This is a genomic window from Deltaproteobacteria bacterium (assembly GCA_016210045.1).
Taxonomy (GTDB): Bacteria; UBA10199; UBA10199.
The window spans coordinates 57,672-106,144 of record JACQUX010000023.1 but is presented as its reverse complement, the minus strand read 5'-3'; the positions used below and the strand labels follow the sequence as shown (position 1 = coordinate 106,144).

The following is a 48,473-nucleotide window of genomic DNA, read 5'->3' as shown; positions in this document are numbered from 1 at the left end:
CTCCGTAGGGCGCTGGGATAGGGGGGACCCGCTGTTGCGGGGGGGAAGGGTTGACCCTTCCCTCCTGCGCCCTGCGGAGCGGGCTCCCCGCCTCGCTGCGCCCGCACACCGAAATCGATTTTACTAACACACCCGAGTGAGTCGTGTCTTGCAGTCATGGCATACATCGTTTATGAGAACGGCATGTCAGTGGCGCGATGGGTTCTTAGTGTGTGTCTTGCAGTCATCATTCCGACCATCGCATGGGCGGAGAATATGTCGGTGGGATTGGGACCGACTGGGCATTTCTTTTTGATCGACGGCACACCGCAACTCTCGCCCGGGTTCGGCGGCCATGTCTATTTCGACTATCGTTGGGCGCCGCAAATCTCGACCCAATTCGGTATTGACGTCACGACGGAAGGCGGCAAAGGCCCGCAAGCCGGCGACAACGACATCCTTTTCTTTGCGATCCCGACCGTCGATTTCAAATATTACTTCGTCAAGTCGAGCGGCCGCATCGATCCCTACGCGCTGCTCGGCATCGGATTTTTCATGACCTCCGAAGGCTCCGCCGACAACGGCACGCTCGCGATGGGCTTGGGTGCCAACGCCGGCGTCGGCGTCGATCTGTATTTCACGCCGGCCGTCTCCGCCAATATCGGCGCCACGTTCCATTCGATCGGCATGATCCAATCCCTCTCCGGCGCCAACAACGGCAGCGGCCTGTTCCCAGTCACGGCCTCCGGCAGTGTGGCGTTTCACTTCTGAACCGACCTTTATGCCTAAACTGAATGCCCGCATCCTGATCGTCGACGACAACAAAGTGAATGTGGAACTCATTCGCGCCCAGCTGCGCGCATTTCCGTATGAACTCGATGTGGCTTACGACGGCGAGGAGGCGTTGGCAAAGATCGTGCGTCACCCGCCAGACTTGGTGCTGCTCGACCTGATGATGCCGAAAGTCAGCGGCTACGAAGTCTGCAAAACGGTCAAGGAAGATCCGCGCACCCAATTCATTCCGGTCATCATCATTACAGCGTTGCAGGAACTCGACGACAAATTGAAAGCGATCGAACTCGGCGCGGACGATTTTCTGGTGAAGCCGTTTAACAAGATCGAACTCACGACCCGCATTCGTTCATTGCTGAAATTGAAGGCGATGCACGACGACTTGGAGCGGACGGAAAATATTCTCTTCAGTTTGGCCGCCGCGCTCGACGCCAAAGACCCCTACACGCGCGGCCATTCGGAGCGTGTAGCCCGCTACGCCACGACGTTGGCGACGGCCGTGGGACTTCCGGCGGACGAGATCGAACAAATTCGACGCGGAGCGCTACTCCACGACATCGGCAAGATCGGCGTGCGCGACGCCGTGCTCGCCAAACCCGGCGCGTTGACGGCGGAAGAAATGGATCACGTCAAAACCCATCCGGTGCGCGGTTTCGAGATCTGCAGCCCGTGTACTTCGCTGCAGCCGTGCTTGGGCTGCATCCGCCACCACCACGAACGCTTCGACGGCCAAGGCTATCCCGACGCGCTCGCCGCCGATCACATCCCGGTGGCCGGGATGATCACGTCGATCGCCGACGCCTACGACGCGATGACCTCGAATCGTCCCTACCGCCAAAGCCTCGGCCCGGAACGGGCACTGCGCGTCTTCACAGACGAACTCCCAAAAGGGCAATGGAACCCGCAGCTGCTGGCGATTTTTCTCGAGCTGCTCCATCGTGGCCAAATCTGAATCGAGTCACCATGGCCTTCGGCGCACGACAACGTGGAGTGGGAGAAGTCGTCAACGGCCGCTATTTAATCGAACGACCATTGGGCAGTGGCGCGATGGGCAGCGTCTACCTCGCCCACGACGCAATGCTCAATGAGCATTTGGCAATGAAGTACTTAATCGCCCACCCCAGCAAGGCCTCCGCAATTGCATCGTTCAAGACGGAATTCGCCACCCTGACGAAATTGCATCATCCGCATATCACGCGTGTCTACGATTTCGGCCAAGACGACGACACCGGCGGCTTCTTCTTTACTTCGGAATTCGTCGAAGGAACCGACTTCTACCATGCGGTGGAAGACCGCACGCCGCAACAGTGCGAACAACTCTTTGCCCAAGGACTACGCGCGCTGCAGTACTTGCACGACCGCGGCATCCACCATTTCGACATCAAACCGCAAAACGTCCTCGTGGCCCAAGGCACGGCGGAAGGAGCGGAAACGACGACGACGCAAATCGTCAAGGTCATCGATTTCGGCCTCGCGGCCGTCGGCGTGCAACACCACTTAGTCGGCACACCCAGTTATATTGCGCCGGAAATGATCCAGCGCGCGGGACCGGACCACCGCGCGGATCTCTATTCATTCGGCGTCCTGATGTATTTTGCACTCGCCCGCCATAACCCATTCCGCGCGGCGACGCGGGAGGAAACGTTTCAACGCCACTTATTGCTCACTCCGCCGCCGCTCCGTTCGCTCTGCCCGGAAATTCCACCCTATCTGGAGGCAATCATCCATCGTCTCCTCTGCAAACAGGTCGAGGCGCGTTTCAGTTCGGCAGCACAGGTCCTAGAAACCTTGACAGCACAGAGCGGGCACGATTACCGCGAGGCGACCGCACCAAGCGGACAGCCCCGCATTTGGGAATGCGGATTCGTGGGCCGCGACGACGAACTCGTCACGACCAGAGCCCACATCGACGCCGCGTTTGAAAGCCGATTGGATCGCCCAGCGCTGCTCTGGATTGCCGGCGGCGCCGGAACGGGAAAAACGCGACTCCTCCGAGAAATTAAGTTCGCGGCGCAACTCCGCGGCTTCGCCACGCACACATTCGATCACGCCGATATCACGGCCCGACTCCATTGGCTGGCCGCGATGGATGCGGCGCAAGAAGATCCGCATACCCCGGTCGCGCTGTTTCTCGACGACATCGACGCGGTCATTCGCGAACAACAGGCCGTCGAAATCATTTCCGGACTGCAATCGCTGGCGACCGCCACGCATACGCAGCTGGCCATCGGCGTCCCGGCCCGGACCCTGATCGTGATCGCGTCGGCCGCTGACGCGCAGACGGCCGCGATGATCGACCAGACGTTCCCGCTGCCGAAAGAAGCGGTCCACACGCTCGCATTACACAACTTGACACCGGATACGTTCCCACCATTCGCCGCCGGGCTGTTGGAGCACCCCACGTTGCCGGCCCTGTTCTGCCACGCCCTCTATCAACACACGGAAGGCAATCCGCTCTTCACGACAGAACTCTTGAAACAACTCGAAGCACGCGCCGCGCCCCTCGCCGCACTGACCACACCGGACGGCGCCACGCGCCTCGCCACCCTGTTGGACGATCTGGCGATGCCGAAGACAATCGAAAGCTGTTTGTTGCAGGAACTGCAAGCGCTCTCCACGACGGAGCAGCAACTGCTGCACACGCTGGCCGTCTGGCAACAACCGATCGCGAAGTGGCACTGGCAACACACAGCGACCGTGGAACCGACCACGGAACAGCTCACGCATCTGGTGCAACAGCAATGGGTCAGCTATGATCCGCTGACCCAACACTATCGATTCCGCAGCCGCACCAAACAACAACTCCTCTATCGACATCTCGATCCCACCGCGCGCGCCGCATTGCATGACCGTATCACGGAGCTCCTGATCCACGACGGCGACATGACGCTGGAACGGCTCTATGCGCACCGCACGCGCGGCACCGGCGCCGATGCCGCCGACTGCGCCCTCTTTACATTAGCCCAAGCCCAACTGGCGCAGACCGCGTTCCGCGACGCGATTCAGACCCTCACTGCGCTGCAACAGGCCACAGCCTTTCCGGAAGGATCGCCCGCGGCGCTTGAATTGACGCTGTGGCTCGCCCATGCCCATCGCGAAAGCGGCCACACGACTCGTGCCGAAGAACTCTATCAAACCCTCCAATCCTCGATGGCCGACGATGAACGTTCTCGGTTGCGCATGATGCGGGTCTACGAAGACCTCGGCCTGACCGCGATGCGCAAACACGACTTACTGGCGGCCGGCGCCGCGTTCAAATTGGCGCATGCCCTCACCACCGACGCGTTGGAAGACGAAGTCCACGCCATCCGTTGCGAGAATTATCGCGCCCGCGTGGATATGGAGAGTGGCCGGCACGAAAGCGCGATTGCGATATTCGAACGCACGGCCGCACGCGCCGCATCCATCGCCACCGACGCACAACTGACAATCACCAACAACGCACTGGCAGAGGCCTATTTTCGCCACGGCCGCCATGCCGACGCGCTCGCAAAGCTCCAACAGGAGATTGCGCGCTACACGGAGACCGGCCAACAACGGATGCTTGGACGGGCGCGACTGCTGCAGGGCCGGATCCTGCGCGCCCAACACGACGCTACTGCAGCCGCACAGACGTTGGAAGCCACGTTCGCACATGCCACCCAATGGGCCGACAGCGAGACCAGCCGCGCGGCCGCCGAAGAACGGGGAATGTTAGCGATCGCCGTGCAGGATTGGGCCAGCGGAGTCCTCTGGTTAGAACGCGCGGTCGCACTCGCCGCAGCCCACCAAGACACCTTGCAGCGCGCTCGTGTGGCGCTGGGTCTCGGGCAGTGTCACCGCGCGCTGGGCCACGCCGCGGATGCCGAACACGCACTCTTTCTCGCACTGGCGTTGACCCAATGCAGCCTTGAACCGGCACCCGACACCATCCGGCTACGTGCCCAAGCGCACACTCTATTGGGAGCGTTGTTTCAAACTACGCACGACAATACGCGCGCTGAATATCACTTGGATGCCGGACAACACCTTATGGCGTAATCGAAGCGGAGTACGTGGCGCCACACAGTTTCACCCCGAGTTCGACGAATTGGATCCGGATGCGAGCATTCGCTTCATCAATCACGATCTGCGAGAATGGTCGTTTCCAAATCGTTGGCGCCTCCGGATTCCGTTGGAACGTGAGTGGAACTCCCAGCACTTCTTTCGGCCACTGTGCGTCACCGACAAACGTCACGGTCACTTGATCAGACTTTACTTGAGTAAACAGCTCCCACAATGCCGCCATATCCAAACGGCATCCCGAGGCATCGCAAATCCCCGACGCTGCGGCACCCGCGCCATCAAGCTGCAGCTCCGCAATCGTCAACTCTCGGGACATCTTCCCTTGTACGAGCGGCTCGCCAAAACAATCAAACGGACACAACGTCCCCGGATACCAAATCCCCACTTCGGCCCGAAAGACCGCCGCGCCACTACGCGCCATCCCATCCGCATCCCCCGTCGCCACGTCCGCTCCCAGATCCCCACTATCCACCACATCCGCACTCCGCCCCTCCCCCACTTCACACCCGAGGCAAAAGAGGAGGCCTAAGACGACAAGAGGAGACAACGCCAAATTTGGCGCGATGGGCAGCGCACGTCTTTCCTTGCAGTGAGGCACGGGACTCGACCAACGACTGTGAGACGCAGGAGCGAGGCCGGAGGCCCGCTTCGTAGGGCGCTGGGATAGGGGGGACCCGCTGTTGCGGGGGGGAAGGGTTGACCCTTCCCTCCTGCGCCCTACGAAGCGGGCCTCCGGCCTCGCGGCGCCTGCCCCCCACACCACTGAACGATTCAAACGGCCTGTAGGCACCGGGCGGAGCATAGACATCCCTTTATTCGGCAGCCGACGAAAAAAGTTGCCTGAGTCGGCCTGACTTCCTTATTTTCCCCTCGCCCCGACGGGGAGAGGGTTCCGCCGCAGGCGGGGGGTGAGGGTCCGAGTCGGCCTGACTTCCTTATTTTCTGTCACAATAATGGCGCCGCAACCAGTCATTCTCAAATCGGCGCTGCACCGCTATCCATCTCACACCGCCCAAAACAGGACAAAAACAATTCCATTTCAACACCCTATCCGCCAGCCCACGCCCCACGCGGTCTCTGGCACAGCCATTGCTCTACCACTGGGGACACAACGGAGGTGGACTATGCAACCATGGACTATAACCAAGACCGCGATCGCAACGTTCCTCGCCGGGCTGTTCATCAGCTACGGTCCTGCTCCGGTCCAGATCGCCCAACCGGCCTGCGCGGCCGGCGTCCCTTCGGCGGTCCCGGACAGGGCGAGTAATGAGGCCAAAGATGCGGCACGGTATGACTGGACTGCAGAGAATCAATTGTCTGTTAAGAACTTTCCGACTGGCATGACGGAGGCGCATAAGAAGAATCTTTGCGCAGCCTTCATAGAGCAACAATATAAGATCGCCGGCGACGTCAACCATCTGGGCAATCCCCCGTCAGGCTGCGAAGAAGTCCATCCGTCTGTACCTCAGGGTGCAGTACCCGACGACATGCTTCGCTTCTTTCAAGCGGGATACGTCATTGCTATCGATAAAGCAGGCAACTGCGACGTCTACCCTGACGAGTGCAAGAACGATCCGGATATCAATCTGTACATGGTCAAAGAATACGTCTGTGCCGGAAAATCACTCCTGCCGGTCCATCGGCGCTGTCCCTGTAGCTGCAGCTATGGCGCATGCGACTGTAGCACGCCCCAGGCGGAACCAAAGAAGAGCTTCCTGTCGCCGGAAGACTTGCTGAAACCTCGGGTGGAACAAACCCCAGTCCCGCAGCCGATGGCACCGCCGCAGGCTGAACCACGCGCCGTCCCTCAAGGGAGTGGGTTTCACCCCATGCCGTCCATCCCAAAGTCTTAACGGCGGCGACAGAACATCGCCACGCAATGGCGATATTCTTCCCGCGCCAGCCAGCGCAGGCCCAACAGGTAAGTCAGCGCACCGAGCGCGATACACAGACTGACACCGCCGAACAAACGGCTCCGCGAAGTCACATCCGTCAACGCAATCCCACACGCCAGCCCCCACACTACGCCGGCCATGCACAGCGTCGCGGCGCAGCTACCGATCGCGCCGCGTAGCAGCCGTCGCCCTCCGAACGGGCCGATCAAGCGCCGCAGCCACCACCCGAGGAAGCCGAGTTGCGCCGCCGATGAAACCGCCATCGCCAACGCCAACCCTTGATGTTGTCGCCAGCGCATCAGTACGAGCGCGGCCACGCCGTTCGTCACAAGTCCCACGGTTGCGGCCCACACCGGCGCGCGCGGACGTTGCATCGCGTAAAAGGCGGGGACGATATTGCGCACCGCGCTGACAAACGGAATGCCGACCGCGAAGCCATACAGCGCGGCGACCGTCCCGTCGGTCGAGGCTGCGGAAAATGCCCCGCGCTCGAACAACAGCCGCACGATCGGACGCGCCAGCAGGATCAGTCCGACGGCCGCTGGGATCGCCTCCGCCAACGCAATCCGCAAACTCAAGTTGACCGTCTCCTTAAACGCGGTCAAATCGCGCGCGTTCTGTTGATCGGAGAGGGTCGGCAACGTCACGGTGGCCAGCGCCACGGCAAAAATCCCGAGCGGAAATTCGGTGATCCGGTCGGCATACCAAAGATACGAAACGCTCCCTTCCGCCAGGAACGAGGCCAACAACGTGATCATCAGCACGTTCAGCTGATAGACTGCGCCACCGTAGAGTGATGGAATCATTACGCGGATCAGTTGGCGCAACGCCGGATGGCGCCACGCGAACGAGAGTCCCGGCACGATATGCCGTCGCCAGAGCGGCGGCAGTTGCACTGCTAACTGGGCCAGACCGCCCGCCACCACCCCAATCGCCAACGCATAAGCCGGCTCAGTAAAATACGGCGCCAACCAGACGGCGGCGGCGATCATCATCAAGTTCAGGAAAATTGGCGCTGCGGCCGGGGCCGTGAAATGCCGCTCCACTTGCAACATTCCCATCAGCAACGCCATCACGCTGACGCAGAGCAGATACGGAAACATCACGCGCGTGAGTGCAACCGTCAGTTCGAATTTCACCGGGTCATGGATAAATCCGGTCGCGATCAGTCGCACGAGCCACGGCGCGGCCACGACGCCGCCCAGCAGCAGCAACAGGAGTAAGGTCAAGAGACTGGTCAGGATGACACTGGCCGCGCGATGCGCCTCCGCTGCGGATTGGCGCCGATACGAGGCGTAAATCGGGACAAACGCCATCGTCATGGCCCCCTCGGCCAACAGACGGCGCAACAGATTGGGAATGCGAAAGGCGACGTAAAAGGCATCGGCGTTGAAACGGGTCCCCAGACACGCGGCGATCGCCATATCGCGGGCCAAGCCGGCGATCCGGCTCAGCAACGTGAAGCCGCCGAACACCGCCGCGCGCCGACCGATGGCATGGCGGTCATCACGAAGCGGGGGCACAGGGGGGGGTGGGGCCATGGGCGGAGGGTCTGTAGCGCGGGCCATCCGCCTTGACAAGGCTCTTTCCGCCATGGTAGCGGCGCCCGAGTATTTAACGCGTCAGAAACAGAGGTCATCACTATGGCAGGCAAGACGGCAGGACAAAAGAAGAAGCTCCATACCGGTCGGCACGCCTCCGCGATCAAGCGGGCGCGGCAGAGCGAAAATCGACGCCGCTATAATCGGAAATATATGAAGGTGCTGCGCGAGGCCGTGAAGGCCGTCCGCGTCGCCGTCGGCGGAAAACAATTGACGGACGCCAAAACGGCCCTTAAGGCCGCCATTCCGGTCATCGCCCAAACGGCCCGCCGCGGCGTCATCCCCAAGCCCCGCGCCGCCCGCCAAATCTCGCGCCTAACGACCGCCGTCAACAAATTGGCGGCGTAACAATTCATTCTTCACTCATTGTATACATATCCCGCTGCGGAAAATACGTCACGCATGAGTGCGGTGTGTAGACCTCGGACCTTGAAACACCAACCTCCATTGGCGCGCGTCAGCAGCACGATGAAGCAATAAATTTCCGCCGCAGCAGCTGGCGATATGGTACCAACTTTGAAACTTCCAACAGTCACACGTTTCCGGAGCATACCGCTCAGAAACAGTGCGTCGGTTCCCCACTCCTCTGCCCAACAATCGAGCATACCCGGTGTGACGTTGCGCAGTTTCTCAATAGTTGTCACTGCACTTAAGGGTCTCGTGAAATGGCGGCCCAGCCACTCGTCTGAACGCACGAGCACGTTTCCAGCATCGCGGAGGGTCTTCAGGATGGGTGGCAATCCCCGTCCATCAACATCCATCAGACACCATCGACCATCTGGTCCCCGCTGGAATGTCAGTGAAAAATACCCTCGCAATAGTGCGACCGCAGTGTTTGGCATAATCGTGAGTCCACTGATCTTCTGGTTTGTTGCGGCATATTGGCCGCGAACGACCAGCGTATGACTTTCCAAATCGTCTGCCCATCGATCCAGATGCGTGCCGTTCAAGTGGGCCCACGCTTCCACGGTATTGAATGCGCTGAACGATTGGCGATGATCGCGAAAGAGCAGTTCGTTGCTGGGAACACTGATCTCCACGCGGCTTTGAAACACGGCGAGGACTTTACGCACGCTATGTCCAGCGGCCGCCCGCACGTGCCAGCGCTCTTCTCCGTCTTGTTCAAGCGTCACCGTAAAGCCATTGTCGGGGAGTTCGCTGGGAAGAGAGGGATGGAGCAAGAGACGGTCGACGCGCCCCGATTTACTCACACGCCCACCGCTGATCACCAGACTGCGACTGCCCCATTGGTGGGCCCATTGCGTGAGTTGTGCCGGAGTCACTTGTGCGAGTGCTGCAAGGGACTCAATACCCAGTGGCCGGAATGCATTGGATCCAGGATCAAATCGGGTAATCGCTGCGCCCGCCTCAACCGAAAGCCATGTATCTTGCGGCACCTCGAGATCTGGAATGCTGCGTAACGCGGCGAGCAGTTGTATGCTGCCAGTGGTCGCCTGTACCATTCTCCAACCAGTGTCGTGATCATGGACCAGAACGATACAGAAATAGGAGTGTGGTAAATCGGCTGGGATACTCGCTGTCACACGAAATGCCGCGATCCCTGTTGTACCGCGTATACAGCCGCTCAGCACAATGCGAGGGCTACTCCATTCCCGCTCCCATTGCTCCAGTCGGCCTGTGGTCAGCGCGGCTACGGCATCGGTTGAAGTGATGGCACTCAAGGTGTACGGCAGCGAGCGCGATAACCATTCATTCGAAGGGACCTGGACACCCGGGATCTGGCGCAATACCGGGACGATGATCGGTAGAGCATGCCCCTGGACCGAGAGAACTTCCCACGCACCGGAAGGCAACGGCGTTAGGACGATTTGCGAACTGCCCTCCACTCGGTCCCGTGGATTAATGGCAAAGCCGGTGATCCTGGTTCCATTCACGATGCCGACCAGTGTCACGATGGGAGTTCCCCATTCGTCGGCCCATTGGGCAAAAGAGGCTGTGGTCAATCGAGCGAGTGTGGCGACCGAAGTCACCTGGCTGAACGTGTATCGCATCGCACGAGAGAGCCATTCATTAGAAGGCACCTTGAGCCTCGGGATCGCCCGCAGTGCTTGAACGATTGCATCGACATGATGGCCACCCACAGCACGCACCTGCCATGTCCCTGTTTCATCTCGCTCGCAGGTAATCTGAAAATAAGCCTCTGGCAACGTGACCGGAACGGTCGTTGAAACGGCAAAATGGACGATGCGGCCATCGGATTCTAGATTCCCAGTGACCACAAGTCGGCGACTATCCCATTCCTCCCGACCGGCCCATCGTTCCAAATCCTCCACGGCGAATAATGGCGACTGATCGATGGAGACCACCGCACTCAGCGCCTTCACACGTCCGCGCCCCAACCATTCAGCGGAGGGGACCTTGAGATCGGGAATGCGGCGCAGCAAGGGAATGAGCCTTGGAAGATGCGCGCCGATGGCATCGGTGACACGCCATGCACGGTCGCTATCACGGACCATAGTGACGGCAAAGTGCCCTGAAGATAATGCGGCCGGTGCGGCGACACCCACGGCGAACCCGGTGAGGGAACCACCCGGGTCGAGACCTCCCCAGAAGACCACCGTATCGCTGCCTATCTGGCGCGCCCAATCGTTAAACGTATCGCTGGTGAACTCACTCAGGAGAATGGTGGGCCGTAAGGCTGCTGGCGCTTGGTGGCCTCCTTGAGTGACGACCGTTCGCTTGATGCCCCATTCGAGCGTCCTGAAACGCGTGACCGCGCGCGCTCGACAATCAGTGATAATCGAGCGGATGGTCGCCGCTGTGTCATCCGGCACGACGTGTAACTCCAATCCTAAGGCCGTATCTGGTGCTAAACGGACCGGGACTAAACAGCCCGCATCATGATCGTTCCGAATATACAACCCCTCTTGGTAACGATCATCGCGCGCGCGCCGAAGTTGGAGGGAACAGTAGTCGCTCTTTTCGATCGCTAGGGTGATTTCATAAATTGTATGCAGCAGCAATAATAGCGCCCCATCTTGATCGGTCGTCAGTGAAACTATCACGGCATCGGAGACGAGCTGCCCTGCGGCGTCGGCAATTTGATGACTCAGCAAGAGAATGGCATTCGGATCTCTCCGCAGACAGGCTTGGAAAGCCCGCACCAATATTGGGCGAACAGCCACTTCGGCCATCAACCCGGCGACTTGATCGAGAATTCCTTGTTGTTGGCTGGTCGCGTCGGCGACCTCCAACTGACGGAGCAGCGACCGCATGCGCTCCACCTCTTGGCATTCAAGCCACGCCCGATGCTCCATGAGCCACGCACATAATTGCGGATAGGTTTGGCACTGCGGTGATGCAATCACCGCTTCCGGAACCACGGGCAGGATGGGGTTCGCACTCCAACGTTCGATCACAGCAATGGCGAATGTTTCAAGATCCAATGACTCGCGCGCCCTGGGCCGCCTTTGAAATGCCACTTGCGGAGCGGGTGCCGTAAGCGTGCGCGTCGCGCGCCGAACGGCAATGAGTCCAAGTCGCGCAAAGGCCTCCAAATCCGACGGCGAGAGTTCAGAATATGCGAGCGCTTCCTGATGGAGAATGAATGTGGTTCCGTCGACATTAATGAGCAATCCCCCATCGATCGTGGGGGTGTCCGCCCACTGATCGCTGCTCAATGGAATGGGACAATAGGCATGGAGTAAAGCGTATAGCTGGTCAACTGCCGATTGCCGCTGCAGGCAAAAACCCACCGGCAGGAGTGTCTCGCGCGGATGGGTCACAATACCTGTGGCGAGGAGGGCGCTGTATACGGTGGCATCGAGCACCGCGGCTAACACCGGTTCCGGCGGCAGTAGGTAACGACATGTCCCAGGGAATAATGGTGACGCCTGGGTGGTGATCAGTTGCCATCCGGCGCCAAGCCCACGCCGAATCCGTCGTGGTAGTAAAAACGGGGGGCGAGCACTCGGAGTCGTTCGCCAGGCAGCCGGCAGCTGTCGTGGGTGGCGCACGACGCCAACTCCATCCAACCATGAACCAATGGGCGCGAGCCGTGAAAGTGCCGCCCTGGTGTAATCCGCCACGGGGCCGACCGGCCTGAGCGGTGACAATTTTGGGCCCATATCACAACACCTCTTCCCCGCACCTAATCGGCGCTTCGCGCAAAAAGTTGCTTGCGCGCTGAAGCGCTGAAGGGCCACCCTCCCGTCATCATGTTTCCGAATTATACAATCGACGAAGCGGCTTGAAGCATTCTCACAGTGCGGGACTTTCCTTCCCACTCAACGCCAACACGCAGTGGGTCAGCACGCTCCGGCCTGGAGTGCGGGTGCGTTTGAGCGCGCGATCGGTCGCGGCGATCTGGCGCAGTCCGCGTGCCAGGGCAGGCAATGGCCGTTGCGCGGCTTGGCGTGCATATTCTTGGACAAAAAACGGATGCACCTTCAATGTCTGGGCGAGCGGGGCCTTGTCCTTCCCACCCTGCTCTTGCCACGCGCGCGCCCGCACCAGCAGACGCCAATGGCGCGCCAACATGCTCAGCAACATGACGGGACTCTCGCCGCCGCTCAGCAGCCGCTCCAACAAATGGCACGCCGCCGTCGGTTCACCGGCCCCGACGGCGGCGGCGAATTCGAAAACGGTCCGCTGCGAGGTCTCGAGGATCACCGCCTCGACACTCGTCGCCTCGATCAATTGCTTGTCGCCACAATAGAGGAACAATTTCTCGAGCGCTTGATCGAGCGCGCCGAGCTCGGTCCCGACCACATCGGCCAACAGCCGCGCCGCATCTTGGCTGATCGGTTTGCCGCGCCGCTGACATTCGATTCGCACCCAATCGGGCACTTGATTCGGATACAGTGACTTGCATTCGATCACGCACGCACTCGCCATCAGCCGCTTCACGGCCGCGCCCCGTTGGTCGAGCTTTTCGGCCTGCACGATCAGCACGGCCACCGGACTCGGGTGTTGCCGCCACGTCGCCAACGCCTCCCACGCTTCGCTTTTCCACACTTCCCCGCCCTGCACCACCAACAGTTGGCGCGCCGCGAACAAGTCGTCGCTCTGCGCCCGCGCCACCAGCTCCGTCGCCGTCAACGCGCTCGCGTCGAAGCGTTGCGGCGTGACGACGCTCCCCGCCGCCTTCGCCAAGGCTTGCGCAATCCGCTGCACGGCGGTTCGGCGCAAATACGCCTCCGCGCCGACGACGAGATAGAGCGGCGCAATGTCGCCACGTCGTAATTGTTGATCGAGTTCCGAGAGCGTGATCATTGCAGCACAATATTGACGATGCGGTTCGGCACATACACCACGCGTGCGATCGCCGCTCCGCCGATAGCGAGTGTGACTTTTTCGGTCATCGCGAGCCGTCGGACGTCGTCCGCGGTCGCGGTCTTTTCCACGGCAATCGCGTCGCGCCGCCGCCCGTTCACTTGCACCACGATCGTCATCCGTTCGTCGGCGCAGAGCGCCGCATCCGACACCGGCCACGGGGCGTGCGCGATCGACGTCGCCTCGCCCAAACGTTCCCACAACTCTTCCGCCAGATGCGGCGCATACGGCGCGACCAACCGAACAAAGTCTTTCGCGATCTCGCGCGGAATCCGTTCCACGCCGCTCGCGGCATTCAGGAAGATCATCATTTGCGCGATCGCGGTATTGAAGCGGAGCTGCGCCGTATCGTCCGTGACCTTTTGGATCGTTTGGTGCAACACTTTCCACAACGCCGGTGCGCTTGCACTCGGGGAATCGACGAGCCGTTCGGCCAGTGCACCGGTCCGTTCATCCACGATCAACCGCCAGACGCGTCCGAGAAATCGATTCACGCCTTCGACGCCGTCCATCTGCCACGGCTTCACTTGTTCCAACGGCCCCATAAAGAGTTCGTACAGTCGCATCGCGTCCGCGCCGTATTGGTCGATCACTTCATCCGGACTGACGACGTTTTGCTTCGACTTCGACATCTTTTCGATTTGCGCCTCCAGCGGCTCGCCGGACGTGCGCAATACCGGGCGATTGTCGCGCTGCTCCACGTCACGTGGATGATAATATTTCCCCTTCGCGTCGCGATAGCTGTACGCGAGGATCATCCCTTGATTGAACAATTTCTGAAACGGCTCTTTGGTGTGGACCAGACCGCAATCGTACAAGACCTTGTGCCAAAAACGTGCGTACAACAAATGCAACACTGCGTGCTCCACTCCGCCGACATACAAATCCACCGGCATCCAATATTGCTCGGCCTCCGCCGACCACGGCGCCGACGTATTCTGCGGATCAAGGAAGCGGAGATAGTACCAACACGAGCCGGCCCATTGCGGCATCGTGTTCGTTTCGCGCAAAGCGACGCGACCATCCGGCAGCGCGACTTGGCGCCACGCGCCATCCGCGCGGGCCAGCGGCGGTTGGCCGTCCGCCGTGGGCCGATATTCGTCGACCGGCGGCAACGCGACCGGCAAATCCTCCGGGGCGACCGGAATCAAAGTGCCGTCGGCAGCGTGCAGGATCGGAAACGGTTCGCCCCAATAGCGTTGGCGGGAAAAGAGCCAATCGCGCAGCCGATAGTGGACGCGTGCCTGCCCCTTGCGATGCGCCTCCAACCATTCGATCATTTTTTGTTGCGCAGCCGCGACCGGCAGACCGTCGAGGAATTGGGAATGGATCGCGACCCCGTCGCCCGGATGCGCAGCCTCCTGCACCGATTGCTTGCCGCCGGTGATCACTTCGACGATCGGCAAGCCAAAGCGGGTCGCGAACGCGTGATCGCGATCGTCGTGCGCCGGGACCGCCATGATCGCGCCACTCCCGTAACTCAGCAGCACATAATCGGCGACCCACAACGGGAGCGGCGCTCCTGTCACCGGATGCACGGCATACGCGCCAGTAAAGACGCCAGTCTTGTCACGCGCTAAATCCGTGCGCTGCAAGTCGGTCTTCTGCCGACTCGCCGCCACGTACGCCTCGACGGCGCTGCATTGTGCCGGCGTCGTCACTTGCGCCACCAACGGATGTTCCGGCGCCAGCACGCAATACGTGCAGCCGAACAACGTATCGGGCCGCGTCGTAAAGACCGTAAAGGTGTGCGGCGTATCCGCAATCGTAAACGTGATGTCGGCGCCGATCGATTTCCCGATCCAGTTGCGCTGCATCTCCTTCACGCCCTCGGGCCAATCGACTTCGCCTAAGTCCGCCAACAACCGCTCGGCGTAGACCGTGATCTTGAGCATCCACTGCTGCATCAGTTGTCGCTCGACCGGATCGCCCGTTTCGACATAGCGACCATCTTTTACTTCTTCGTTCGCCAACACGGTCCCCAACGCCGGACACCAATTGACCGGGACTTCGGCCATATACGCGAGTCCGCGCTCGTAGAGTTTCAGGAAGATCCACTGCGTCCAGCGGTAATACGCGGGATCCGCCGTGCTGACTTCGCGCGACCAGTCGTAACTGAATCCGAGGCGTTTGATTTGGCGGCGGAAGTTGTCCACGTTGCGCTGCGTGATCGTCGCCGGATGCTGATTCTCGCGTACTGCGGCCCGTTCCGCCGGCAACCCGAAGGCGTCCCAGCCCATCGGGTGCAAAACATTGAAGCCTTGCATCCGCTTCATCCGCGCGATCACGTCGGTTGCGGTATATCCTTCCGGATGCCCGACGTGCAGTCCCGCTGCGGATGGATACGGAAACATATCGAGGATGTAATATTTCGGGCGTTGCCGCAGCAACGCGGGATCGGTCGGGGTGCGAAACGTCTGGTGCGCCTCCCAATAGGCCTGCCATTTCGCTTCGATCGCATGTGGATTGTACTGGTGCTGCATAGCGATTCGTGTAACTGGGCCAAACCGTGAAGTCAATCAGGGGCTCGCGTACCCTCCGCCTGCGGCTGCGGGCACTTCCTCGGCGACCCGCTACGCGGGTCCCCCGCCTCGGGCGTCGCATCCCCTTGGTACGGCACAGCCGCTGGAGCCTCCCCCTCAACGCGCCTGTGGCGCTTGCCCGGAGAGGGAACACATATGACTGATCATGCGCAATTATCGAGAACTATGTGGCGCAGCGGCTGGCGCAACATCGGGCAGGTGATTGGGTTCAGCCTGCCGTTACTCGTGCTCGGGATTTTTTTCGGACTCGGTCACGACTACACCGCTAAGCACGGCATCAGTGCGGAATTACACGGCGCCCCGCTCCACGAAAAAATCTGGCCGAAGTTCCGCCTCTACTTCTCGCGCCATGAAGACGAATTGCTGTACTACGAATATGCGAGCCTGATGCTCGGCGCCGGCGCCCCGCACCGCACGCATTACGCGCCGAATATTTTGTTGCATCGCATTCCCACAACCGGCACGCCCGCGTGGCCGTATCGCGACTTCCACTACGAATATCCCCCGCTCGCGTTGCTGCCGATGCTGCTGCCACGCCTCTTCACCGCCGATCCGCAGCGCTATCACGACCTGTTCGCTCTCGAGATGATCGCGCTGTTGTATATCGCCATTGGGCTCGCCGCGCGCATGCGGCGCGGCTACGGGGACCGAGTCTCGCTGCCGCGCCTCGCGACCTACGGCGGCGTCGCCGCGGCGGCCGTCGGCCAACTCACTACACAACGCTTCGATCTTTTTCCCGCGACGCTGCTGCTCGCCGGTCTTGCCGCGTGGCAACGCGCGCGCGTCGTGGCCGCCACCGGCTGGATCACTAGCGGCGCATTAGCGAAAATATTTCCCGGCATCGTCTTTCCCGCCACGTTGCTCGCGGCATGGCAACACCGTCGCGCGGAGATTCCGCGGCTGTTGGCAATCGCCGCCATGCTCACACTCGCGTGTTTCTTGCCGCTCGTGTGGTGGGCACCGGGAGGCATCGGCGCGCTGTTCGGCCACCACACCGGACGCGGGCTGCAGATTGAGTGTATTTACAGCGTCGGACTCGCCCTCTGGGACTTCGTCCACCCGATCGGCCTCTGGACCCGCGATGCGGCGGGATCACGCGTGTTGGGCGGCGCGTGGCCAGACGCTGTAGCGCACTACACGATGCCAACATTGCTCGTCCTCACCGGCATCATCACCTGGTGGTTCGCGCGCCGTCGCCTGCCCCCAAGTGACGCCCGTTGGCCCTGTGCATGGCTGTTACTCCTGGCCACGTTCGTCTTCGCCAGCCCGATCGGCTCGCCCCAATTCGTATTGTGGTTCCTCCCGCTGACACTCGCCGTGCCTGGTACGGCGGGACACGCGGTACGCCGCGCATTCCTCTATTATGCCGCTGCAACCCAAGCCGAGTATTTCTTCTTCTACGGAAAATTCCACGCCTTGAAACCGCTCGGCGTACTGGGTGAATGTGTGCGCTGGGCCGGATTCGGATACGTGGTCGTCACGCTGTTTCGCGGGATGACAGCCGCCAACCCCGCACTCGCCACCACCACCAGAGGCCCACGCCATTCAGCGTGAGCACACTCACGACGGTCGGCACTGCGCGCGGGAGCGCGAGGATCGAGGCGTATTGCAACACCGCGACGATCGAGAGCGCAGCGACGAGGCGGGCCAAATCCCAACGCGGCACCATGAGCGCAAGCGGGAGCAGCCACACCAGATACCAATGTTGAAACCAGGGCATCAGCAGCAACAGCGAGAGGAGTAAAAAGAGCAGCGTCGAGTGAATGACCTGCGCGAACGACCGCGTCTGCCGCAGACAATCCGCCGCCAGCAGCCACATCCCGCACCATTGGGCCGCCACGACCACCGCATGCAGCATGGTTTGCGTGCCAATCCCGCACGACCAAGTCAACAAGTGCACCAAATGCGGCAGCGAAAAGGCCACGAAGTGGCGATCCTGCCACATGATCCCCTGCGCCGCGAACCAACCCTGCGCGCCCGCCCCCCACCACACCACGGCCAGCCACACCGCGCCGCCGCCGATGCCCAACATCGCGATGGCCGACCAATCGCGCTCCCGCAGGCGCCAGCAACCGTAGAGGCCGAGTAGCGGCAGCAGCACCGGCTTGATCGCGCTTGCGACACCCCACAACGCAAGTGCCGCCCAGGCACGGCCGCGCCATGCAGCCAGCAGGCCGACCAGCACCACGAGGGCTACCACACCGTCGTTGTGCGCCTGCGCCGTCACCTCCCAGAGCAGCACCGGATTCCACACCACTAAGATAAAGCGCCACACGCCGTCTGCGGGATTCGACAAGCGGACACAGTAGCGATACGACAACGCCACGATGCCACAGGCAGCGAACCAACTCATGCCCTTGAAGACCCACAACGCCACCCACGGATCGCGCACCGCGCCCAGCAGGCGCAGCAGCGCGGCCCAGGCCGGCCCATAGACCATCGGCCGATGCCACCAGATCGCGCCAACCCATTGGCCGAACGGGTCCGCAGCGCCTAATGCGCTCGGTCCCGCGAGATAGGGGTCGAGGCCGACGTGCAGCATGCGGGCATACGCCAAGTTGGAAAAGAGATCATTCGAGGTGCATGGGAGCGCGCCCGCCGCGACGCCATGCAACAACAGCGTCAACGGCAATAGGGACTTTATTGTGATGGAGTGCTCGGACTGTAATGCCTGCCAATACGCCCACCCCGCCAACGCGAACGCGGCCCCCAGGCCGCCCCCGATCACCAAGCGTTGCGACGCCGTCAGCACGACGTCATCCACTTTCACGGTCCCGACCCACGCGGCCCGCAACCAGGTCACGAACACCGCTCCGGCCAACGCGACGACAATCATCCACCCATAGCGCACCATCCGGTTCATGGCACCGCCACGGCATCAAGATCGCGCGCGCGTGGCACCAACAAGTACCAGCGCCCGATGGTCGCGTGCAGCCGATAGCCCTCGGCCATCGCCAGTCGCATCGCCTCCGTCCAGCGTTGCGCCTGCACCCAACGCGCCGCGGTCGGCGGGGCAAACGGAAGCAACAGCGCCGGGAAGGCCCCGGCGCGCAACATCGTCACAAACGCGGTTTCATCCCACAGACCGCGACGCGCCAAATTGGCCATGATGAACGGATAGCTCGCCGGTTCACGTCCGCACTGGCGCACCACCGCGACGTCTTCGGTCACAATCAATCCCGGCGCGGACGGCAGCACCGCACACAACGCGGGAAGCTGCGCCACATCCCTGCGCAATCGCTCCGCCGAATAGACGATCCGTCCGACGACGATCACATCGGCCGCAAGTAATTGCACGACCAACAATCCGCACAAACTCCTGCGCGCCCACACCGCTCGACACACAACATCCGGATTCCGCACTTGCGGCCACACCCACAGCAGCGTCGCACACGACCACTCCAGGAAATTCGGTCCGGCAATCCCTTGGCGCACGCTCGCCAACCACCAGACCGAGCTCCCGGCAAAATACCACCAACGCAAGTCCTGCCGTGCTGCCGGCCTACGCGAAGCCAACCAGATGCCCAATCCGCACCACCCACTCCAAGGGAGCAAATTTTCGTACAACGTCTGCAGACATTGCACCAACGACGGGCTCCCCACCGCCCAAGACACCGTATGACGCCACACCTCACCACCCCACACCAACGTCAGCAGCGCAGCCCCACTCAGCGCGGTCACGACCGCCGCGACGACGTACGTCTGCAACCACGGTCGATAGCGGCGCCACACCCAGAGCAACCCAATCAATGCGGAAAGACACTGCGTCTGTTTGATGAAACAAGCCAGTGTCAGCAGACAACCCGCTGCGGCAACTTGCCGACGTTGCTGCGGCGCACGCAGCAAATACATGCCCGCCAGACTGCACGCCACCGCCGGCCACTGCAATTGCGCCTGTCCCAACGAGAAGAGGACGTAGAAACTCGATCCGAGCACGCCGAGCAACGCCCACGCCGCGCCGCGCGTGAGGCCGACCGCGCGCCCCCAACGCCACAACAGCCCGAGCACGACTGCCAGTCCGACCCCGGAGGCCGCACGTCCCGCCCACAACGGCGACAACCCGGCCGCGAGCCCCACGCGCGCGAGCCAGGCAAAGCCGGGCGGATAATTGACAACCCGATACGGCGGTGCAAGCGGCGCCTGATACAACGACGTGCCGTGCACCCACGCCACGAGCCAATCATAGAGTTCACTGCTGGTGTAATTAGGATCGAACGGAGCGGCCCAGAGTGCCGCCAGCCAATAGACTGCAATCGCCACCACGAATCCGGCCTGGATACACCAGGCCCACGTCATGAAGCCATTCCGAGATTCACGCGCCGCCGCAAGCGGCGTGTCCTCCCCCTCACCCCGCCCTCTCCCCAAAGGGAGAGGGGATTGGTTTCCGCGCGGCTGGCCGCGCGGACCGTTCATTCGCGATGATGGCGTAGCCGATACCACAGAAGTGTCCAGACGCCGTCGATGGCTTCACGCAGCGACATTTTCGAGGCCCCGTACCGCCGTTCGTAGAACACTACCGGCACTTCCCGGATACGGTGTCCTCGACGATGAAACAGATACGCGCGCAGCGTTTGCCCCACGAAACCGCGCACCGCCACGCCATTTAAGGCGACCGAATCGAGACAACTCAACCGATACAAACGGAACCCATTGGTGTGATCGGTAGTGGGCGTGCCGAGCACGACATCGGAAAACCAACTGGCCAACCGATGCACCGCCCGTCGCCGCCAGCTCCAGCCGACCACGCCACCCCCCGGTAAATGACGCGACCCGATGACCAGATCCGCGTCGTCCGCCGCCGCTAAGAATTGCGAAATGGCTTGCGGATGATGCGAAAAATCGGCGTCCATTTCCATGCCGAAGGCGTACCCGCGCGTGCGCGCAAATTGGAGCCCATACCAAACCGCATCGCCCCGCCCACTGCGGGTCTCCCGCACCTCAGCCCAGACTCGACCCGGGCACTGCGCCTGGAGCCTTTTCGCCAATGCGCCGGTCCCATCCGGAGAGTTGTCATCAACAATCAGGATGTCGACTTCCGGCGCGTCCTGCAAAATCGCCTCGCACAACGCGACCAAATTCCCGGCCTCGTTGAACGTCGGCAGCACTACCAACGTACGCCGCACCGATGCCCCGGCCACATGAATCGCTGGCGCCGCCGCCTCGGAATAATAGAGATCTTCTACCGCACTCGTCGTCACACCCATAACCGCGCCCGGATACGACAGCCGCGCAGACGACGCAAGTAGAGAAAAAGTTTCAACGTTGTAGGCCTTGCACTCTCCGTCGCGCTCGGCCATAGACACCGGCGATGCCCCGTACACTGCGCCGCACGGTTTGGGTCAACTCCACCTACTTTGCCGAAGGGTTCCCGTTCATGATCGTCCGGTATATGACCGGCGTCTTCCTGACCGACTTAGGTGTGCGGGAACTCTACCTCGGCTTCGTCAATTTCTTCGGCATCCCATGGAATCTGAAATTCCTTTGGGCCCCGCTGCTCGATTATTACGGCACCAAACGCCGCTGGCTGCTCGCATTGGAATTGTTGATCGGCCTCGGTCTCACGGCCATCGTCGTCACCGTGTTCCTCGGCATCGACCCGGCCACGGCACGTCCGTGGTGGCCCCCGCAGCAGGCGTTATCATGCGTGATCTTCATCGTCGCCGGACTCGCGTTCTTAAGCGCCACGCACGACATTGCGATCGACGGCTATTACCTGGTCACGCTGACCGATCCGGCCGACCAAGCGGGCTACACCGGCGATCGCGTGCTGGCCTATCGCCTCGCCGTCGTGTTTGTGAAGAGCGTGCTCGTCGCCGCCGCGGCCTTCCTCGGTTGGCGCTACAGTTGGCTCGGTGCCGCGCTCACCATGTTCCTGCTTTTTTTCCTGCACCGCGCACTGCTGGCCGACACCGAAACCGCGCGTGTCCGCACGGCGACTGGCTTGCGCGATGTCGCCGGACATTTTCTCAGCGCGTTCCGCACCTACTTCGCCCAACCGCGTGTCGCCATCATGCTCATCTTCATCATCGCGTACAAACTCGGCGACGAAATCATGTTCTCGATGAACACCCCGTTCCTACTGCGCGAACTCGGCCTCACAAAGGTACAACTCTCGTGGGTCGCGGGCATTTTAGGAACCATCGGCACCATCGCCGGATCCCTGATCGGTGCCCGCTGGATCTCACGCGTCGGCCTCCAGCGCGCCATTTGGCCGCTGACGCTGCTAATGAACGTGAACATTTGGGCGTACATCGCGCTCGCCTATTGGAAACCCGATCCCGCTACCACCGCCGGCGTCGCACTGATCGCCGCGATCCATATGTACGAACAATGGGCCGCCGGGCTCGGCAACGCCGTGCTGATGATCTACTTAATGCGCACCTGCCACGCCGACTTCAAGGCAGGCCACTATGCCGTCGGCTCCGCGATCATGTCGCTCGGCAGCACGTTATTCGGCGGCTTCGGCGGGGCACTAGTCGAACATGTCGGCTACGTCGGCCTCTACCTGATCGGCTTCGTCGCCGCCCTCCCCGGCATGGCCCTGATCCCCTGGATTCCTCATTTGCGGGAAGAGCAGAGGCAGGCATAAGTTGAAATCATCGCAGTGGGGACAGGTACCTTGCGACATCGTGCCGCCAGGTTATAATATGTCACGAAGCCAGATGATCCATCAGCGTGTGACATCTAAATTAGGTTGGGGGGCAAGACCCCTTGCCGCAGGGAGGCGCTGTTGAAGACGATCGGACTGCTCGGCGGAACAAGCTGGCCCTCGACAATCGAGTACTACCGAATCCTCAATGAATGCGAACAAGAGAAGTTTGGGGGATTTCACTCCGCGAGCCTCCTACTGCGCAGCATCGATTATCACGAGATCAAGAGCCGGTATTACGACCGATGGAGGACGGCTATTACCAACGAGGTCTTGAAAAATTCGGTCTCCGAGTCGAGACACCATACGAGGAAGACCGCGTCAGAATCCAGCAAATTCAATCCCAATTGGCGCGAGGTATCATGGCGAAGGAGTTTCGAAGCTTCCTGGCCGCACTCATCGAGAAACATGCGGGCTTAGTCGATGCCGTTGTCTTGGCGTGCACCGAACTGCCCTTGGCCGTTCATCAAAAGGACTGCCGCATTCCGATCCTTAACCCCACTGAACAGCAGTGCAGAGAGGCCTTTGAGTTCGCGACCGGTATATCCGCAGCATAACACGGCGCCCAACCCGGACGCGCGCCAATTGGCTCCACGTTAGACAGCATAATAATCTCCCACCAATAAAGAGCTAAGATCATTGACCTTCCCCAACATCATTGCTGATTAGTCGATCCTGAAAAAGTTCGCCGACGTAGTGTTCATCGTTGACGCAGGGTTATTTTCGATGTGAGAAATTGCAAGAAAGTGCTGTTGAAATGCGTAAAAGCTTGCGAAAGTAGCAGGCATGAAACCCAGCAAATCTCAGCAAGACGAACCGCAGGAAGACCTCTTCAAGAACAAGTTACGACAGATGATTGACCATCGCCATCCGTTGGTACGATTGGCGGAGGTCGTGGATTGGGAGCGTCTGGACGACGTTTTTGGAGCAACGTACAGTGAGGACAACGGTCGGCCAGCGATCAGCACGCGGCTGATGGTGGCGTTGCAATATTTGAAGTACACGTTTGATGTGAGCGACGAGGATGTGGTGGCAGGATGGGTGGAGAATCCGTACTGGCAGCATCTGAGCGGGATGAAGTATTTTGAGCATGAGTTACCGATCGATCCATCGAGCATGACGCGATGGCGGAAGCGCATGGGCGAGGCGGGAGCAGAAGAGCTGTTGCGCGAGACGATCGCGTCCGGGCTCAAGGTGAAGGCGGTCAAGCCCTCCCAGCTTGAGCGATTGAATGTGGATACGACGGTGCAAGAGAAGCACGTGCGATTTCCGACAGACGCACGGTTGTACGATCGTGCGCGAGAGCGGCTGGTGGTGGAGTCCGATGCGCGTGGTATCGAGCTCCGACAAAGCTATCGGCGAAAGTCGAAGCATGTGCTGTTGCAGCAGAGCCGGTATGCCCATGCGAAGCAGTATCGGCGGGCACGCAAGTGTACGAAGACATTGCGGACGTATCTGGGTCGAGTCATTCGCGACATTGAGCGAAAGTTGCCGAATCAAGACGAACAGCTTGCGGAGGTGCTTGCAGTGAGTCGTCGGATTCACGAGCAGAAGAAAGATGACAGCGGGAAGACGTACAGCGTGCATGCGCCAGAGGTGGAATGCATCAGTAAGGGGAAGGCCCACAAGCGATACGAATTTGGATGCAAGGTGAGTGTGGCAGCGACGAGCCGTGGAGGCTGGTTCGTTGGAGCGCGTGCACTCCATGGGAATCCATATGATGGGCATACCCTTGCGGGAACGATGGAGCAGGTGGCACGCATGATGACGTGCAAACCGGATGAGGTGTTTGTCGATCGTGGATATCGCGGGCATGATTATGAGGGATCAACGCAGATTCATGTGGATCGGGTGCGGCGCGGCAACATTGCAAAGAGTGTGTGGCGATGGATGAAGCGGCGGGCGGCGATTGAGCCCGGCATCGGACACTTAAAACACGGACACCGCATGGACCGCAATCGATTGAAGGGACAGGAAGGCGACATGATCAACGCGATCCTCAGTGCTGCGGGAATGAATTTTTCAAAGTTGCTGACGCATCCAGCAACTTTTTTGCACCTGATTGTTGAAGCGTTGGTCAGTCGGGTGTTTCTCTTTGCGATGCCAAACCCGGAATATTATCGAGATCCAGTAAGGGCATAAACGACTTTTTCAGGATCGACTGATTATCATGATAATCAGCAATGATGTTGCCGATTAAGATTGATCATGGCATCATCCAAATATGGCGTATTTTACACGAATTCTTGATCTGCGGCAGGAAACGAGAACGAAGAGCCTCTTTCTCTTCGGACCCCGGCAGACCGGCAAGACCTCGCTGCTCCGGGCTTTATTCCCCGAGTCGCCGCTGTACAATTTGTTGTTGGCCGACGTGTTCTTGCGAATCAGTCAGCGGCCGCAGATCATTCGAGAGGAGTTGACGGCGTACAGACACACGCTCCGACAACCGATCGTGATCGATGAGATCCAGAAACTGCCGATCCTGTTGGATGAAGTCCAGTACATGATTGACGAATATGGCTGGCGGTTCATTCTGACGGGGAGCAGTGCACGAAAACTGAAGCGTGGCGCGGCGAATCTGCTCGGCGGTCGTTTGCGCATGCGGCATTTATTCCCACTCGTGTCGGCGGAAATTCCCCATTACGATCTACTCCGTTTCCTCAATTATGGGGCGCTCCCCCCGATTTACACGGCGACGGAACCTGAGGAAGATCTCGCGGCATATATCGGGACCTATTTGCAAGAGGAGATTCAGGCAGAAGGCGCCGTCAGAAAAATCGAAAACTTTTCTCGATTCCTCCAGGTGGCGGCATTGACGAATGGCACCTTACTGAATTTTTCGAGCATCGCGTCCGATGCCGGCGTGCCGGCGCGGACGGTAGTAGAATATTATTCCCTGTTGCAAGACACACTCGTGGGGGCGTTGCTGGAGCCCTATACCCGGACGAAACGGCGGAAGGCGATTGCCACGGCGAAGTTTTATTTTTTCGATATCGGGGTCAGTCACCATTTGGCGGGCCGGCAGCACATTCGTCCTCGGACGGAGTTGTTCGGAAATGCGCTGGAGCACTTCCTCTTCACAGAATTACGCGCCTACCTGGCGTATCGCCGCGATCGGCGTCCGTTGCATTTCTGGCGCTCGGCGTCTGGCTACGAAGTTGATTTTCTCGTCGGCGATGACGTAGCAATTGAGGTGAAGGGGACTGCGAATATCGTTGAGCGCCATCTGACTGGGCTCCAGGCATTAACGGAAGAAATTCGCATGAAGAAAAAAATCGTAGTCGCCATGGTGCCACTCCCCCGCGTGATCCAAGGCATCCACATCCTGCCGGTCGCCACGTTCCTCGAACAACTCTGGAGCGATCAGTATTGAGATGATACGACGACACAACCCTCCGCACAATCGAGCAGATTGATGTTCTTTGGCTTCGAGGTAGATCAATTGTGCGCGCGTTCGAGGTCGAGCACACCACATCGGTGTACTCCGGCATCCTTCGCATGGCTGACTTGCTTGCACTTCAGCCCAACATGGACATTCGGCTTCACATCGTGGCTCCTGGTGCGAAACGCGAAAAAGTGTTTCAAGAGATAAGGCGTCCCGTGTTCTCCCTCCTAGAGAAAGGCCCTCTCGCTGAAGGCTGCACGTATCTGCCTATGACAGCCTGCGCGAACTCGCAGCGCAGAAGCACTTAACACATCTCTCAGATACCGTGCTGAACGAGTACGCGGAGAAGGGGGAGTGAAGAACCCGCCGTCTAACCCAGCGCCCAACTCGGACGCGCGCCATGAAGCCGGCGCGCGCCGCTTGGCTCTACGTTAGACAGAATGAAAATCTCCCACCAATAAAGAGTAAGATCATCTTAGGGCGTGTTTGCAAAATCGATTTCGATGTGTGGGGGCCTGCCCGTGCTCGAGCTGGGCGGAGGGGGCAGGGGCCGCTAGGGGCTCTCGCAGCCGTTTTCTCCTTGCGAAATCTAAAGCCGAAAACGGCGAGGGTGAGCGCGCGGCGCCTCGATGGCGCCGCGATAGCGTACCCTGGCGGCCCCTGCCCCCTCCGCCCGGCCCTCGGAACGAGCACTGACTACTGCTGTGTGGTATGCGCCCCAGGACCCGCACTTCCTCATCGATGTTGCAAACACGCCCTCGGTGCCTGGCAGCAGAAATGACCTGAAGCCCATTCACCCCACGGCGCGGGTGGCGTCGCGGGCGGCGAGTTCGCGTTTGAGTTCGGGGGGGAGACCGAAACGGACGTCTTCGGGGATCACGGAACGTTCTTCCACCGTCTGGACGCCGCGGCACGCGTGCTGCCGAGCCACGCCGCCTCGGCACGAGAGTGTCGAATTAACTCGACACTATTGTAAATTCTATGTAATCTGCTGATATGTCTGACGAAAATGCCATTAAAGTTGTGCTGCGGGAGTGGAGTTATTGGGAACGATCGCCTGCAGCCACGATACCGCGCCATGTCTTGGATCAACCAGTCCATATCCAACCCGATCTGGCCCTTGTGGTCCAAGGAGTACGGCGCTGCGGGAAATCGGTCCTGCTTGCGCAGATCATGCAGCAGGCGGCGATGGATCCGCATGACTGCTTCTTCATCAATTTCGAAGATCCGCGTCTCAGTGATCGATTGGATTACCGTCTCTGCGATAGCATTCTGCAGTATGCCGCGACCCATCGCCGGAATCGGCGGTGCGTCTTCTTCTTCGACGAGATCCAAAACGTGCAAGACTGGCAGAAATGGCTGCATACGAGGCTCGAACGACCGACTCGTCATTGCTTTGTCATCACCGGGTCGAACGCCGCCCTGCTCTCTGGCGAACTGGCCAGTGCGCTGACCGGGCGCCACACGACGATCGAACTGTTCCCCTTCGATTGGGTCGAATATCGACGCGCCCGGCCGGCGGCTTCGTTCGAGACCTATCTCTCAGACGGAGGATTTCCGCGCGCGCTGACCTATGAAGAGCCGGCCGCGCTGTTGCGCGAGTATTTCATGGATATCCTCGAGCGGGACGTTCGTCGCCATGTTGCCGCGCGGTCGACGATCTTGCTGACGCAATTGGTGAAGACGATTTACGAGAGTACGGGGTCGGAAGTGAGCCTGCGCAACTTGGCCCGCCAATTAGACACGACCGCCGATACGATTCGCACGTATTTGGATGCCTGCGAGGCGGCCTATATCCTGGTCCCCTGCCCGTACTTTACGTTTTCTGAGCGGCAGCGGGCCGTGCGGAACAAGAAATACTATCCAATCGATCTTGGCTTGCGACAGGCCGTGATCACACGCACTGGAGCAGATCGCGGGAAGGCGTTGGAGACGGTCGTGTTTCAACATCTGCGGCGTCGCTATGGTCAGGTATATTATTGGCGGCAACGTGGCGAAGTCGATTTTATCGTGCAGGATGGCTCCTCGATCTCACCCTACCAAGTCAGTTGGGACGGTGCCCTCCCGCGACATGTCGCGGCGGCGGAAGAGTTTCGTTCCGCATTTCCCCAGGCCGAGTCGATGCAGTGCATCTCACGGGCTACAGTGGAAGAGTGGTTGAGCCGGGACGACTAATTCACCCCACGGCGCGGGTGGCGTCGCGGGCGGCGAGTTCACGTTTGAGTTCGGGGGGGAGACCGAAACGGACGTCTTCGGGAATCACGGAACGCTCTTCCACCGTCTGGACGCCGCGCTGTCGGAAGAACGCGACCACGTCCGTGACCAAGTGTTCCGGCGCCGATGCCCCGGCCGTAATGCCGACGGTCTTGATGCCCGCAAACCACGCGGGATCGATCTTTGTGACGTCGTCGATCAAATAGGCCGCTACGCCTTGCGCCTTCGCGACTTCGGCGAGACGGCGCGAGTTGGAAGAATTGGCGGAGCCGATGACCAAGACCAAATCGATGTCGCCGGCAAGCGCCTTCACTGCGCGTTGCCGATTCGTCGTGGCGTAACAGATATCTTCCTTCGGCGGGAACTTTACTTTGGGAAAGCGTTGTTTGATCGCGTCGATGATATTGATCGTGTCTTCGATCGAGAGCGTGGTTTGCGTAATGACGGCGACTCGGTCCGGATCGGCCACGGCGACACGGGCCACATCTTCGACCGTTTCCACTAACACAATCCGCTCCGGGGCCTCGCCCATCGTGCCGACCACTTCTTGATGTCCGGCATGGCCGACGAGCAAGATCGTACACCCTTCTTTCGCGAATTGGATTGCCTCGCGGTGGACTTTCGTCACCAGCGGACACGTCGCGTCGATCGGGATCAAGGTGCGGGTCTGCGCGGCATCGCGGACTTCCGGCGAGATGCCATGCGCCGAAAAGACCAGCACTGCGCCTGGCGGGACATCGGCGACGCGATCGACGAAGATCGCGCCGGCCTCCCGCAACCGCTTCACCACATGCGTGTTATGCACGATCTCGTGATACACGTAGACGGGCGGCGGATAGAGTTGCAGGCAGACTTCGACGACTTCGATCGCCCGCTCCACGCCCGCACAGAACCCACGGGGCTTGGTGAGCAAAACGCGTTCGACGGACCATGGGGCGACTTGTTCCATAGGGGGCGGTGCGTAGCAGCGATTCGACAGTGGCGCAAACGAAAATTCTGTAGAGGATTCTCGTTGCATGGCACGATCGGCCATGGCATACGCGGCGCATGCAACGATCCGTGCGGTGGGGTCTGGTCGTTTGTTTGAGCCTCGTCAGCATAGCGGCCATCGCGAAAGGCCGCGCCAAAACCCCGAAGACCCCCGAACCCCCGCCGTTACAACTCAGCACCGATCAACGTCACAACGCCCAACAGCTGTTCCATACCATCTGCGGCCGGTTGGCGGATTGTCGACCGGATCTCAAAATCGTCCGCAGCGACTGCGAGCAACCGCTCCGCGAGAACGACCCGTTCTATCGCACCGTCCCGGCGAGTGCGCTGGATGCGGCACCCAAAGACTTGTCCCGATGTATTAAAGGAATCGGTCGGGCCTCATGTGAACAATTTCTCAGCTCCAAGGCGCCGAAGGGCTGTGAGATCTTTCAACAGCAATAACCTATTGTATTAACAGGAAAAATTAAGCGCTTCCCGCCCGCCCATGTTTGTCGTATAATATCCGTCTCATCGGTTGCTCTCTAGGGGGGGAGCACGGTATGGGAGGCCGATCCACCGTCTTTGCCACGTCGTCGTCTGTCCGCACCAGAAATCGCGCTGGTGGGTTTACATTCATCGATACGATCTTAATGATGGTGATCCTCGGGGTCGGGTTGACTGGGATGATGTCGTTTTTTGTCTCCAGCAATCGCCAAGCGCTCGACGCCGACCAAACCGTGCAGGCCTCAGTCCTCGCCCAAGAAAAGCTCGACCAAATTATCGCGAATAAGATCGCGCTCGGATACAACGCGATCGTTGCCGCCAACTATCCCGTCGAAAATCTCGGCGCGCCGTTCGCCGGATTGACTCGGACCACGACCATCACCGAAGTCAGCCCGAACGACCTCTCCACGGCCTCACCCGGCTCGGGACTCAAACGGGTGAACATTGTCGTGTCGTGGGGCGTGAATGCGAATCAAGCGGTGCAACTCACGACGATGGTGACGGCGTATTAAAGGGAAATGCAAAATGCAAAAGGCAAAGTGCAAAAGGCAAAATGGACGGATCGGGAGGCGCGGGTTTTCTGCCACGGAGGTGTTGCTCTCGATGATCATCCTCTCGATCGTCGCGTTGGCGGTCTCGCCGGTCTTCTTTCAATCGGTGGCCTCGTATGCCCTCGCGACCGGACGCGCGCGCGTGATGCACGACGCGCGCAATGCAATCATGCAGATGCAGCGGGAAATGATTACGGTGACGACGGCCCGCATCACGGGGATTCAGGCCCAACAATTCAGCTTCATCGACGACAACGCGTTGGCCGCAACCTACCAATTTACGCCCGGGGCACCGTTCGGCACCATTACACGGGGCGCCACACTCGTGATGCCGAACGCGGTCAATTTGACCTTCAGCTACTTCGATGCGAACGGCGCAGTCACGAACGTGATCGCCAACGTGCGCCGCATCGGCGTGACGATCGTCGCTGCGGCGCCGAATCAAGGGAACTTGACGTTACGGACGGAAGTGTTTCCACGCAATTTTGCGTACACGAACTTTCAACAATGATGAGTGGGGGCGGTATGCCGACCATGTCGGTCGTAGGAAATCGTCGAGGATCGGCCGCGTTGATGGCGATGCTGGGACTGCTGCTGTTAGGCGGGATGGGCGCGACCGCGGTGTCACTCGTGTCGACGGGCGAAGAGACCCGCGCGACTTCGCATGCCTCGGAGTTGGCGTTGGGGCTGGCGCAGGCCGGCGTGGAGTTCGGCAAGAACCGGATCGATCAAGGCTTGAATCCGGCCGTCGCGAATATGCCATTCGGACAAGGGACGTTTACCGTGGTTCCGATGCCCAACACGAGCCAACTTGCCGCCACAGGTGCGGTCGGATTAGTGCGGCGGAATTTCCTGCTAACTACGCAATACGCCAAAGACTGCGGAGACCTCAATTTTCAGAACGCACACAGTGCCGGCAAAAAGATCGAAGGGGCCAAACTGCTGAAAAATTGTTTAAGCAAGGCCACGATCACGCAATGGAACATCAGTTGGGCGCCGGATGCGGGAGAGAAAACGGTGAAGCTCCAAGTCCAAGGCGATGCGATCGTGACGTTGTACGACAATCCGGCCGGGTTTGCCTCCGGGACCACGATCGATGCGACCGACTATGTGCTGACGAAGGGGCCCGGCGTCCCGGAACCGATCAATAAGATCGAATTCGACACCCCACTGCCTGCGGGGAAAACGTACACTGTCACGCTCTTCTTTTCCGACGGCAGCAGCGTCACGCGCAGTTTCCTCGACGCCGGCGGAGGACCGCCGGAATGATTTGCCGATGGGAGACGATGATGTTTACGCATCGCAACACGGAAGACGGCGCTGCGGCCCTCATGGCGTTGCTGGGCCTGCTGGTCTTGAGCGGGATGGGCGTCACGGCCGTAGAACTCGCATCGACCTCACAGGAGGAACGCGCCTTCTTTGCGCACACCGAAGCCGCGTTGGGGCTGGCCCAGGCCGGGATCGAGTTCGCGAAGAATCGGATCGACCAAGGGGTCAATCCGAACGTGCAGAATCAGCCGATCGCGTTTGGGACCTTTTCGACCGCCGTGACACCGGCCACGAATCTGTTGCAGGCCGTCGGCCGTGTCGGCACGGTGCAACGCTCATTCGCCGTGACCACGCCGTTGGCGAAGGATTGTTTCGACCTCGCGGTCGATCAAGCCCAAGTCGCGGGGCCGAATCTGACCGGCCTCAAACTCTATAAGAACTGTCTCAGTAAGGTGACGATTACCCATTGGCGATTCAGCTGGCAACCGGACGACGGCGAACACGCAACCGAGCTGCAAGTGCAAGGCGACCCGCTGTTCACGGTGTTCGAAGATTTTATCGGCTATCCGTCAGGCGCGCTGATCGACGCCACGGACTTAACGCTCAGCAAGGCCCCTGGCGTGCCGACCGAGGTCAACAAACTGGAGTTTGATCACCCCATGACGGACGGCAAGACGTATTCGATCAGCGTCACACTCTCCGACGGGAGTGTCGTGACACGGAGTTTCGTGGACCCATAGGGGACGAGGACTGCAAACGGTGCAACGTATGAACCGACTCGAACAGTCACGCCGCACCCGCCACCCGCGGGGATTTACGATGATCGAGCTCACGCTCGTAATTGCGATCCTCCCGCTGATGGTCGCGTCGCTGATCGGCGTGTCGAACTTCACCGCCAGCAACTTGGACCGCGCCGCGCGGCGCTTGGAATCGGACCTACGCTACTGCCAACAACTCGCGATGGCCGAAGAAGTGAACTGCGGATTCCGGGTGAATACCGTGACCCAATACCAAGTGTATCGGCAAAATCTTGGGAATCTGGTGGTGGATCCCTATACGCGCCAAGGGATGCAGATCGACTTGCCGACCAATTACCAAGGCGTGTTGTTTAACGCGAACAATTATCAAGTCGAATTCAATCGCTTCGGCCAACCGGTGATCGGATCGGGAACACCGATTATCATCGGAATGACGGGACAAACGAAGTCGGTGACCGTGAACAGTACCGGATACGTGCAGATCCAGTAAACAACAGGAGTACAGTCGCCATCACAAGGAGGATGGCAGATTATGAAAACCTTCTTTTCACAACGTGGTTCCGCCGCGTTGACCGCGATGATCGGTCTGCTCCTGCTCGGGGGCTTGGGCGCGACGGCCGTCTCCGTCGTCTCGACCACGGAAGAGACGCGGGCCATTTCGCACAACAGCGAACAGGCATACGCCCTTGCGCAGGCCGGCGTCGAGTTCGCGAAGAACCGGATCGATCTTGGCGTAAACCCGGTCGTCGCCAACTTTCCGCTCGCGCAGGGGAATTTTACCATCACGACCGTCCCCAATTCCGGGCAACTCGTCTCGGTCGGCACGGTCGGCACCGTGAAGCGCAACTTCGCGGTCAACACGCAGTTCGGCAAGGATTGCACCGATCTCGACGTCTCCCAAGGCCACTCCGCCGGTCCGAATCTGGAAGGGCTCAAACTGGTCCGCAACTGCCTCACGCAATCGGTGGTCACGATGTGGCAAATCACGTGGGCGCCGAATCTCGGCGAAAAGACGATCAAGCTGCAAATCCAAGGTAGCCCGCTCTTTACAGCGTACGACAACCCCGCCGGCTACGCCTCCGGCGCGACCATCGACGCGGCCGATTACACGTTGAGCAAGGGAGCCGGCGTCCCGGAACCGATCAATAAGATCGAGTTCAACGGCAATATTACGGCCGGGAAGACCTACACGATCATGCTCTATCTCTCGGACGGCAGCACCGTGACTAAGAGCTTCATCGACCCCGGCAATGGCGGCGGAAATCCGCCACCGCCCCCGGGCCCATCAGGGTTCAGTGTCAACAACGGGACGCTCGTCGTCCAGGCGAACAAGCAAGTGACCGTGAATTCGTTGTGTGCCCAGATCACCTACGGCGCCAACGGGCCGCCGATTCCGGTAAAGGGCTGGATCGGCACACGCGTCGGGAACAGCAACAACTATAACTGGGTGGCGCTCTTCAACGGAGCGAATGTCGCCGTGAATGGGGGACAGAGCTATGTCACGAATAGCGGCGCCGGAAACACCTATGTGCTGAAGTCGAACGCGAAATACGTCCAGAACGGGGTCACGAAATATAATGCCACATACGATTCCAGAAATACGGCGCAGATCAAAACGCTGGTGAACGGCGACACGCCGCCGCCGTTGGCCGGATTCGGCGGGCAAAAACCGGTCACACAATGTATCGCCGGATACTTAAATCAGCAGACCGGCAAAGTCAGCCTCTCCGCGAATCAGGCGATTGTACTGAGCGAATTAGGCGTGAATATGCAGTCGAATCCGAACAGTCCGGCGGCCGATTTTCAGGACGCCGTGTATTTGATTACGGTCGAATGAGTTCTAGGGTTTCAACCGCAATCCCAGCTCCGTCAGCTGTTGTGGGTTGACGGGGCTGGGGGCGTTGACCATCAGGTCGTAGCCGCGCGCGGTCTTCGGGAACGCGATCACGTCGCGAATCGACGAGGCGTGGGTCAGGATCGTCATCAGGCGGTCGAATCCGAACGCGATACCGCCGTGCGGCGGCGCGCCGTAGCTGAGCGCGTCGAGCAAGAAGCCGAATTTTTCCTGCGCCTCGGCCGCAGCGATCTGCAGGATTTCAAATACACGGGATTGGACATCGGTGCGATGAATCCGGATCGATCCCCCGCCGATCTCGCTCCCGTTCAGCACCAAGTCGTAGGCCTGCGCGCGACAACGTCCGGGATCGTTGGCTAAATGTTCCAAGTCGTCCGGGTGCGGCGCGGTGAATGGGTGGTGCACGGCGACGAAGCGCTGCTCCGTGTCGTCCCATTCGAACAACGGGAAATCGAGGACCCAACAGAAGTCGTAGTGGTCGGGGTTCGGCGGAATCAGCGCTTTGGCGAAATGGAGTCGGAGCAGCGAGAGCGATTGATTGACGACCTTGAACGGTCCCGCGACGAACAGCGTGACGGATCCGGGCACGACGCCCAACGTATGTCCTAATGCGGCCCGCGCGTCTTCGTTGAAGAATTTTACCAATGGCGAATTCCATTTACCGTCGGCGTCGCAGCGGATCGGTAACACGCCTTTGGCGCCGAACGGCGCGACGAGCTCCGGCAAGCCGTCCAGGACCGCGCGGCTGAAATGCGCGCTGTGGCCGGGAATGGTGAGGGCCTTCACGATCCCGCCCGCCGCGACGGCTTCGGCAAAGGCACGGAATTCGCTGCCGCGAAAGGCGTCGGTGCAATCGACCAACTGCCACGGAATGCGGCGGTCGGGGGCGTCGGTGCCGTATGCGCCGAGAGCTTGCGCATAACTCAGGCGATCGAATGGTCGCCGCAGTTCCACGCCCAGCACCTCGCGCCACAGCGCCACAACGAGCCCCTCGCACAGATCGAGGAACGGGTCGCGCGGCAGGAACGAGACTTCAATATCGATTTGCGTGAATTCCGGTTGCCGATCGGCGCGCAAGTCTTCGTCACGAAAACAGCGGACGATTTGGAAGTAGCGCTCCAGACCGGCGACCATCAGCAATTGTTTGAAGAGCTGCGGCGACTGCGGCAGTGCGTAAAAATTTCCCGGGGTTTGGCGCGCCGGCACCAGAAAGTCGCGCGCCCCTTCCGGCGTGCTCTTCGTCAGGACCGGCGTCTCCACTTCGATAAAGCCGTGCTCCGCCAGATAGCGCCGTGCGATTTGCGCGGCGACGTGTCGTTGCCGCAGCATTCGTTGCATCGGCGGCCGACGCAGATCGAGGAAGCGATATTTGAGCCGCGTCTCTTCCGCCGCCGTCGTGGCTTCCCCGATCTCAAACGGCGGCGGCTTCGCTGCGTTCAGGACCTCGCACTGCAGCGCCCGCACTTCGATCGCACCGGTGGCCAACTTGGGGTTCGTCATCCCGTCCGGACGCGCGCTCACGATTCCCTGCACGACGACGACAAATTCCGACCGCAGCGTCCGCGCGACCGTTTCCAATGCCGGCACTTGCTGCGGATCGATGACGACTTGGGTGATCCCTTCCCGATCGCGCAGATCAAAAAACACCACGCCGCCGTGATCGCGTCGCGTATCGACCCATCCCATCAGGACAACACTCGCACCGAGGTCAGCGGCGCGCAACGCACTGCAGTGATGCGTCCGCTGCATCATGCGGCCACCCCTCCGAGATCGGCGAAATAATGGACGAGTTGATCGAGCGCGACGTCGGCTTGCTGTTTTGTTTCCATGTCACGGACGACGGCCTTCGCCGCGCTTAATTCGTCGTCGCCGACGATCACGACATAGCGACTCCCCGATCGATCCGCGCGCTTCAGCTGTGACTTCAGCGAACGATCTTCGTAATCCCACTCCACGATCCAATCGCGATCGCGCAGCATCGCCATCAGCGGCATACTTAAGCGCCGCGCCTCCGGCCCTAACGCCGCCACGAAAATGGCGCGAGGCAACCGCGCAACGGCCAGCGGTTGCTCCATCAACAGGAGCAGACGTTCTATGCCGATCGCAAATCCGACACCGGGGACATCCGGCCCGCCTAAATCGCGGACCAGGCCGTCGTAGCGACCGCCCCCGCAGAGCGCATTTTGCGCCCCGCCGAGGCTGTGGGAGACGATTTCGAACGCGGTGCGCATGTAGTAATCGAGGCCGCGGGCGATGCGGTGGTTGCACCAATACGTCACTTGCACGGCCTCGAGCCCTTCGCACACTTGGCGGAAGTGTTCGCCGCACGCGTCGCACCAAAAATCTTGCACGGTCGGCGCCTCCATCAGCGCTTGCTGGCATTGTGGATTTTTACAATCGAAGATTCGCATCGGATTGGTGCGCACGCGCCGTTGGCAGTCTTCGCACAACTGCCCGACCACTTGGCCGAGAAACGTCTCGAGCGATTGCTGATATTTCGGACGACAGTCCGCACAGCCGAGCGAATTCACTTCCAACCGCAAATCGCGCAACCCCAGCGTCTCGCACAACCGCATCGCCATCACGATCACTTCGGCATCGGCGGCCGGATGGGCCGTCCCGAGGAGCTCCACACCAATTTGATGAAACTGCCGGAAGCGCCCCTTTTGCGGCCGTTCCCGACGAAACATCGGTCCGAAGTAATAAAGTTTTGCTAACGGATCCGCTTGATACAATCCATGTTCGATATACGACCGGACCACGGGCGCCGTCCCTTCGGGCCGGAGCGTCAGTTCCTCGCCCCCTTGGTCGACGAACGTATACATTTCCTTTTGCACGAGCTCGGTGCTGGCCCCGACACCGCGGACAAACAACGGCGTCCGTTCGGCGATCGGGGTGCGCATTTCCGCGAACCCGTACCGCTCGAATAAATGGCGGGCGATCCCCTCTAAGCGGCACCAAATGGCCGTTTCCGGAGGCGTGATGTCGTGCATCCCTTTGACAGTAGTGATTTTCATGATGGGGTGTGATAGGTAGGCGCAATCGATATGCTTGTCAATCTCACCGGGAAAGTGTGTCGCACGTTGCCGCTCGTCATCCTGCTCGGCGCGATGGCGTGCGGCCCACTCTCGCCACTCCGCTTTCTGCACAGCAGCGCGAGCGAAACGGAAACGACGCCGGATGAACTGCTCCCCAGCACCGAACCGCGGATCGAGGCCGCGGAACGTTATGCGCTGGCCCTAGGCGGGGTAGCACCGGGCCGCGACGAACTGCTGTTAGCGGAGCGGCCGGAACTCGCGAACACCACGACCGCGACCGATTTCCGCCTCTTCAGCAGCAATCCGAAAGTCGTCGGCCTGTTGCCGCGTCCTGGATTCGCGGATTTCCTGCAAGGGCGCGGCGCTTGGCTGATTCCGCAACGCCCCGGCGCCGTGACGATTCGGATACAACTCGACGGAACCGAACGCGATCCAAGCATCGCCGTCACGGTCCCGCCGCAAGCCGTGATCCAAATCTTAGTAGCCGAGGCGCAAAACTTGTTATTGCACGGCGCACACCAAACCGCAGGCCATGTGGAACGCGACAGTCGAAGCCCCACCGGCAGCGCGCTGGCCGCCGTGATTCGCAACCGCGTCGGACTGATCGGTTCGAGCGGCGATCCCGGACTCTTCGTCGCGGATGCCGAGTTACTGTACGCCGATCCGCCCGCGTCCGCGTACGAGGCCGTGATCACAGCCCACACCGCCACCAGTTACCAATTCTCTCCAGTCGACCCGGACGATCCGAATCACGAGCTCTATGAACACGCCGAGGCACGCGGCTTTCTGTCGGAAGAATTCCAACTCGCATATGACCAAGCCGTCCTCACTGCCGCAGCGATGTACGACGGCAGCGCGGACGATCCGACACACGGTGCATTCGCATTTCGTTCCCCAACCGACGAGGAATGGGCGTGCTTGAATATCCTGCTCGTCGCGCACGGCGACACCCTCCCGGCGGCCTGCGGACCCGGCGACGAGGATTTCCCGACCTTGGCGCCCGTTCAACTCGTCGTAATGCCCGACGTCCCGCGCTACGACGACGGACGCCCCACATTTATTTTTTACCGCATGCGGGCCGACAACGACCCCGTGATTACTGAGATTCCGTAGTGGGGCTAAGCAGCCGTTCTAACCGAGCGATCGTCTCTTGCAAGGTCGCACTTCCCTCCAGCGACGCGATGCGACGATATGACGCTAATGCCTTCTGAAACTCCACGCGCGCTTCGTCGGCCATCGCCATTTGCAGATACGCCTGCCCCAATTGGAGACTTGCCTCCGCGCGTTGCCGCAAACCGGCCAGATCCTCTTCCGTCGGCGGCGGCTCGACCGGCGCCACACTGCGCCGCGATGCACCGGCCCGCGCCCGCGCCTCGACTTGTTGTATATGCTGGTTCACTGCCGGAGCCGGCGCGACTTCCGGCGCCGTTTCTTCTTGCAGTTGCTGCTGCCGCCGTTCCTCCACACGCGCCAACAGCTGCACCATCCCGCCCGGCACAACGCGATCGACCGCTTCCGTCAACTCCGTCGCCTCTTCCGGCGCCAACAACAGCACTTCTTCATACGCGACGAGCGCGGCGTCCGGATCGCCCTGCCCCACGTGGAGTTCGGCCAACTCTCGCCATTTGCTGCGTGCCGACTCGATTTGATTCAGCTTCGCGTGGACCTCCGCCAACAGCCGCAGCAATTCCGCATCCTGCGCCACGAGCTTCGCCCCATGCGTCAGCCAGTGCAGCACCTTCCGCCACTCGCGCTGCTTTGCGTAGATCCGACACAGCCGCCGCAACAGTTCCAGATGATCTGGCCGACGACTCAGAATTTTTTCATAGAGCTCGACTTGCTGCGCCTCGGTCCCTTTTTCGTGCAGCCGCTCCGCAATGGATTCATACTCTCGCATGCTCGCTGCTTCGTCGCCGCGCAGCTGATACGCCTCGGCCAGACGCACGCGGTTCGTCAGTTGTTCCGGATCCAGCGCCACGATCCGTCGCCGCAACTCCAGCGCATCCGCCGCTTGACCTTTTTGTTCATGGCGCCGTAACACGATTTGATATTGATGAATCGCGTCCTGATTCAGGCCCATCTTTTCGTACAATTCGGCCAATGCCAAATTCACGTCGTGCCGCGACGGATCGACACGCAGCAGATTTTTATAGACCGTCACCGCCTTTAAATAAAACCCCTCGGCGACATAGGCCGTGGCGACTTCCTGGAACGCCTTCGCCGCCAATCCCACTTGCTTTTGTTTGATGTAGAGTTCCGCCAACCGCAACCGCACGCGCTGGTCTTTCGGGTCCATCGTCAAGATGCGCTGATACTCATGAATAGCGCGTTCATAGCGGCCCTCTTCCAAGAGTCGCTGCGCCGCGGTCAAGAGTTGGTCTTTAGTCGGTTGTTCGGACATCACGTCCGCCCTTCTGCGCGTTCTGCCAACAACCGTACGGCGGCCACGACAGCGGCTTCATAGCCCGCGGGCCCGAGTCCGGCGATCGTGCCGGCTACAATCGGCGCCACGACGGAATAGTGACGAAACGGTTCCCGCGCGGCGATATTTGTTAAATGGACTTCAATGACCGGCATCAACAATAGCGCCACGGCGTCACGCACTGCGACGCTGGTATGCGTCAGCGGTCCCGGATTCAGGATCAGCGCGTCCGCGTGCGTCGGCGCGGCAACGATCCCTGCAACCAACGCGTCTTCGGTCGGGCAGTGGACACAGTCCACGCCAACTCCCAACGCGTCCGCCTGCGCAGCAATGCGGGCATTCAACACAGCCAACGTCAGATGTCCATACAGCGCGGGTTCCCGCGTGCCTAAGTGATCGAGCAACGGACCGTGCAACACCAGCAGCCGCGTCGTGAGACTCCGATCAGCCGCACAGCGGCGTTGAGGGGGAGGCTCCAGTGGCTTTGCCGTACCAAGGGGATGCGACGCCCGAGGCGGGGGACCCGCGTAGCGGGTCGCCGAGGAAGTGCCCGCAGCCGCAGGCGGAGGGTACGTGAGCCCCTGTAACGCCACGCCGTCAGTGCGCACGCGGGGCCTCACTTCCGTACGTAGCGGGAGCTTGGACGCGTAATTGTTGCAGCTCCTGTCTGGCCATTTGATTGTCCGGCTCGCGCTGCACGATCGCTTCATAGGTCTTCAACGCCTCCGCGCGAAGCCCTTGCTGCGCATACAAGCGCGCCATCGTGAGCGTCGCCCACGGATTGCTGAAGCCCTGCTCAACCGCAGCCGCTGGCGCCGCACGTTCCGGCTGAATGGCGGAACGAGGCGCTGGCGCAACGGCCGGCGTCGCAGGTAACGGTACCACCACCGGCAGCGGCGCACGGCCGAGGTAGGTGTGCAACGTCTTCGCTTCCGCATTATTCGGCGCCCTTTCGAGGATCTCTTCGACCACTCGTTTGGCGGCGTCGTAGCATTGCGTCGCTTCCAGCGCGCGCGCCAAGATCAGTCGACCGGAGACCAGGTGCGGGTTGTGGCGCAAGCCTTCCTCGCAGACCCGAATCGCTTCTTGAAAACAACCGTACGCGAACAACAGATCCGCCACGCCGACAAATGCGACCGACTGCTGCTGACTCTGCCAGCGTTGATAATACTGCAGGAAGAGCGTGTTATTCACTAAATCGGGATGCAACGTGCCTAAGTTCATCATCAGAGATCCGTTATCGCTGTCGCCAAGTCGCGTATCGTGATCGGATGCGCAGCGACCTGGCCGATAGCACGCATCACCACAAAATGCACCGTCTCCCCAGACCGTTTCTTTTCGCCCCGCAGCAACCGCTCCCACGCGTTCCGCGCCAACCGCGGCAACGGCCGCCGCATGTGCAATCGATCAAGCGCCGTTTCCACGCAGTCGACGACTGCCGCATCACAATATCCCCACCGTATCGACAAGCGCGCGGCGGCCCGCAATCCTGCCGCCACCGCCGCGCCATGCGACCATTGCCGATATCCGCCGGCCCGCTCCAATGCATGCCCGATCGTGTGGCCCAAGTTCAACCAAGCCCGCATTCCCCGCCGATCATACGGGTCTTGCGCCACCAGCCGGGCCTTCACGCGTGCGGCGCGGCATACTACCGATAAAAGATTGCGCGAGGCAAGCGGCGGCTGCGCCACGCGAAACAACGTCGGATCCGCCACGATCCCGCATTTCAGCGCCTCCACCAACCCCTCGCGCCATCGCTCCGGCGGCAACGTCCGCAACAAGTGCAAGTCGCAATAGACCAGCCACGGCTGATAAAAAGCCCCGACGAGGTTTTTCCCGCTCGGCAAATTGACGCCGACTTTGCCGCCGATCGCGCTATCGAGTTGGGCCACTAACGTCGTCGGCACCGCCACCCACGGGAGTCCGCGCAAATACGTCGCGGCCACGAAACCCGCGATGTCTCCGACCACGCCGCCGCCGAGACTCACGAGCAGCGTCTGTCGATCCACGGCCTGCGCTGCGCACTGCGCATAGAGCCTCGCCACCATATCGAGCGATTTGCTCCGCTCCCCTTCCGGGATCAGACACCATCCGACTTGCAATCCGGACGCTCGCAACGCCGCTTGGAGCTGCGACCCGAAGCGTCGCCGCAATCCGCGATGACTCACGATCACGGCGCGCCGACACGGCCGCCACACCCGCGCCCACGCCGCCAACGCCGACAGTCGGCCGCGCGTCACGACCACCGGGTAGCGATCCGGCCCTGCCGTCACGCGGATGACCGTTGGACGAGTCATGCAGCCACTCCGCGCAGCATTTCCACGACGCAAGCGGCCACGTCGGCCGGAGTAACGTCTGACGTATCGAGCTGATCGGGGAATTGCGCATAGCTCGGCGCGCGTGTCTCCCAGAGCCGCGCCACTTGCGCGGCATCAAACGGCGCCGGGAGTAACGGCCGCGCAGTGGGCGGGGATTCCGCGCGGAGCCGTTCCCACACCAGATGCGGCGCCGCGTTGAGGGCTATCACACGACCGGCCGCCGACATCCGCGCGACGTTCTGCGGGTCGAGCGCCGTGCCGCCGCCAGTCGCAATCACTCCCGTCGGCGCCGATAACAGTCGCGGCAAGTGCGTCCGCTCCAACGCGCGAAAGACGGCCTCGCCGTCGTTGGCAAAAATCTCCGCGACCGCACGCCCCGTAGCCAGCACAATGGCGGCATCCAAATCATAAAATGGACAGCGCAACGTGGCAGCCACGAGCTTGCCAACGCTCGTCTTGCCGGTCGCAATAAATCCGGTGAGGATGCAATGTCCCATGAGATTCAATACTCGGCGAGTTGCGCCAGATAGCCGCGATAGTTACGTTGCATTTCAACCAACGTGTCGCCGCCGCATTTTTCGCACAGTGCCGCTGCGAGCACCCACGCGACCATCGCTTCCCCGACCACCGACGCGGCCGGGACCACACAAATATCGGAGCGCTCCAAATGGGCCTCCGCAGCCACTTTGGTCCGCAGATCGACCGACGGCAGAGGCTGCATCACGGTCGCGAGTGGCTTCATCACCGCGCGCAGCACGATCGGTTCGCCGTTGCTGATGCCCCCTTCCAGCCCGCCGGCGTGATTCGTCAGCCGCTGACACGGCACGGTCGCCGCTGCATTGCCCCACGCGATCGCGTCATGCACTTTACTGCCATACAGTGCCGCTTGCGCGAATCCGAGACCGATTTCGACGCCCTTGACGCCGGGAATGCTCATCAGGGCCTGCGCCAACAAGCCATCGAGTCGCCGATCCCAATGCACATGACTCCCGAGCCCCGGCGGCACGCCGAACGCATGAATCTCAAAAACGCCGCCGACCGTCTCTTTCGCGAAGCGCGCCGCATCGATCAGCGCCACCATCGCCGCCCCCGCTTGCGCGTCGGCGCAGCGGACCGGCGACGCGGCCGCCGCTGCCCAACCAGGATCGTCAGATGACACGACCGCCCCGGCCGCTGCGACTACGCTGCCGATTTGGCGCACTTGTCCGTGCACCTCGATGTCGAACTCGCGCAACAACACGCGCGCCACGCTCCCCGCGGCCATGCGCGCCGCCGTTTCGCGAGCACTCGCGCGCTCCACGATATTGCGCAGATCATGAACATCGTATTTGAGTCCACCCGCGAGATCGGCATGACCAGGGCGCGGGCAATGCACCGCACGCGCGGCAATCACGGCATCCGCACTGTTGCCCTCCACGACCATCGCGTCCCGCCAATTGGCGAAGTCGCGATTCCGAATCAGCAACGCGAGCGGAGACCCGATCGTCGCGCCGTGCCGCACCCCGCCGAGGATCTCGACGGTGTCGTGCTCGATCTGCATCCGCCCGCCGCGCCCATGTCCTCGTTGCCGCAGGCGCAAGTCCGCATCGATCGCGTCGGCCCGCAACGGCACGCCGGCCGGCATCCCTTCAATAATCACCGTGAGCGCCGGCCCGTGTGATTCACCGGCAGTAAGAAAACGCAGCATCGCCGACGTATGCCTGCCCTGCCCGGCCAGGGTCAAGTGTGACGCCGTACTTACGACCGGGGCGGCAAACCAGGCGAGCGGGACAATTCAAGGCGGATCCGTTCGATCGTTTGGCGGTCCAGGCCGTAATAGGCCCCCAGGACGCTGTAGATCGCGCTCCCCAGCGGCGTGGGACCGAGTCCATCCCAGCCTTCCCACCAAAGATTCACGCCGCTCCGCACCGTGTTATCCAGCGCCTGTGCAATAGTCGCGCGATCATGCCGCGGGGCCTGCCAATAGTCGCGCAACGTGTTCAAGGACGGCTGCTCCCGCGCCATCAAGATGTCGGCACTGTTCGCAACAGCAACGGCCTCCGGCGACGCGTGTTGCTTCACGGAAAAACAGGACCAGATCGACGCATTGGGACGGCTGCATGCCACGAGTCGCACCACGGACGCATTGAAATCTTCCTGCGGGACCATTGCCGCGATCTCCCGCTGCGCGACGATTCGAATATCATACGGAGAGAGCATGGCATCCTGCAGGGAAAAATAGATCGACGACTCCGGGTAGCATCCAGGCGCCGTCGTCTCCAACGCGTCCGCATACACCTCGACGGAACGCGCAAACCACGGTGCCCCGGCCAATGGCACCCAATCGCCGATTTGCACTCCCGTGTCGGCCTGCGTCCGGTGCCACCCGACTAACGCATCGCCCAATTCATCTTGAAAGACCACGCGGGCGGGGACTCCGTCCACGGCCTTCCGCACCAACGCCTTGGCCGGCGCCGTCGGGTCCGCGATCTCGATGGACGTGCGGACCTCGCAATTTGCAAACTCCTCCACAATGACCCGATCCCAAACCCCATCGCAATTGAAGTCGAGGTGATCGTACGTTTTGGTCGCCACTCGCTCCGGCTCAAACTGCAACGGTTCGGAACCAAACAGAAACAGCCCCGTCGCCCACTCCCCCAATTGCTTCGCCGCCGTCATCGCAACTGCCATGGTGCTCATAGGTCCTCCCAGTGAACGGGTGTCGTGGAAATGATACGCAGCTCGCTATTCTGCGACTCAACTCGTGTCAACGCAGTTTTCACACACCCCCCAATATATGCATCGCAGGGGGACAGGTACCGTCGGATCCAGCATTGACAGCCATCGCAAGGTACCTGTCCCCCTGCGATGTATTTCGTTGCACTACGCCATCTGGACTGGGAACACGCGGGGGCGGTCGGTGAGTTGGAGGCCGAGGGCGATCAGGATCTTGCGCATGGTGTCGAGGCGGCACGGATAACCAGCTTCGACGCGGTCGATGGTCAGAACGGAGACGCCGGCCTTGCGGGCCAATTCGGCCTTGCTCATTAGGAGCTCTTCGCGAAACTTCTTGAGATTGTTAGGGAACTGACCTGCACCGGACATAGGTGTCATTATGGGCGAATTGTTATCCACCGTCAAGCTCAGAGAAGTGAAATTTTTGTCTAAATGGCAGCTAAGAGGTTATGAAATGAAATTTAATTATATATATATTATGCGTAATTATCAGCCATGTGAACAACTCGGTCTATCATTAGATAAAGGAGGGTTTGCAATAGTGCTGAAGGAGTGCGGGTTCTGGGGCGCACTCCACGTTCCAGTAGTCAGTGCTTGTTCCGGGGGCCGGACGGAGGCGCCAGGGATCCCCAGGGTACGCTATCGCGGCCGCATCGAGCGGCCGCGCGCTCGCCCTCACCGTTTTTGTCATGAGATAACGCAAGGAGAAAACGGCTCCGGGAGCCCCTGGGGACCCCTGGCGCCTCCGCCCGGCGAGAACACGGGCAGTCTCCCCGTCGTTGTTCATCAAATGGACAACCACGCGCAATCGAACATCCAGAGGGGAACACGGTTCCGGGAGGGGCGCGAGGGGGGCCTGCGGGCGAGTCTGAGCGGGTAAGGACGCCATCGCGGAGCGATGGCATGGTCCGCGGCAGTCATGTCGGAAACGCAACGCGTTTCCGTTCTTTGACAGAGCACTATGGGGTTGAAGCTCGACCGAGCGAGGTCTCAGTGAGCCGAGCGCCGTAACGCGAGGCGAACGGCCCGCAGGTTCCCCTCGCGCCCCTCCCGGGAACTGGACACTAAAGGCGATTTTGCAAACACGCCCTAAACATAGAAGCTCAGATACCACGTCACTAAGGTCTCGCCGAAGAAGAGGTAGAGGATTCCGGCCACGGCGAGGAAGGGGCCGAAGGGGATCGCGAAGCGCAGGCCCTTGCGTAAGATCGCGATCACGACCACGCCGACCAGCGAACCGAGCAACGAGCTCATTAACAAGATAAACAGCACTGCCTTCCAGCCGAGGAACGCGCCGAGCATCGCGATCAATTTGACGTCGCCGCCGCCCAAGCCTTCCTGTTTGCGCAACCGCTCGTAGACCGCGGCCACGAGCCAGAGGAATCCGCCGCCCACCACTACGCCGATCAGGCCGTCGAGCAGTGCATCGAGGCGCTGGCCTTCCACCGCCAAGATCGGACGCGCCGCCAGTCCGAGGATGATCCCTGAGAGCGAAAACGCGTCCGGGATGATCAAGTGTTCCAAGTCGATGAATGTGATCGCGATCAGCGGCGCAATGAACAGAAAGAACCAGATCGCCCACGGGAGCGGTTCAGGAAACTTGAAGAACACGGCCAATGCAGCTGCGGCGGTCAAGAGTTCCACCAACGGGTAGCGCCAACTGATCGGCGCGCGACACTGACGACACCGCCCCCACAGCAGCAGGAAACTGAACACCGGGATGTTGTCGAACCAGCGAATCGGCGCGCGACACTGCGGACAGTGCGAACGCGGACGATGGATCGATTGGTCGTGGGGAATCCGCACGATGCAGACGTTGAGAAAACTCCCGATACAGAGACCAAACAGGCCAACTAACAGATACGGAAACCAGAGTGGGGTCGTGTCCATCCGCTGCTTGTACACGAATCGGGCGCGCTGCTCAATCATCTTGCCACGGTAGCCGCCCACATGTTACCGGCACACGCATCATTAATCACTTTATGGCCCCTGAGACCAAACAACTGATCGAACACGCTGCGCAACTGGCGCGGCTCGGACTCGACGCGACTGCATTGGATCGCTACGCCGCACAGTGCGCGACGATTCTCGAATTCGTCGAACAATTAAACGCCGTGCCGACGCACGACGTCCCACCGATGTCGGACCAACGCGCGGACGGAACGCCGCTGCGTCCGGATGTCATTCACACGTGCACCCAGGCCGAGGCGATTCTGGCCCAAGCGCCAGCTCAGGATGGCCGCTATTTTGCGGTCCCGAAAGTAATCGAATGACCACGATTGCCGAATGTAGCCGTCAACTCGCCACCGGAGAGCGGACCAGCGTCGCGCTCACCGAGGCCTATTTGGCGGCGATGCACGCCCATAACCCGGAATTGAATGCCTACCTCACGACCGCCGGCGATTTGGCGCTGCAACAGGCGCGGCAGGCCGATGAACAACGGCGCAGCGGGCGAAACCTCACGCCGCTGACCGGCGTCCCGCTCGCGATCAAAGACGTGATGCACGTCCCGGGGCTGCCGACCAGTTGCGCATCGAAAATGCTTGCGCAATTTCGCCCGACGTTCACCGCCACGGCGGTACAACGGCTGCTCGATGCCGGCGCGGTGATCCTCGGCAAGACCAACATGGATGAATTCGCGATGGGCGCATCCACCGAACACTCCGCGTTCGGCGTCACACGCAATCCGTGGGACGTGGAACGCACACCGGGCGGTTCGAGCGGCGGCTCCGCGACGGCCGTCGCTGCCGAGTTGTGCGCCGGCGCGTTGGGGAGCGACACCGGCGGCTCGATCCGCCAACCGGCATCGTTTTGCGGCATCGTCGGATTGAAACCGACGTACGGACGCGTCAGTCGATACGGCCTCGTGGCCTTCGCGTCGTCGCTGGACCAAATCGGCCCGATGACCCATACCGTGGAAGACGCAGCCGTGCTGCTCCAGACAATCGCCGGACATGATCCGGCCGATTCCACGTCGCTCGCAGTTCCAGTGCCGGATTATCAAGCCGCGCTGACGCAAGGCGTGAAAGGGTTACGCATCGGCGTCCCAGAGGAATATTTCGGCAGCGGGACGGATGCCCAAGTCGAGTCCGCGGTGCGGGCCGCACTCGGCGTGCTCACCGAAATGGGCGCCACGCTCACACCGATCCACTTGCCGCACACCAAATACGCCGTCCCTTGTTACTATATTATCGCCCCGGCGGAGGCGAGCGCCAACCTGGCCCGCTACGATGGCGTCCGCTACGGCTATCGCTCCACGCACGGCGAAGACTTACACGATCTCTACTTCAACAGCCGCAGCGAGGGCTTCGGTCCCGAAGTCACACGGCGTTTGATCATCGGCACATTCGTGCTCAGCTCCGGTTACTACGACGCGTATTACCAACAAGCGCAACGCGTCCGCACGTTGATCGCGCGTGACTTTCAGGCCGCGTTCGAACACGTCGATGTCATTTGCACCCCGACCACGCCGACCACCGCGTTTCGACTCGGGGAAAAACTCGACGATCCGGTCCAAATGTATTTGGCGGACATCTGCACCGTTTCGTGCAATTTGGCCGGGCTCCCGGGGATCTCGCTCCCGTGCGGCTTCACCCCGGCCGGACTCCCGATCGGTTTGCAAATCATGGGGCGCCACCTCGACGAGGCCACGCTGCTGCGCGTCGCACACACGT

The 48,473-nt window shown here is 60.8% G+C and carries 42 protein-coding genes (1 of these 42 only partly in view); 21 read left to right on the top strand and 21 right to left on the bottom strand.

All coding sequences use genetic code 11. The annotated features are described in order from the left end of the window. The first annotated feature begins 156 nt into the window (after positions 1 to 156). Genes HY696_07625 through HY696_07615 form a run of 3 tightly spaced genes read left to right on the top strand, consistent with a single transcriptional unit; the run spans position 157 to position 4,791 of the window. Positions 157 to 750, top strand: a complete 594-nt coding sequence (locus tag HY696_07625; GenBank protein ID MBI4238268.1) for a hypothetical protein — start codon at positions 157 to 159, stop codon at positions 748 to 750. A 10-nt stretch (positions 751 to 760) separates the two neighbouring features. Next, entirely contained in the window at positions 761 to 1,723 is a 963-nt protein-coding gene (locus tag HY696_07620; protein ID MBI4238267.1) for a response regulator, read from the top strand. A gap of 11 nt (positions 1,724 to 1,734) precedes the next feature. Then, positions 1,735 to 4,791, top strand: coding sequence for a protein kinase (locus HY696_07615; GenBank protein MBI4238266.1), 3,057 nt, complete (start codon positions 1,735 to 1,737; stop codon positions 4,789 to 4,791). On the opposite strand, the gene HY696_07610 is transcribed toward HY696_07615, so the two are convergent. Then, positions 4,781 to 5,290 carry a hypothetical protein gene (locus HY696_07610; protein MBI4238265.1) on the bottom strand — a complete coding sequence of 170 codons (510 nt, stop codon included), beginning with the start codon at positions 5,288 to 5,290 and terminating at the stop codon, positions 4,781 to 4,783. The two genes, HY696_07615 and HY696_07610, sit on opposite strands and share 11 nt — an antisense overlap. A 649-nt stretch (positions 5,291 to 5,939) precedes the next feature. On the opposite strand from HY696_07610, the gene HY696_07605 reads away from it, so the two are divergent. Further along, a complete protein-coding gene (locus HY696_07605) occupies positions 5,940 to 6,668 on the top strand; it encodes a hypothetical protein (protein MBI4238264.1) in 729 nt (242 codons plus the stop codon). Here the strand turns inward: HY696_07605 and murJ are convergent. Beyond that, the gene (gene murJ / locus HY696_07600) at positions 6,665 to 8,233 is read right to left on the bottom strand and encodes a murein biosynthesis integral membrane protein MurJ (GenBank protein MBI4238263.1); all 1,569 of its coding nucleotides are present in this window, start codon (positions 8,231 to 8,233) and stop codon (positions 6,665 to 6,667) included. The two genes, HY696_07605 and murJ, sit on opposite strands and share 4 nt — an antisense overlap. A 120-nt stretch (positions 8,234 to 8,353) precedes the next feature. Between murJ and rpsT the strand changes: the two genes are divergently transcribed. Further along, the gene (gene rpsT / locus HY696_07595; GenBank protein MBI4238262.1) at positions 8,354 to 8,659 is read left to right on the top strand and encodes a 30S ribosomal protein S20; all 306 of its coding nucleotides are present in this window, start codon (positions 8,354 to 8,356) and stop codon (positions 8,657 to 8,659) included. Positions 8,660 to 8,670: 11 nt separating this feature from the next. On the opposite strand, the gene HY696_07590 is transcribed toward rpsT, so the two are convergent. The 3 genes from HY696_07590 to HY696_07580 form a co-directional block, all read right to left on the bottom strand. After that, positions 8,671 to 12,288 carry a hypothetical protein gene (locus HY696_07590; GenBank protein ID MBI4238261.1) on the bottom strand — a complete coding sequence of 1,206 codons (3,618 nt, stop codon included), beginning with the start codon at positions 12,286 to 12,288 and terminating at the stop codon, positions 8,671 to 8,673. 244 nt (positions 12,289 to 12,532) lie between these two features. Then, on the bottom strand, positions 12,533 to 13,546 hold the full coding sequence (holA, locus tag HY696_07585) for a DNA polymerase III subunit delta (protein ID MBI4238260.1): 1,014 nt from the start codon (positions 13,544 to 13,546) through the stop codon (positions 12,533 to 12,535). Beyond that, positions 13,543 to 16,089 carry a leucine--tRNA ligase gene (locus HY696_07580; protein MBI4238259.1) on the bottom strand — a complete coding sequence of 849 codons (2,547 nt, stop codon included), beginning with the start codon at positions 16,087 to 16,089 and terminating at the stop codon, positions 13,543 to 13,545. The genes holA and HY696_07580 overlap by 4 nt, the downstream gene beginning before the upstream one ends. A gap of 195 nt (positions 16,090 to 16,284) precedes the next feature. Here HY696_07580 and HY696_07575 point away from each other — a divergent pair, with 195 nt between their 5' ends. Then, the gene (locus HY696_07575) at positions 16,285 to 17,703 is read left to right on the top strand and encodes a hypothetical protein (protein MBI4238258.1); all 1,419 of its coding nucleotides are present in this window, start codon (positions 16,285 to 16,287) and stop codon (positions 17,701 to 17,703) included. Here HY696_07575 and HY696_07570 read toward each other — a convergent pair. The 3 genes from HY696_07570 to HY696_07560 all read right to left on the bottom strand — a co-directional run bounded on the left by HY696_07570 (position 17,627) and on the right by HY696_07560 (position 21,446). Further along, positions 17,627 to 19,012: a DUF2029 domain-containing protein gene (locus tag HY696_07570; GenBank protein MBI4238257.1), complete on the bottom strand. Its 1,386-nt coding sequence runs from the start codon at positions 19,010 to 19,012 to the stop codon at positions 17,627 to 17,629. The two genes, HY696_07575 and HY696_07570, sit on opposite strands and share 77 nt — an antisense overlap. Then, on the bottom strand, positions 19,009 to 20,445 hold the full coding sequence (locus HY696_07565; protein ID MBI4238256.1) for a glycosyltransferase family 39 protein: 1,437 nt from the start codon (positions 20,443 to 20,445) through the stop codon (positions 19,009 to 19,011). The genes HY696_07570 and HY696_07565 overlap by 4 nt, the downstream gene beginning before the upstream one ends. A gap of 113 nt (positions 20,446 to 20,558) precedes the next feature. After that, positions 20,559 to 21,446 carry a polyprenol monophosphomannose synthase gene (locus tag HY696_07560; GenBank protein MBI4238255.1) on the bottom strand — a complete coding sequence of 296 codons (888 nt, stop codon included), beginning with the start codon at positions 21,444 to 21,446 and terminating at the stop codon, positions 20,559 to 20,561. 11 nt (positions 21,447 to 21,457) lie between these two features. On the opposite strand from HY696_07560, the gene HY696_07555 reads away from it, so the two are divergent. The 4 genes from HY696_07555 (at position 21,458) to HY696_07540 (ending at position 26,171) form a co-directional block, all read left to right on the top strand. Continuing rightward, positions 21,458 to 22,738 carry an MFS transporter gene (locus HY696_07555; GenBank protein ID MBI4238254.1) on the top strand — a complete coding sequence of 427 codons (1,281 nt, stop codon included), beginning with the start codon at positions 21,458 to 21,460 and terminating at the stop codon, positions 22,736 to 22,738. A gap of 305 nt (positions 22,739 to 23,043) precedes the next feature. Beyond that, positions 23,044 to 23,355 (top strand): aspartate/glutamate racemase family protein, encoded by a 312-nt coding sequence (locus HY696_07550; GenBank protein ID MBI4238253.1) that lies wholly within the window; start codon positions 23,044 to 23,046, stop codon positions 23,353 to 23,355. A gap of 229 nt (positions 23,356 to 23,584) precedes the next feature. Further along, positions 23,585 to 24,940 (top strand): IS5 family transposase, encoded by a 1,356-nt coding sequence (locus HY696_07545; GenBank protein ID MBI4238252.1) that lies wholly within the window; start codon positions 23,585 to 23,587, stop codon positions 24,938 to 24,940. Between the two features lie 82 nt (positions 24,941 to 25,022). After that, positions 25,023 to 26,171 (top strand): ATP-binding protein, encoded by a 1,149-nt coding sequence (locus HY696_07540; protein ID MBI4238251.1) that lies wholly within the window; start codon positions 25,023 to 25,025, stop codon positions 26,169 to 26,171. A gap of 805 nt (positions 26,172 to 26,976) precedes the next feature. Here HY696_07540 and HY696_07535 read toward each other — a convergent pair. Next, positions 26,977 to 27,114 (bottom strand): hypothetical protein, encoded by a 138-nt coding sequence (locus HY696_07535; GenBank protein ID MBI4238250.1) that lies wholly within the window; start codon positions 27,112 to 27,114, stop codon positions 26,977 to 26,979. Positions 27,115 to 27,179: 65 nt separating this feature from the next. Here HY696_07535 and HY696_07530 point away from each other — a divergent pair, with 65 nt between their 5' ends. Beyond that, positions 27,180 to 28,358 (top strand): ATP-binding protein, encoded by a 1,179-nt coding sequence (locus HY696_07530; protein MBI4238249.1) that lies wholly within the window; start codon positions 27,180 to 27,182, stop codon positions 28,356 to 28,358. Position 28,359: 1 nt separating this feature from the next. Here the strand turns inward: HY696_07530 and ispH are convergent, their stop codons facing one another. Then, entirely contained in the window at positions 28,360 to 29,346 is a 987-nt protein-coding gene (ispH, locus tag HY696_07525) for a 4-hydroxy-3-methylbut-2-enyl diphosphate reductase (GenBank protein ID MBI4238248.1), read from the bottom strand. A 98-nt stretch (positions 29,347 to 29,444) separates the two neighbouring features. On the opposite strand from ispH, the gene HY696_07520 reads away from it, so the two are divergent. The 7 genes from HY696_07520 to HY696_07490 all read left to right on the top strand — a co-directional run bounded on the left by HY696_07520 (position 29,445) and on the right by HY696_07490 (position 34,288). Beyond that, positions 29,445 to 29,831, top strand: a complete 387-nt coding sequence (locus tag HY696_07520) for a hypothetical protein (protein MBI4238247.1) — start codon at positions 29,445 to 29,447, stop codon at positions 29,829 to 29,831. A 98-nt stretch (positions 29,832 to 29,929) separates the two neighbouring features. Next, positions 29,930 to 30,385 carry a hypothetical protein gene (locus HY696_07515; GenBank protein ID MBI4238246.1) on the top strand — a complete coding sequence of 152 codons (456 nt, stop codon included), beginning with the start codon at positions 29,930 to 29,932 and terminating at the stop codon, positions 30,383 to 30,385. Positions 30,386 to 30,398: 13 nt separating this feature from the next. After that, a complete protein-coding gene (locus HY696_07510; GenBank protein ID MBI4238245.1) occupies positions 30,399 to 30,935 on the top strand; it encodes a prepilin-type N-terminal cleavage/methylation domain-containing protein in 537 nt (178 codons plus the stop codon). Positions 30,936 to 30,949: 14 nt separating this feature from the next. After that, positions 30,950 to 31,693: a hypothetical protein gene (locus HY696_07505; GenBank protein ID MBI4238244.1), complete on the top strand. Its 744-nt coding sequence runs from the start codon at positions 30,950 to 30,952 to the stop codon at positions 31,691 to 31,693. Further along, positions 31,690 to 32,433 (top strand): hypothetical protein, encoded by a 744-nt coding sequence (locus tag HY696_07500; protein ID MBI4238243.1) that lies wholly within the window; start codon positions 31,690 to 31,692, stop codon positions 32,431 to 32,433. Before HY696_07505 ends, HY696_07500 begins: the two co-directional genes overlap by 4 nt. Before the next feature lie 28 nt (positions 32,434 to 32,461). After that, a complete protein-coding gene (locus HY696_07495) occupies positions 32,462 to 32,941 on the top strand; it encodes a prepilin-type N-terminal cleavage/methylation domain-containing protein (GenBank protein MBI4238242.1) in 480 nt (159 codons plus the stop codon). Between the two features lie 42 nt (positions 32,942 to 32,983). Continuing rightward, a complete protein-coding gene (locus HY696_07490; GenBank protein ID MBI4238241.1) occupies positions 32,984 to 34,288 on the top strand; it encodes a hypothetical protein in 1,305 nt (434 codons plus the stop codon). 3 nt (positions 34,289 to 34,291) lie between these two features. On the opposite strand, the gene aspS is transcribed toward HY696_07490, so the two are convergent. Together aspS and HY696_07480 are read right to left on the bottom strand one after the other, a co-directional pair. Next, positions 34,292 to 36,058, bottom strand: a complete 1,767-nt coding sequence (aspS, locus tag HY696_07485; protein MBI4238240.1) for an aspartate--tRNA ligase — start codon at positions 36,056 to 36,058, stop codon at positions 34,292 to 34,294. Next, positions 36,055 to 37,323 carry a histidine--tRNA ligase gene (locus HY696_07480; protein ID MBI4238239.1) on the bottom strand — a complete coding sequence of 423 codons (1,269 nt, stop codon included), beginning with the start codon at positions 37,321 to 37,323 and terminating at the stop codon, positions 36,055 to 36,057. The genes aspS and HY696_07480 overlap by 4 nt, the downstream gene beginning before the upstream one ends. A 30-nt stretch (positions 37,324 to 37,353) precedes the next feature. Here HY696_07480 and HY696_07475 point away from each other — a divergent pair, with 30 nt between their 5' ends. Continuing rightward, positions 37,354 to 38,457, top strand: coding sequence for a hypothetical protein (locus tag HY696_07475; GenBank protein ID MBI4238238.1), 1,104 nt, complete (start codon positions 37,354 to 37,356; stop codon positions 38,455 to 38,457). On the opposite strand, the gene HY696_07470 is transcribed toward HY696_07475, so the two are convergent. The 9 genes from HY696_07470 to HY696_07430 all read right to left on the bottom strand — a co-directional run bounded on the left by HY696_07470 (position 38,441) and on the right by HY696_07430 (position 46,689). After that, positions 38,441 to 39,745, bottom strand: a complete 1,305-nt coding sequence (locus tag HY696_07470) for a tetratricopeptide repeat protein (GenBank protein ID MBI4238237.1) — start codon at positions 39,743 to 39,745, stop codon at positions 38,441 to 38,443. The genes HY696_07475 and HY696_07470 overlap by 17 nt on opposite strands. Next, positions 39,745 to 40,476, bottom strand: coding sequence for a 3-dehydroquinate dehydratase (locus tag HY696_07465; GenBank protein MBI4238236.1), 732 nt, complete (start codon positions 40,474 to 40,476; stop codon positions 39,745 to 39,747). Before HY696_07465 ends, HY696_07470 begins: the two co-directional genes overlap by 1 nt. Then, positions 40,364 to 40,993: a tetratricopeptide repeat protein gene (locus HY696_07460; GenBank protein ID MBI4238235.1), complete on the bottom strand. Its 630-nt coding sequence runs from the start codon at positions 40,991 to 40,993 to the stop codon at positions 40,364 to 40,366. The genes HY696_07465 and HY696_07460 overlap by 113 nt, the downstream gene beginning before the upstream one ends. Further along, positions 40,993 to 42,063, bottom strand: a complete 1,071-nt coding sequence (gene aroB / locus HY696_07455) for a 3-dehydroquinate synthase (GenBank protein ID MBI4238234.1) — start codon at positions 42,061 to 42,063, stop codon at positions 40,993 to 40,995. Before aroB ends, HY696_07460 begins: the two co-directional genes overlap by 1 nt. Further along, positions 42,060 to 42,581: a shikimate kinase gene (locus HY696_07450; GenBank protein MBI4238233.1), complete on the bottom strand. Its 522-nt coding sequence runs from the start codon at positions 42,579 to 42,581 to the stop codon at positions 42,060 to 42,062. Before HY696_07450 ends, aroB begins: the two co-directional genes overlap by 4 nt. Positions 42,582 to 42,586: 5 nt before the next feature. After that, the gene (gene aroC, locus HY696_07445; GenBank protein MBI4238232.1) at positions 42,587 to 43,768 is read right to left on the bottom strand and encodes a chorismate synthase; all 1,182 of its coding nucleotides are present in this window, start codon (positions 43,766 to 43,768) and stop codon (positions 42,587 to 42,589) included. A gap of 53 nt (positions 43,769 to 43,821) precedes the next feature. Next, on the bottom strand, positions 43,822 to 44,763 hold the full coding sequence (locus tag HY696_07440; GenBank protein MBI4238231.1) for a hypothetical protein: 942 nt from the start codon (positions 44,761 to 44,763) through the stop codon (positions 43,822 to 43,824). A 183-nt stretch (positions 44,764 to 44,946) separates the two neighbouring features. Beyond that, positions 44,947 to 45,177 carry a helix-turn-helix transcriptional regulator gene (locus tag HY696_07435; GenBank protein ID MBI4238230.1) on the bottom strand — a complete coding sequence of 77 codons (231 nt, stop codon included), beginning with the start codon at positions 45,175 to 45,177 and terminating at the stop codon, positions 44,947 to 44,949. 711 nt (positions 45,178 to 45,888) lie between these two features. Further along, positions 45,889 to 46,689, bottom strand: a complete 801-nt coding sequence (locus HY696_07430; protein ID MBI4238229.1) for a prepilin peptidase — start codon at positions 46,687 to 46,689, stop codon at positions 45,889 to 45,891. A gap of 92 nt (positions 46,690 to 46,781) precedes the next feature. Between HY696_07430 and gatC the strand changes: the two genes are divergently transcribed. Beyond that, complete coding sequence (gatC, locus tag HY696_07425; GenBank protein ID MBI4238228.1) at positions 46,782 to 47,072, top strand: Asp-tRNA(Asn)/Glu-tRNA(Gln) amidotransferase subunit GatC; 291 nt, start codon at positions 46,782 to 46,784, stop codon at positions 47,070 to 47,072. After that, positions 47,069 to 48,473, top strand: partial view of an Asp-tRNA(Asn)/Glu-tRNA(Gln) amidotransferase subunit GatA gene (gene gatA, locus HY696_07420; protein MBI4238227.1) — the 5' portion only. It continues 59 nt past the right edge of the window; 1,405 of the gene's 1,464 nt are visible here — the first part of the coding sequence; its start codon is at positions 47,069 to 47,071; its stop codon lies beyond the right edge, outside the window. Before gatC ends, gatA begins: the two co-directional genes overlap by 4 nt.

What these genes read in the sequence shown, in the direction of transcription:
- HY696_07625 (MBI4238268.1), top strand. Translation starts at nt 157, where the DNA reads ATGGCATACATCGTTTATGAGAACGGCATGTCAGTGGCGCGATGGGTT.
- HY696_07620 (MBI4238267.1), top strand. Translation starts at nt 761, where the DNA reads ATGCCTAAACTGAATGCCCGCATCCTGATCGTCGACGACAACAAAGTG.
- HY696_07615 (MBI4238266.1), top strand. Translation starts at nt 1,735, where the DNA reads ATGGCCTTCGGCGCACGACAACGTGGAGTGGGAGAAGTCGTCAACGGC.
- HY696_07605 (MBI4238264.1), top strand. Translation starts at nt 5,940, where the DNA reads ATGCAACCATGGACTATAACCAAGACCGCGATCGCAACGTTCCTCGCC.
- rpsT (MBI4238262.1), top strand. Translation starts at nt 8,354, where the DNA reads ATGGCAGGCAAGACGGCAGGACAAAAGAAGAAGCTCCATACCGGTCGG.
- holA (MBI4238260.1), bottom strand. Translation starts at nt 13,546, where the DNA reads ATGATCACGCTCTCGGAACTCGATCAACAATTACGACGTGGCGACATT.
- HY696_07580 (MBI4238259.1), bottom strand. Translation starts at nt 16,089, where the DNA reads ATGCAGCACCAGTACAATCCACATGCGATCGAAGCGAAATGGCAGGCC.
- HY696_07575 (MBI4238258.1), top strand. Translation starts at nt 16,285, where the DNA reads ATGACTGATCATGCGCAATTATCGAGAACTATGTGGCGCAGCGGCTGG.
- HY696_07570 (MBI4238257.1), bottom strand. Translation starts at nt 19,012, where the DNA reads ATGAACCGGATGGTGCGCTATGGGTGGATGATTGTCGTCGCGTTGGCC.
- HY696_07565 (MBI4238256.1), bottom strand. Translation starts at nt 20,445, where the DNA reads ATGACGTGGGCCTGGTGTATCCAGGCCGGATTCGTGGTGGCGATTGCA.
- HY696_07560 (MBI4238255.1), bottom strand. Translation starts at nt 21,446, where the DNA reads ATGGCCGAGCGCGACGGAGAGTGCAAGGCCTACAACGTTGAAACTTTT.
- HY696_07555 (MBI4238254.1), top strand. Translation starts at nt 21,458, where the DNA reads ATGCCCCGTACACTGCGCCGCACGGTTTGGGTCAACTCCACCTACTTT.
- HY696_07550 (MBI4238253.1), top strand. Translation starts at nt 23,044, where the DNA reads ATGGAGGACGGCTATTACCAACGAGGTCTTGAAAAATTCGGTCTCCGA.
- HY696_07545 (MBI4238252.1), top strand. Translation starts at nt 23,585, where the DNA reads ATGAAACCCAGCAAATCTCAGCAAGACGAACCGCAGGAAGACCTCTTC.
- HY696_07540 (MBI4238251.1), top strand. Translation starts at nt 25,023, where the DNA reads ATGGCGTATTTTACACGAATTCTTGATCTGCGGCAGGAAACGAGAACG.
- HY696_07530 (MBI4238249.1), top strand. Translation starts at nt 27,180, where the DNA reads ATGTCTGACGAAAATGCCATTAAAGTTGTGCTGCGGGAGTGGAGTTAT.
- ispH (MBI4238248.1), bottom strand. Translation starts at nt 29,346, where the DNA reads ATGGAACAAGTCGCCCCATGGTCCGTCGAACGCGTTTTGCTCACCAAG.
- HY696_07520 (MBI4238247.1), top strand. Translation starts at nt 29,445, where the DNA reads ATGCAACGATCCGTGCGGTGGGGTCTGGTCGTTTGTTTGAGCCTCGTC.
- HY696_07515 (MBI4238246.1), top strand. Translation starts at nt 29,930, where the DNA reads ATGGGAGGCCGATCCACCGTCTTTGCCACGTCGTCGTCTGTCCGCACC.
- HY696_07510 (MBI4238245.1), top strand. Translation starts at nt 30,399, where the DNA reads ATGCAAAAGGCAAAGTGCAAAAGGCAAAATGGACGGATCGGGAGGCGC.
- HY696_07505 (MBI4238244.1), top strand. Translation starts at nt 30,950, where the DNA reads ATGCCGACCATGTCGGTCGTAGGAAATCGTCGAGGATCGGCCGCGTTG.
- HY696_07500 (MBI4238243.1), top strand. Translation starts at nt 31,690, where the DNA reads ATGATTTGCCGATGGGAGACGATGATGTTTACGCATCGCAACACGGAA.
- HY696_07495 (MBI4238242.1), top strand. Translation starts at nt 32,462, where the DNA reads ATGAACCGACTCGAACAGTCACGCCGCACCCGCCACCCGCGGGGATTT.
- HY696_07490 (MBI4238241.1), top strand. Translation starts at nt 32,984, where the DNA reads ATGAAAACCTTCTTTTCACAACGTGGTTCCGCCGCGTTGACCGCGATG.
- aspS (MBI4238240.1), bottom strand. Translation starts at nt 36,058, where the DNA reads ATGATGCAGCGGACGCATCACTGCAGTGCGTTGCGCGCCGCTGACCTC.
- HY696_07480 (MBI4238239.1), bottom strand. Translation starts at nt 37,323, where the DNA reads ATGAAAATCACTACTGTCAAAGGGATGCACGACATCACGCCTCCGGAA.
- HY696_07475 (MBI4238238.1), top strand. Translation starts at nt 37,354, where the DNA reads ATGCTTGTCAATCTCACCGGGAAAGTGTGTCGCACGTTGCCGCTCGTC.
- HY696_07470 (MBI4238237.1), bottom strand. Translation starts at nt 39,745, where the DNA reads ATGTCCGAACAACCGACTAAAGACCAACTCTTGACCGCGGCGCAGCGA.
- HY696_07465 (MBI4238236.1), bottom strand. Translation starts at nt 40,476, where the DNA reads ATGAAGCGATCGTGCAGCGCGAGCCGGACAATCAAATGGCCAGACAGG.
- HY696_07460 (MBI4238235.1), bottom strand. Translation starts at nt 40,993, where the DNA reads ATGATGAACTTAGGCACGTTGCATCCCGATTTAGTGAATAACACGCTC.
- aroB (MBI4238234.1), bottom strand. Translation starts at nt 42,063, where the DNA reads ATGACTCGTCCAACGGTCATCCGCGTGACGGCAGGGCCGGATCGCTAC.
- HY696_07450 (MBI4238233.1), bottom strand. Translation starts at nt 42,581, where the DNA reads ATGGGACATTGCATCCTCACCGGATTTATTGCGACCGGCAAGACGAGC.
- HY696_07440 (MBI4238231.1), bottom strand. Translation starts at nt 44,763, where the DNA reads ATGAGCACCATGGCAGTTGCGATGACGGCGGCGAAGCAATTGGGGGAG.
- HY696_07435 (MBI4238230.1), bottom strand. Translation starts at nt 45,177, where the DNA reads ATGACACCTATGTCCGGTGCAGGTCAGTTCCCTAACAATCTCAAGAAG.
- HY696_07430 (MBI4238229.1), bottom strand. Translation starts at nt 46,689, where the DNA reads ATGGACACGACCCCACTCTGGTTTCCGTATCTGTTAGTTGGCCTGTTT.
- gatC (MBI4238228.1), top strand. Translation starts at nt 46,782, where the DNA reads ATGGCCCCTGAGACCAAACAACTGATCGAACACGCTGCGCAACTGGCG.